Raw genomic sequence first — 57,671 nt, forward strand, 5'->3', positions numbered from 1 at the left:
ATCGCCCATTAACCGACAGTGAGGTTTTTGGATTCTCTCAAGTAAATTCAGAACACTGTAGGCACAAAATATTTAACGGTACATTCGTGATTGATGGAAAAGAAATGCCAAATACGCTTTTTCAAATGATCAAAAGAACTTCCAAAGAGAATCCAAACCGAATTGTATCAGCTTATAAAGATAATGTGGCTTACGTAGAAGGTCCAGAAGTGGAGCAATTTGCTTCTTCAAACCCTGAAAAGGCAGATTATTTCCAAAAGAAAAAATTCAAATCCGTCATTTCCTTAAAAGCTGAAACACACAACTTCCCAACTACAGTGGAACCCTTTTATGGTGCTGCAACGGGTTCAGGGGGTGAAATAAGAGATAGAATGGCAGGTGGGAAAGCTGGAATTCCTTTGGCAGGAACCGCTGTTTATATGACCTCCTACTCAAGACTAAAAGAAAATCGTCCATGGGAAAACCATATGGATGAAAGACCTTGGCTATATCAAAGTCCTGTTGATATTTTGATTAAAGCTTCTAATGGCGCTTCCGATTTTGGAAATAAATTCGGGCAGCCCTTAATCTCAGGTTCAGTTTTAACATTTGAACATGAGCATGCTGGTAAAAAATACGGTTACGATAAAGTAATCATGCAAGCAGGTGGTATCGGATATGGTGTAGCCGAGCAAAGTAAAAAAGACATCCCACAAAAAGGTGATAAAATTGTGGTAATGGGCGGTGATAACTACCGAATCGGAATGGGTGGAAGTGCTGTTTCTTCTGTAGATACTGGCTCTTTTGCCAACCAAATTGAATTGAATGCGGTTCAGCGTGCCAATCCTGAAATGCAAAAAAGAGTAGCCAATGCGATCCGTGCAATGGCTGAATCTTCAGAAAACCCAATCGTTTCTATTCATGATCACGGTGCTGGTGGGCATTTAAATTGTCTTTCCGAGTTAGTGGAAGATACTGGTGGAAAAATTGATTTAAGAAAGCTTCCAATTGGAGATACTACCCTATCGGCCAAGGAAATCGTGGGGAATGAATCCCAGGAGAGAATGGGCTTGGTGATTAAAGAAAAAGACATTGCCAAACTGGAAAAAGTCTCACAGCGTGAGAGAGCTCCATTTTATGTGGTAGGTGAAATTACGGGTGACCATCATTTCAGTTTTGAAGATCAGGAAACTGGTAAAAACCCTGTAGACTGGCCATTAGCATCTATGTTTGGTAGTGCACCAAAAACGATTTTAGCTGACAAAAAACAAACTACTCATTTCACTTCATTGCAATATGATGCCAAAGAAATTGAAGGCTATATAAAAGATGTACTAAAATTAGAATCAGTAGCTTGTAAAGATTGGTTGACCAATAAAGTCGATAGATGTGTAACAGGAAAAGTTGCCAAACAGCAAACCACTGGCCCAATTCAATTGCCACTCAATAATGTTGCCGTTATGGCTTTAGATTTCAAAGGAGAAAAAGGAATTGCCACCTCTATTGGTCATGCTCCTGTGAGTGCATTAATCGATCCCAAAGCAGGTTCTGAATTATCCATAGCAGAAGCCTTAACCAATATCATCTTCGCTCCTATTCAAGACGGTTTAAAAGGAATTTCCTTAAGTGCCAACTGGATGTGGCCCGCTAAAAATGAAGGAGAAAACGCTCGTTTATACGAAGCAGTAGAAGCCATCAGTGATTTTGCCGTTGAATTAGGTATCAATATCCCTACAGGAAAGGATTCACTTTCCATGGTGCAGAAATATCCATCAGGTGATAAGGTTTATGCTCCTGGAACGGTGATTATTTCAGCAGCTGGAGAAGTTTCTGATATACGTAAAACATTGGAAACTGCATTAATTCCGAAAGAGAATAGCCAATTGGTTTATATCAATATGGGTAAAGGAAGTTTTGAATTAGGCGGTTCTGCTTTTGCACAAACTCGTGCTTCTTTAGGAGAAGAAACCATAAAAATTAACTCAGCAAGTCATTTCAAAAATGCATTTGAAACTGTTCAAAAATTAATAAATGAAGAAAAAATCTTATCAGGACATGATATAGGATCAGGAGGATTAATTACTTCCATCTTAGAAACTACTTTCCCACATCAAAACTTAGGCTTGGATTTGAGTTTTGATGCATTTGAAGAAAATGATTTAGTAAAGTTACTTTTCAGTGAACAACCTGGATTATTGCTTCAAATTGAAGATAACTCCATAACAGAAGAATTAAAACAAGCTGATATTGATGTTATTACACTTGGGACAGTAAATAAATCAAGTAAAATTCAGCTTACTAAAGACAATCAATCTATTGAGTTGGACATTACTTCTTTAAGAGATGAATGGTATGAAACTTCTTATTTGCTAGATGAAAAACAAAGTGGAAAAGATTTAGCTAAATCCCGTTTTGACAATTATAAGAACCAAAGCTTATCGTTTAACTTCCCTGCGCATTTCAAAGGAACTTTTGAGTCCTTAGGATTAGATCCAAACAGAACTTCAGAAAGTGGAATAAAAGCTGCTATTATCCGTGAAAAAGGGGTGAATAGTGAACGTGAAATGGCCTATATGATGTATATGGCTGGCTTTGATGTAAAAGACATCCACATGACCGATTTAATGAGTGGTGAGGAAGATTTATCAGATGTAAATTTCATCGTTTTCACTGGTGGCTTCTCCAATTCCGATGTACTGGGTTCTGCAAAAGGCTGGGCTGGTGCTTTCAAATACAATGAAAATGCTCAGAAGGCATTAAAAAACTTCTATGAAAGAAAAGATACATTGAGTATGGGAGTTTGTAATGGTTGCCAATTAATGGTGGCTTTAGATCTGATTTATCCTGAACATCAAGAAAAAATCAAAATGGCTCATAACGACTCGCATAAGTTTGAATGTGGATTTGTGAATGTGGATGTACCAGAAAATAATTCAGTAATGCTGAGCAGCCTTAAAAACAGTAAATTGGGTATTTGGGTAGCACATGGTGAAGGTAAATTTGAAATGCCGTTGAGTGAGGATAATTATCATATAGCTGCCAAATATAGTTATGAGCAATATCCAGCTAATCCAAATGGTTCGGATTTCAATACTGCCGCATTATGTTCCGAAGATGGTAGACATTTAGCCATAATGCCTCATTTGGAAAGAAGTATATTCCCTTGGAACTGGGCAAACTACCCAACAGAAAGAAAAGCAAATGAAATCACTCCATGGGTAGAAGCTTTGGTAAATGCTAGAAAATGGGTTGAAAAAGTGTCGTAAATATGATATATTTCAAAATCTTCTGTAAATTAAAAACAGAATAGAGATATAATTGTTAAATTGACATTATGAAAAAATTTTACATACCTCTGCTTTTATTGTTTTTAGTTTCAAATGGATGTTTTGTATCAAAAGAATATCCAGTTGAATATGATTATAACTTTTTAGGTGATTTTGATAATTATAAATCCTTCGATTTTTTCATTACAGAAACCTATATGGATGATGCACCTCAAAAATTGGTGAAATCTACCATTAAAAGTCATTTAGAGCTTTTAGGATATAAATACAATCCTGATGACCCAAGTTTTTATGTGAGTTATTTTTTTATAGATGATTCATTAAAATACAAAGGCTACGAGCAACCTCAAATGGAAAGTTTTATAAAATATAGAAGTGATAGTCAAAAAGAAAAAGAAAAGTATCAAAAGAAAAAACTTCAAATAGACCAAGGGACTTTAGTAATTAATTTCACGGAGACCAGTGATTACTCTATGATCTGGCAAGGTTATACCACGGATCTTTATTCTGAAAACATTTTTGATGATCCTAGAAAGATTAGAGTAGCAGTACTAAGTATACTTAACAACTACTCTTACGTCCCAAAAAGAAAAAATAATTAATTTTTTTCAGTTGTTTATTTGCAAATAATAAATCCGTTTTTACCTTTGTGTTCCCTTAGCAATAAGGCAAACAAAAATGCCCGATGGTGTAACTGGCAACACGTCTGTTTTTGGTACAGAAGAGTCTAGGTTCGAGCCCTAGTCGGGCAACAAAATCCCGTCCATAATAGTATAGGACGGGATATTTTATTTTAAGCGCAAAAAATAAAAACATGTCCTCCGTTAAAATCTTCTCAGGTTCAGCATCAAAATATCTTTCTGAAAAAATAGCTGTAAGTTATGGAAAACCTTTAGGAGATGTAGAATTACAAAAATTTAGTGATGGGGAGCTTTCTCCTTACTTTACCGAGTCAATAAGAGGTCATCACGTATTCTTAATACAATCTACCTTCCCTCCTGCAGAAAACATCATGGAATTACTTTTAATGGTGGATGCTGCAAGAAGAGCTAGTGCCTATAAAGTAACTTTAGTAGTACCCTATTTTGGTTATGCGCGTCAGGATAGAAAAGACAAACCCAGAGTTGCTATTGGTGCTAAAATGCTAGCCAATATTTATGAGGCTGCAGGTGCAGATAGAATTGTTACTTGTGATCTTCATGCAGGTCAAATTCAGGGTTTTTTCAACATCCCTGTAGATCATATGGATGCCTCAGCAATATTTGTCCCTTATTTACAGGAAAGTATTACTCCAGACACCATATTTGCTTCTCCCGATATAGGAGGTTCAGCAAGAGCAAGAAGATATGCTAAGCATTTCCAATTAGATATGGTGGTTTGCGATAAGCAAAGAAAAAAAGCCAACGAGGTTGACGCCATGCAGGTGATTGGTGATGTTGATGGCAGAGATGTTATTATCTTCGATGATTTAGTAGATACAGCAGGAACTTTATGCAAAGCAGCAGATATGCTGAAAGAGAAAGGTGCAAAATCAGTACGAGCAATTATTACACATCCTGTTTTATCAGGAAATGCTTATGAAAATATAGAAAAATCAACCTTAGATGAGCTGATCACTACAGATACATTGCCATTGAAGCAAAAATCTGACAAAATTAAAGTGCTTTCGGTAGCCGATATGTTTGCCAAAGCTATCAGAAAAATTCATGATAATGAATCTATCAGTTCATTATTCATATAATTAGTAATTATTCACTTTTAACAAATATATATTATGAAAACTGTTGAGATTATAGGGTATAAAAGAGCAAATCTTGGCAAAAAAGAGGCGAAAAGATTAAGAGCGGAAGCTATGGTTCCTGCCGTATTATACGGTGGTGATGAGCAAATCCACTTTTATGCGCCAATGATTCTTTTTCGCCCGTTAGTATTTACTGCAGAAGCACATTTCGTTAACATCAATATTGAAGGCGATGAGTACCAAGCAATACTGCAAGATGTATCTTTCCACCCAGTAAGTGAAATCATCATGCATGCTGATTTCTTACAATTACACAAAGGAAAGAATATCAAAATGAATATTCCTGTTCATTTGGAAGGTACTGCACCTGGTGTAACTAAAGGGGGTACTTTAATTCACAAAAGAAGAAATCTTTTAGTGAAAGCATTGCCAAAAGATATGCCTGAGCACATTACTTTAGATATTAGTGCTCTTGACTTTGGTAAATCAATCAAGGTTGAATCTGTATCTGTAGAGGATTGTGAGATTTTAGATACTCCACAAGCTTCTATCGCTGTGGTAGAAATCCCTAGAGCACTTAGAGGAAAAGCTACTGATGATGAAGGAGAAGATATTGAAGGAGAAGAAGGAGCTGAAGGTGAAGAAGCAGAAGGAGCTGATGCAGCTGCAGAAGGTTCTGAAAGTTAATTCATATAATTCTTATAAATCAATTAAATCCTGTTCATGTTTCATGGGCAGGATTTTTTCGTTTTTACATTAACTTTAAATTAAACTAGTTTTAATATCTTAGCTAGATTAAGCTAAAACCGATTTATAATTGACTAATCTTCATAATTTTGGATACCCAATTAAAAAGAATAAATAAGTTCCTAAGTGAGGCAGGTTACTGCTCCCGTAGAAATGCGGATAAATTAATTGAAGAAGGGGCTGTTACGATCAATGATAAAATCCCTGAAATGGGTACTAAAGTGGGACCTAATGATGAAGTAAGGGTAAAAGGTAAATTAATTACAGAACCAAAATCAGATTTTGTTTATTTAGCCTTTAATAAGCCAAGAGGAATTGTCTGCACTACGGATACACGAAGAGAAAAAGACAATATCATAGACTATATCAATTACCCAGAAAGAATTTTTCCTATAGGTAGATTGGATAAATATAGTGAAGGATTAATTCTCTTAACCAACGATGGAGATATCGTCAATAAAATTTTAAGAGCCAGAAATAATCACGAAAAAGAATATATCGTTCATCTAAACAAACCTATTAAAGGAGATTTTATTGAAAAAATGGGAAATGGAGTTCCTATTTTAGACACGGTAACCAAAAAATGCTTTGTGGAGCAAATAGGTAAAAGTTCTTTTAGAATTATACTAACACAAGGCTTAAACCGCCAAATTAGGAGAATGTGTGAATATTTCGATTATAAAGTTGCTGGATTAAAGCGCATTAGGATCATGAATGTAAAATTAGATGTTGAAAAAGGAAAATGGAGGCATCTAAGCACTGGGGAACTCAAGGAAATTCAAGAATTAGTAAGCCATTCTGGCAAAACCCATGACAGTTAAAGGCTTTATATTAATCATATTTTTAAGCCTTTGCAGTTATGATATTTCATTCTCGCAGGAACAGCCCATTATCTATTTATTCCCAGGACAAGGCTCAGATGAGCGTTTATTCGACAGCTTGAAATTTAAGAATGATTATAAAATCATACACATTAAATATCCAATCCCTGAAAAAGGCAGTTCTTTGCCTGAATATGCAAAAAGAATAGCTAAACAAATCGATACTACTCAGCAATACATCTTCATTGGCGTTTCATTAGGTGGTATGATTATTAGCGAACTTAATGATTTTTTAAATCCTGAGAAGTCCATTATCATTTCTAGTGCTAAAACTCGATCTGAGCTTCCATTTCGCTATCGGTTTCAAAAAGCTATTCCAATTTATAAAATAGTGCCTCCAAAGCTGATGTTGGCTGGAGCTAAATTTTTACAGCCAATTGTAGAGCCAGATAGAAATACAAATAAGGCCATATTTAAAAGTATGCTTTCAAGTAAAGACCCTGTTTATATGAAACGCACAGTAGAAATGATCATAAAATGGGATAGAAAAATAGAACTGAAGAATTTTATTCATATCCATGGGACAAAAGACCGTACTATTCCGATAAGAAATGTAAAACCCACTCACATAATTGAAGGAGGTTCTCATATGATGACTTTAACGCAGCCCTCTCCTATTAACATGAGTTCGACATTAATTTGGAAATTCAGATTTTTCACCCAAGGGGTGACCAGCCTATGGCTGGCATCCATTCAATAGACAAGGCGTCTTTTTGAAGATATAGCGAGCTATATCGAAGAAAGACAACGCTGTATATTGGATTTTATGGGAAAGTTTTTCTGATTCCGCTTGTAAACAGCGATTTTCTTCCTAAAAATTTCTTACAATAGCCCGCTATTGCTTCAAAATTTTTAGTTGAAACTCACTATTTACAAACGGTCTGAATCCTAAATTAATAATCGAACTCAGGTTATTAATAAAATATTATCAGACTATTTGAATGAGTAAGTAATACTTTAAAACACAAACACTAATACTAAGTTTTTAAAATTGAAAATGATTTACATAGGTTAAAGAATATTCAATTGTATCTTAGATTTTCCACTAAGTTCTAATCTTCTTATCTTTTTGTTTGATCAAAAAGAAACAAAAATCAAGACAAAACAATGCTTCTGCGCTTTTCCCAACGCTGGCTTGCCTGAGCAAGCAGGCCCGCTGTTTTGTCCTCCCACCCGCATGCACAGAGCAAACTTTAATCTTTGAAACTCTAAGAGTTTTTATTCATTTAATAATAGAATCTCAAATTTCTCGGCACTCCCGTAAAAATCATTTATTTTTGCGCTTTGTAAAAAGTAATTGCATTATGAAGTACCTAATAGTAGGTTTAGGAAATATTGGAGCTGAATATGAAATCACCCGTCATAATATCGGTTTTTTAACTTTAGATAGACTGGCTGACCAGCAAAAAGTGGAGTTTGAGACTTTAAAATTGGCCATGAAATCCGAGTTTAAATATAAAGGCAGACAAATCCATTTAATTAAGCCTACCACTTATATGAACCTTTCGGGAAAGGCCGTAAACTACTGGATGCAGGAGCTCAAAATCCCCAAAGAAAATATTATGGTGATTACGGATGACATAGCCCTCCCCTTTGGAAAATTAAGATTGCGAGCTAAAGGATCTTCAGCTGGCCACAATGGTTTAAAAAACATAGAAGATTTAACAGGAGGACAAAATTATGCTCGTTTGAAATTTGGCATAGGCGATAATTTCCACAAAGGTCAACAAGTAGATTATGTTTTAAGCCCGTTTACCCAACAAGAATTTGAAGAACTGCCTTTTATTATGGACAAAGCCTGTGATATGATTTTAGGCTTTTCAACTATTGGAGTCAATAGAACCATGAGTGAGTTTAATGATTAATCAAATTGGTCGTACTTATACCTTCTAATATTTAATTATCCCTCATATAAAAATGTCTGAAACTCCTATCGCCTGCGTCCCACTGGCGATGGCTAATAGTGCCTCTGGCACAGAATAACAGCTTGATTAGGAGCAAAAATTTGCATTCTATAGCTAATAACCGCCAGAGGCGGCAGTAGTTTCCACCAGCCTGAGGCAGGCGGAAGAGTTTGCTATTATTATTTAAATTTCTTACAACGACCATTTTATGAGAAAAAGTGGTTTAAACCTGAAAACTATTACAATTCCTTGACTTTTAGGGGACTATCAAAACAAGCACTACTATATTTATAATATTGAGCTTCTGTAACAATACCTGCTTTAACCGGGTTTTCGTGAATATAATCAATTTTTTGTTCCAGCATTTTAGAGTCAGAAATTAAAATGGGTTGATTATTTCTTTGCCAAAATCTGTATTCTTTAAATGATTTATCCAAAATAGCAAAATGTTTAAAGAGGCTTTGCATCCATTTTTTCCTACTCTCTTTAGGGTTGTTATTAATTTCACTTTTAAATTCCTTTGCGGTAAAACTTTTAAATCTACCCAATAATTCATTTAAATCCTGATCAATTCTTCGGCAAACCATATGTATGTGGTTACTCATAATTACATAGGCAAAAATCTCTAAATTCTTATTATTTTGACAAAATTGAAGGTTTTTAATAAGAATTCTTTTATAATCTTCCCTATCAAACAAATTTATCCAACCAACGATTGTCAAAGTAATAAAATAGGTGTCATTAGGGGTAGTTTTCCGAAATTGGCTCATTTTATCATAAGGTTTTGATTGATTATGTAAATTTATAATCAAAAAACATATTTCAAAAAATATAGCTTAACCTCCTAATATAAAATTATTACCATCGCCTGCGTCTCTTTGGCGATGGCCAATGTTGCCTCTGGCACAGAATAACAGCTTGCTTAGGAGCAAAACTTTGCATTTCATAGCTAACAACCGCCAGAGGCGGCAGTAGTTTCCACCAGCCGGCAGGCGGAAGAGTTGTTTAAGCCTATCAATAAAAGAAATAAGGTAGAAAAACCAGGTACACCTATCGCCAGCATCTTGCTGGTGATAGCTACTTGGGGCCTCTGGCTCAGAAAAACAGTTTGCTTAAGAGCAAAACTTTGCGCTCCATAGCCAACATTCGCCAAAGGCGGCAGTAGTTTCCACCAGCTGGAGGTAGGCTTTTTATCTACTAATTTTGGAAGTAAGGCTAAAGTGGGATTCAAATCAGATAATACTTATTACTTTCAATAAAGAAACCCAAATAACCATAATGGAATTCTATTATGATGACCGATTTCCACATCGTCAATCACTAAATATCCATAAGTCTCATTTACTATTTGTTTTTTGCCTTTATACTTGCCCCCTATTTCAAAGACATACTTTTCATCAATCACAAAATCTGCTTTATCAGCATAGGTAACTGAAAACCGCTGAGCAAGTTGATTCACAAAAAAAGTTTCTCTTAAAGTACCTTTGTTAACATCTGTAGCGAGCACATATGACAAGTTAGTATTATCTAAAAGTATTTTATTGGGCTTCTGAAGTTGGGAAATACCGTGAGCATCTTTAAAAATGTTTCGAATCAATCCAGCTTCATCCAAATAATGAATATAAAGCAAGAGCGTCTTCCTACTTATCCCAATTCTTTCACTCAGTTTAGTCAGATTGGGAACAAAAGGAACACTTTGTGCCAAAATGACCAGTAGTTGTTTTAATTTGTTTACATAAGCAAGGTCAATATTACGCAATACTGGCAATTCAATTTCCAAAATCATATTAAGCACTTCTTCTACTTTATGACTATAAAGTGAAGTTGACTCTCTGTAAAAAGGATAGTAGGCTGATTTAAGGTACTTTTCAAAATATTTAAAGGGCTTCAGCTTACTAGAAATATCAAGCGCTAATGACACATGCTCATTTAAAAGTTGAGCTAATTTAATTTTTGGAAACTCCTGTCCCGTTTCTAAGGCTAAAAATTCCCTAAATGATAAACCTTGCATTTCATGTACTATTGCCCTTCGGCTCAGGTCTGCGCGGGCATTCAAGATCTCCAACAGAGATGATCCTGTAAATACTACTTTGATTTCTGGAAAATCATCGTAAATATTCTTTAATTCTTTAGCCCAGTTAGGGTATTTATGTACTTCATCTACTGCTAATAAATTTCCTCCCCTCTGAACAAAATGATAAGCTAAATCATAAAGTGTATTATCAGCAAACCATAAATTATCCAGACTGACATAAAGCGCCTTTTCTTGATAATCAGACTGAAGCTTTAAAAACTGAAGCAACAAAGTTGTTTTCCCTACTCCCCTTTGCCCTTTTATACCAATTAATCGGGCATCCTCTTGAAGCCATTCAATACTATCCCGAACAAAAAAGGTATCAGTAGCTGCAATCTTTTTAAGGTATAGGTTAATAAGCTTTTCCATTTTTGTAATGTATAAGATACAAATATAGTAATTTCTGTTACTTTCAGTAAACGATTTTGATAGAAAGTTGGGTGTTGGGTGTGGAAGAGCTTCCTAGCCCCCAAAGAAGAATTGGAGCCTAGTAATTCTTAAGGAGGAAAAATCGAATATTGTAGAAGTAAATAGTGGGGTGATGGGTGATGAATAGGTCAGTACCGAAGGTCAGACCAAGGTAGCTTGAAGTGGGAAGTTGGAAGCTTGAAGTGTATCTAGCTCGCTAACTGGGTTGGGGATTTTAGTCAGGTCCTAAGATCGGACTTTTAAGTGAAGCTTTGTGAAAATGAAAGATGCAGACTTAAACCATCTATCGCCAGCATCTTGCTGGTGATTTTTACTATGTGCCTCTGGCACGGAATATCTGCTTGCTTAAGAAGCAAAGAGTGGCATTTCATTGCTAAAATCCACCTGCCTTGGTCTGACGGTTGAAACCGTCTGATCAAAAGAAGGGGCTAGCTCCTTTGTTAATTCCTATAGTATCGGTCAGACGTTAAGAATCATGGATAAGCTTTAGTAATTGGGGAAGATTAATCGTTTCAACTGATCTATAAAAGCGTCAGACCGAATTCCCTCTAATGGATTTTTGTACAACCACCCCAGCCCTCCTTTTTGCAAGGTTTTAGTTTGATGAAATCCATGGTTAGCTAGTAGCAGTCAAGACTACTTCGTGCCTCGCAGTGACGGTAATTACCAACCATTATCGTTAATCAACAGGCTCTATTAGCTCTAAGCTATCCCATTACTAATTCCCAAATTATTAATTATTAATTAAAACCTCTTACCCAATCCCCATAAACTCAAACAAATGCTCATTTACTTTATTCACATCATATTTTTCTACAGCTAATCGATAGCTCTCTCCCCCTTTTTTTTCTATTAAAGCTGGATCTTCTATAAAGGATTTCATGGCTGTTACCAATGCGTTTGAATCTTTCACTGGAATCAAATAGCCGTTTTTATCTCCATCTATAGTTTCCCTGCAACCTGGGTTATCGGTGGTGATAATGGGTTTGCCCATGGCCAATGATTCTAATATAGTACGGGGAGTACCTTCTCTATAATAAGACGGTAGGACAAACACCGAGCATTCGGACAAATACTTACGGACATCAGACTGAAAGCCTAAATATTCTATATTGCCTCTTTCATGCAACTCCTTTAATTCTTTTTCTTCTAAGGAATCGGGATTACCTTCATCTATCATGCCGATGAGTTGAAAAATCACTTCAGAATGATCTTTTTTGATGATCTTCACTGCTTGTAAATATTCATTTACACCCTTTGCTCCTATTAAACGAGCTATCAATAAAAATTTAATAGGATTGAGCTGTGGTTCTGCTTTTGGATAATGTTTAAGATCCACTCCTGAGCCTGCTGTTATGGTTTGCTTAGTTTGAGATTGAAGCAAATTATGCTGCTTAAAAAACTGCTGATCATCTGGATTTTGAAAAGCGATAAACGGTAACTTTGAAAAGGCTTTTTTATAAAGCCTGAAAATGACCGAACGGACTAATTTTCTTTTGAAAGTATTGGCTTCCATGCCTACGTAACCCAGACCGGTGATCCATGCCAATACTTTGGTATTTTTTATGCTTTTAGCAGCCCAGCTGCCATATATATTAGGTTTTATGGTGTAAGTGATAACCACCTCTGGCTGAAGCTCTTTAAAAAGCTTTTTAAGAAATTGGAGGGTTTTATAATCTTGGAGGGGATTGAAGCCTGTTCTGCCTAAAGGAACTTGAATAAATTCAACATCCAGTTCAGCTAAGGTTTTTTCGGTGGCTTCATCATTGCCTGGGGCTAAAGCAATTACTTTATAGCCTTTTGCTTGCAGGGCAGTGAGTAAGGGTTTACGGAAGTTAATGACGGATGGCAGGTAGCTGCCGAAGACAATGGCTGTGGGTTTTTGCATCAGGCAAAGTTAACCGCGGAGACGCTAAGACGCAAGGTTTATTCAGCTAAAGCTGAAATGGGATAACCACGGAGTTACACTGAGTTTTACTCCAAGGGCACTAAGAAATAAATAGCTAAAGCTTATTAGTTTTTATACCACAATCTGTCCAATAAAGAAAGTCATGGGTTGCCAAGAGTGCAAAGAAATAAAATAATTCTAATTATTTATAATGCGAATAGCAGGAAATAACGATAATATCTGTATCTGTTGCCTTATAAATTAATCGATGCTCTTGAGATATTCTTCTACTCCAATAACCTTTAACCCGAAAAATTTATAATACTTTTTCGTCCGAAGGACAAACAATTTATAAAAACAAATTATTAGATAGTTACAATGTGAAATTGACATTAAATTGTGAATTTTACAACACTCAAATTTGAATTATTATGTTTTTATAAATTATCGGGGTTAACCCTGAATTAATCAATTGATAATCAGTTATTTTAGATATACTATCATCATTTATCATATTCTTCTCATAAATAATGCGGGTTAAACTGATGTTTTAAGGGTTCTGGTTTACCTTTTCCTTCAAATGGTGTTTTTGAAGTTTGAATTAATAATTCACCAATCTTTTTAGCAGTTTTTTTATCCTGATGAATCCAATTTTGATACTCTTCAAATGCCTTTGGAACAAAAAGAATATTTCTCATATCAAATCTTTTGCAGAAACTTCTTTAACTTCTCCTTTTTGCTCGAATTCATTTATTCGATCTAATATTTCATTTGCATATTTAGGGGAAGATAAAATACGGTCTGTTTCATCCGTAGGATGAATTGAAATTTGAATTTCCTGATGAGGAAACAATTTTTTTATTCCCTCTAAAAAATCCATGTTAAGCGAATCTGTATTGATTTTGATATTTGTCTCCATTCTTTTTTAACTTAATACTTATTAATTCAGTTCCTATTTGGGATTAAAAGTGCTAAATTCTTTGGATTTAAAAAAATATAAGATTTGAAGGTACAATCTAAATTAGGTAAACTCAAAAGTTTTTCATCTAAAGCTGAAATGGTTTAACCACTGCTTGTGCCGACACATCGGTAAGTTACACTGAGAATTTCACTAAGAGTCACAGAGAAAATGTGAGCTAAAACTGTGGAAATTCATGCAAAGTTTACGCAAAGAAAAAAGGTGTGAATTATTAATTGACCTATGCACTTTAATCTTTTAATACTATTTATCATCGTAATGAAATCTGCATTGAACTACAACGCACTTTTGATCGACTCCTTTTTTGCCACTCACTTTATAAACTAATCTATGTTCGCCACTAATCCTGCGTGACCAAAAGCCTTTTAGACTATGTTTTAAAGGTTCTGGTTTTCCGATTCCTGTAAAAGGGTTTTGTTTTATTGCGCTTAGAAGTTCTTTGATTTTTTGGACGTTAGAAAAATCATTCTCAATCCAATAACTTAATTCTTCCCAAGCACATTATAATTAATAATTACGAATTACTAATTATTAATTAATTTGCTCAATGGATTCTCTCAAGCGGTTTCTGTTGGCTTTTGTTGAAAGCAAATGTTCGGTTTCTTTTAAGGAGTTGTATTCACTTATCGACATCATAACTACACCTTCATCATCATTTTTACCAGGTAAAATTATTGTCTCAAAGGACTTGGAAACTTCCTCAATGTATTTTGTTAAATTTTTTCGAAAATTTGAAATTGTTAATGCCTTCATTATAAAGTGTTTCTTGCAAAAGTTTAAATTAAGTAAAATAGTTCAAAATATGAATTTTTAATTGATTCAATACTAAGCTAAGCATTCGAGAAAACAACTTGTCCCGAACTTATCGGGAAAAGTTTATCAGCTAAAGCTGAAATGGGTTAACCACGAAGTTACACGGAGAATTTCACTAAGGACACTAAATAAAATCAGCTAAAGCTGATCATTTTTGAACCATAAAGTAACAATAGAAAACAAAAGGATTTCAGCTAAAGCTGAAAGAAAAATCACGCTAAGTCGCGAACCTACCTGGCGGCAGACAGGGACGGTAAGTTTTACGCAAAGCAGAATTACCAACTCAAATTATTAATTATTCACTTACTAATTATTAATTAACCCCCTTTGGCGGTTAATCTCAGCTTGCTTTCTTTTTCTCCACATAAACTGCTGATAGGCTCTTTTGACTTTATCATCATAAGCAAAAGCCATAAGGAAAAGGAAGGGGAAGATAATGGAGCGGTGGCGGGCTATTAGGCCAATATTATTTTCAAAAAGGCCTACGGTGACTACATAAATAAATACAAAGGCCAATACAAAAGTGGACAACCTATGACTTAAACTATCCTTTATAAAACTCATGACTGATTTTCTTCTAATAATCAACAACAATAAAACAGCATTGATTTCTATAGCGGCCGCAGCAGTAAATACATTTCTGATCTCCCACAGAAACGGTCGAGCCAAAACATCCACTATTCCTTGAGGAATAGAGCCTATACCTCCTGCTTTCTCATCCAAGACTCCGGTTCCGTATTCATTATTTCTTAATGTCCCTCTTTGAAGTTCTGTTAATTCTTGATTTGAAAACTCTTCTACTCCCCATTGGTCGGATAAATAATTGGCTAATAAAATAATTACCACTATACCAGCAGTAATCTTAAAAATGCGAATCAACCAATTATCCTTTATATTTAAAATAAAAAATGAACCTAAGGCCAAAACTGCTACATAAGCTGTTGGAGGTCTAAAAGCATATAAGATCGCCAAGCCAATTATTATATAAATATAATTCAAGCGTTTATTATGGATACCCATGCAGACTACTCCCATACCTAAAAACATAAAAGCATCTTTTCCAATAGTGGAAGTCCAAAACCATAAGGCTGGAAAAAGTAAAACCCAAAATAATAAATTGGGTTGATCTAAAAAGAAATAATTTTTACTAAAGGATTTAAACAATAAGATCAGACCAGCAAAACACACTGCGCTAAAGAGCAAATAAACACCAAATTCATTATCAAAAGTGAAAATCATAAAGAATGCTGCCGGGTAGGCCACAAAATTGGTGTAGAATAATTGCCCGTTACGCCACATACTTTCAACAAAAAATGGAGAAAAATCAAAAGCTCTAAAATATTCTGCAAAGTTGGCTGCCCAGTTATCATAAACCCAGGCATCTACACCACCCCCACTGAAAAAACGGGCATAGACTATATAGCCCACAGTCCCCAGAATTCGAAAAAAAACACCCCAATTATACCGCTTATTTAGCTGAGGTTGATTTTTAATATAAGAGGATTTTAGCCATTGGGCTAAACCTATCAGAAGCAATATGGCTATAATAGCGCCCACTAATTCAATGCTGATTGGTAAAAGTCAATGGTTTCTTGGGTCATGCGCTTTAAATTATAATAATTTTTTAGCTCCTGATGTGCGTTTAAACCCACTTCTTTAGCTTCTGAAGGATGATTTAAAATGTAAGACATCTTTTCAGCTAATGCTTGTGTATCATAAGGTGGAACCAAATAACCAGTTTTACCATCTTTCATTAATTCATTTCCGGCTGGAACATCCCAGGAAACTACTGGCTTTTTACAGTTGAATGCCTCCAAAAACACCACCCCAAAACCTTCAGAAATAGAAGGCACCGCTACCAAATCAGAATTATACATCCACTTAATCACTTCTTTGCTATAGCCTGCAAAATGAATATGATCTTCTAGTTTTAGGTCTTTTGTTTTTTGTTTAAGATCTTCCTCTAATTCTCCACTTCCTACTATAATTAAGCCAGCTTCTGCATCCTGCGCACGGAGCTTATACATGGCTTCTATTAAGTAATGATGCCCCTTAAAACCTACTAATCTACCCACTATAATGATTTGCTTTTTAAACAACTTAAAATCAGCATCCAGCAATTCATCAGAGGTTTTGGGAAAATCAAAACCATAGTGAATCAATTTCATTTTCTCCTCTTTTGCAAGTCCGGTTTTAATAAAAAAGTTTCTTAAGCCATGGGAGATTGTAAAAGATTGATCGCAGAGTCTTTCTGATAATTGAGCTAATAGAAAATAAGGAGTTTTATTTTGCTTGGTAGCATCAAAACCATATTGAGCCGTAAAGTTATTGTCATAACCGTGTTTGGTACTGACCCAAGGACATTTGATACCTCCTGAAAATAATTTAATCAAGCTTAAATGTAAGTCAGCATGAATTAAGTGGGTATGGACAACATCAAACTCATTATGATTTATTAGTTTTTTAATTTTTCTTAAGGAAGATATTTTTGGAATTCGGCCAATATTAAGTTCATGCGTTTTTACTTCCAAAGAATTTAATCGGTCTATGAAATCACCTCCTATGCCTCCTTGATAATCGGTATATAGCCTTAAAAACTCAATTTCAATTCCTTTGGCCATTAAAGCTGGAATAATTTTCAATTGATAATTTTCCGCCCCAAAAATCCCGCCTTCTTTTTGTATAAAAAGTATCTTCATTAACTTAACTTTGAATAAAGTAATGCTGCATTATTAAAATTAGTGAAATTAGTTACCGCAGCTTCTCTTGATTGCTTTTTGTAACCATAAAATTGTTCCTCTGAATCTAACAAAGTACTTATTTTAGTTGCCATATCTTTCGCACTATTTTTATATAGTAGCCCACCAGTATATTCAGAAATAACATTATTAATCCCTTCTACATCCGAAGCTAAAATGGGTAATCCACAAGCTTGAGCCTCCATAATGGAATAGCAGATGGTTTCTCCTTCTGAAGCATGAATATAAGCATCCAATGATTGGTAAAAAGATAATAATTGATTACGTGTTAATAAGCCTTCAAATTCAACTTGGTCAGCTAAACTTAATTTGTTGACCAATTCTTCTAGTTCCGTTTCTTTATGCCAGTGCCCGCAATTCTAAAATAAACTTTTAAACCTTTGTCTCTTAGCTTTGCTAAAGCTTCTATTATTAAATCATGTCTTTTACCTTGAATAAGCCTGGCTGTAATACCCAAATTAAAAATATCGTTTTTAGGCTTGTCTTCAGGAGGCTGGAAAAAATTGATATCTACGGTTTTAGGAATAATATGTGAGTTTTCCCCAAATTTCAGTAAGGGTAAAATTCGTTTATTTTGTTCGAAATGTCCTTTATAAAAGTAAATCATTTTATAGGCAAACAAATGATTTACTAAAGTAAAAACCTTTTCAATCTTTGTTTTATAGGCTAATGTGGTATGGTCAAAAGCTATTAATTTCCATTTCTTAAAAAGACCAATTAAAGTTAAAAGGCTTAAACTAAAAGTATGTAAAAGCAAGTACTGAATTTGATGTTTTTGCTGAAAACCCATAACAGACTTTAAAGCCTTTAAATCAATCTTAGATTGTTTTTGCTGGTATTGGTATGTAATTTTATTTTCAATACAAAACTCTTCTAATTCTTGATTTAGAGCTTCTATTCCATAAAAAAAAGCAAAATGTTCAAATTGCTTTTCTTGATCACTCTTGACAAAATTCATGAAGTAAGTTCCCAATCCTCCTTGTCCTGAGTAGAGAATATGTAGTAGCCTAATTTTCTGCATTCAATATTTCAGCCAAAAGCTCCAAAGATATGGCTTCCTTGCTGTAAAAGAAACGATTGATTAATTTCTTGTGCTCCAATTTACCTTTGTTAAAACTCAAATTTTCAACCGTAAATTGATAAAAAGGTAATATTTTGACTTGATCGACATCTTGTAGCGCTTCCTGTAAACCTGAATAGAATATATTGAATAAAATAGTCGGTTTCCAATACACTGCGGGGATCACCATAGTAGAATAAAATCCAAAGCAGCCTATAGCAGATTGAACATAGCGATTGAAGTTTTCTATTTTTCGCAAATAGACAATATTATCGTTTTGAGGTAACCAATTGGAATTAAATGATTCTGGATGCAGTTTGATATAAAGTTTAGCATTTTGCTGTACACAATACTCATTTAGCTTTAAATAGAATCGAATCATATTTTCTTTGCTTACCGTCTCTTCTCCAAAACTGTTTTCTGCAAAAGCCTGATCGATATGCAAATAAAAATCTTCTTCTATTAAATCATTTTCTTTTTTTAGATATTGTGTTAATTCCGGACTTCCAATATATTGAATACGTTTGGCTCCTATTTTATCAACTTCTTTATGAATAGTTGCATTGAAAGGCGAAAAGCAAATATATAAATCAGGCTTTTTAGCTTCAAAGGATAAGTGCTTGGCTGCCCAATAAGGTCCAACTTTTTGGGAAGCTTTAATAAATAAAGAAATCTGGAAAAGTAATAGTTTTTGAATTCCATTTAGAGAATTATTGATCCAATTAAAGCTGCTGAAACCAGAACTGCTCTTAGCCTGATTACTTTGAGAAGCTAGTTCCTTCTTTTGCCATATTTTCTCACGGGTTCTGTAGTCTTTATAATTAGTATAAATGCCATGTTGAAGGATATAGGTTAGAATATTTTGCTTTTTAGCGTTAACATTCAAAGCAATATTTAAACCGCTTTCAACGGACATAAATACTAGCTTGTCAGGTTGAATTTGGTCTAATAAATCCTGGGCTGAGTTGTAATCTGACCAATGAATGGTTTGGGCAAATTTTTGGACATAGTTTTCTTTCTGTGGATCGGGTGAGATGCCGGAGAGAAATATAAATTCAAATTGATTGGAAAGTGCTTTGAAAGGCAATATCCAGTCCTCTCTGTGGGTGGGCCATATAGCTAAAATCCTTTTCATGGCTTACCCCCTGATTGAACCGCAAAGACGCGGAGACGCAAAAACCAACCGCAAAGGCGCAGAGACGCTAAGAAAAAATAAGAAATTGATTTTAAGTGTTTGCATTGAAATTTGAACTCAATTAATATTTGTGATTATAATGTTAAATATAAAACTTTGCGCCTTAGCGTCTTTGCGGTTCCAATAAAGTTTCGATGTTCATCTCTTTACTAATCATCCACTCAACGAATTCTCTGAACGCTCCTTCGCCTCCTTTTTTGGTGGTGACATAATCAACATGTTTTTGGATGTAATCAGGGGCATTAGCTGGGGCGGAGGAGATTCCTGAGGCTTTTAATAATTCTAGGTCTCCTATATCATCGCCTATGTAGGCTACTTCTTCCAAGCTGATGCCTAATTCATCACAAAGCTTTTGAGCAACTGGCAATTTATCGCTTATGCCCATGAAAAGATGCTTGATTTTGAGTTTATCGGCTCTTCTTTGGACGATTTGGGTGTCTTCACCGGTGATGATGCCAATTTCGATATTAAGCTTGCGTGCGAATAGAACGCCTGCTGAATCGGAAGTGTTGAATTTCTTCCATTCATTGCCTGATTGGTCGTAGTACATCCCGCCATCGGTCCATACCCCGTCAATATCAGTTAAAATTAATTTGGGTAACATAATTACATATTATAAATCAGAAAATAAGAGCCTTTAATTAAATATTTTAAGCTTTGCTTAAAATCAATAGATTCCCGCCTTCGCGGGAATGACGCACAGAATAAAGTGCGAGAATGATGTACGGAAGACAATGCGAGTATGGCGCATGGAACAAAGTGTGTCGAGTTAAAGTAAAGATGATTCAACTAATAATAATAGTACTTAATAATTTGCTAAACCTTCTAAACCTGATTAGAACGTCATTCCCCTGTAGAGGGGAATCTTGTCAAATGTCAAATAATTATTTGACATTTTTTCAAACAACCTGATGTCTCGAAATCAAGAAATGGAAGAACCTTTGCGGTTAATCTACCATTTCTTTATAAATCACCTCGTCCTTTGGAACATCCTGATTAAGCTTTTTCCCTACAACATGCTCTCTCTCCGCCCACTTAAACCCATCACCCGGGCTTAACATATGCAAATCCTCTTCTTTGATGATATCTCCTTTCTTAAGCTCTTTTTTAGTGGCTATGGAACGCTCTAATTTGATTTTAGCTGCTTCTACTGCCTCACTGGTTTCTTTTTTCTTATCTCCCAGTGCCATTTCAAGATTTCGGATATCCCTCACCATTCTATACATCCCATCTGGCGCTAAAGAACCCTTTTGATCAGTCCCTTTCATGCTGCGGTCTAAAGTGATATGCTTTTCAATTACTTCAGCTCCCATGGCAACTGCTGCAGTAGGGATTGAAATTCCAATAGAATGATCGGAATAGCCAATGGTATAATCTGGATAGCATTCTTTTAAAAAATGAATACTGTTGAGGTTTATATTTTTATATTCTGATGGGTATTGCGAGAGACAATGTAAAATTGTAATCTTTTCGTGATGTTTGGTTATGACTTCCAATGCATTATCGATTTCCTTTACTCCGCCCATTCCCGTTGAAAAAATAATAGGAATTTTGGTTTCAGCCAGGGCTTCCAATAAAGGTAGATTAGTTAAATCACGGCTGGCTACTTTTAATCTGTCCGGTTCAAAATAGCGCAACATAGACAGGCAACCTGTGGCACAAAGGGTTTCCACAAAATCAAGCCCGTAGCTTTTGGCGTATTTATACAATTCAAAATGCTGTTCGTCATTTAATTCTAAAGCAGCACGATGTTCCCCATAAGTAGCCCCGAAGCTATTGGGGTTATCATAAGGTTTAGCCATAGCCGAAGCTGAAAGCTCCTCACTTAAATCCCGTTTGGTCAGTTTAACTGCATCCCAAGGCTTGAGTTCCTGCCCAAAAAGCGGATCTACCACTTCTTTGGCTGCTTTATCGAATAATAATTTGGCTATATCTACGGAGCCGTTGTGGTTTTGGCCGATTTCTCCGATTAAGTATGTGTTCTTCATAGACATTTGGTTTCACGCAAAGAGCGCTAAGATTTAAAATGCAAAGTGAGCAAAGATTTTATTAAAATTAAAGTTAATTGCAAGGCATTAACTAAACAAATAATGCCTTCATGAATTGAATTATAGTATCTGTTTCTTTTTTATTTTTTTCTTTGCGCCCTTTGCGTCAAATCTCTTCTGCGGTCTCCCGATGCTGCGATGCGGGACAGGTTTGCGTGAAACCTTACTTACTGAACTTAGCTATCCCCTCTCCCATCACCGCCTTAATCTCCTCATGCTCATCAGCTGTTCTCACTAAATTATCCAAAGAAAAATCCCCTCCATTATTTTGAATGATTTCATAGAGCTTCTGCATATTTTCAAAATCTTCAGGTGTATCAATGGTAAACCTCAAATCTTTTCGGTTTTTGATTATCTCAGGTGCTGGTAGCAATTTCACATAAAATTTTTCAGGATTTCCATATATATAATTCGTCACATGCTCTCTATAGAAGGTTCCATTTTCAAGCTTTTCAGTTTCTTCATGTGCTTTTACCAATGCTTTTCTGCTTACAATTTCAGGATATAAACCCCAATGAGTTCGAATGGCTGGAGTACCCTCAGCATCAGCATAAGAAATATAATCAGTCTCAGAACTCATAGCCTTTAAAAACTCATTAATACTGCCAAGTTGCATAAAAGGATTATCAGAGCATATTCTCACTATAAAATCAGCATCTGAAGCCTCAATAAAACGGCTTAATACATCTACCTCACTACCTCTGAAAAGTCCGACCTGATGTTGCTTTGCAAAATCTTCAATTTTATCGTCAGCTGGCTGATTGGTTGTAGCAATAAGTAATGGAAAATTAGAATTTTTCTTAAAGGCTTTAAGTTGAATATCTAATATACTATCATGATTATAAAAAGGGGTTAAAACCTTTTTAGGCATGCGGGTGGAAGAAAGACGGGCTTGGATGATGACTTGGATATTAAGCATTAGTATTCAATTTCATAATCAAAATATTCAAAATCTTTTTTATAGAAATTAATCACCTTTTGTTTAAAGGATTCATCTTTAAAATAATCAATTTCTTTCCTTTTTGATTGATTTAGATGTGGAACCGAAACATTCGATATATCTAATTTAGAACAGAGTTGTTCTACATCATTTTCTAAGTTTTCAAATTTTAAAACAAAATCGACCCTTTTACTGGACATAATATGGTTAGAATAATCAATTTGTGGTCTGATGGCATAAGGTTCTTTTGAAAACACCTCAAAATATTTTTCAAAAGAGAATTGATGTAGTTCCGGATATTTTTGTAAAAAATGACCTTGGTATGATTCTTTAGTATGATAATTATAGGAACTAATTAATCGATCAATAGGATGCCTAACTACTAAAACTGAAAAATACGATTCCCAAGTTCTTTTGTTGACTAAAAAAGATGGGGTTTGATGACTTGTTGATTCGCCTTCTTTTAATTCTATTCCCAATAACTTTATTAAACTATTACCTGCTGCTTTCGGGTTATGAATGAAAATGATTTCTTTGCTATTTAGGACATTCGTTGGGAATTCCTTTCTAAATAGACTAAAATATAAATATTTCAATATCGAAAGCAACTTAACTTAATTTAGTTTTAAAGTAATTAATATATCTATCTGCAATAATCACAGAATCATGGTAATTTTTTAAATACATTCTCGAACGTTCAGAATTCTTATTTAACAATTTAGGATTTTCAATTATAGCTTCCATTTCAGAAATAATCTGATCTACATTTGGAATAATGTTTATAATTGGGCAACCAGAACTGTTTAGACTATCAAGAGCTTCATTTTCTGCACCACTCATTACTGTCTTTCCAGAATTTAAAGAATATAAAGCATTCATTCCATAAGAATAGCTGTTCGTTTGATCAATTACTACATTAGACTTATTCAAAATTTCAATATATTCATTAAAAGGTAATTTTCTAGAACATATCAGCTCTACTTTATCCGAATATTTCATCTGTATGTGATGAAATGCTTTTTCTATATATTCAGAACCTTTAAAACCAAACCTACTAATTCCATGAAAAAAAGTCAGTTTGTCATTTATAGTTTGAGTTATATTATTTGAATTACCTACGTGAAAAGGTAAAGGTATTGTTTTTGTTTTGTCAGGAAATAACATTTTGTACGATCCTTCATAATCATACATAACAGGGATTATACCATCAACTGATTCTGCCACAAATCTATTAAAATCATAAGCCTTGTCAGAAAGCTTAAATTGCAAAAAAGGATTCCAATCATGTTTCAACATATCATTGTAAGGAGTGTACCTCATATATTCATTTGAATGCCTCCAAAAAAAAGGATCCATAGTAGCACCAATAAGAAAGGACGCTCCATTATTTTTAAATATACGCTTATAAAAATCTTTACGTGGAAAATAATTTTTATAGAAAACTAATGGATCAATTAGAAGGACAATATCATACCCACATAATTTATCTAGTAATGAATAGGGATGAATTCTATCTGTTAAAACGTTTCGTTTTTTGGGTGAAAGTTTTAAATCATATTGAAATTTTTTCCACCCTACAGATGAAACTGCTATCGTTAGCTCATGTCCAAGCTCCTGAAGTCCTGCTTTTAAATTTCTGCCGAAACCACTAAAATCACCTATAAGTAATATATTCAACTAATTAGAATTAATTTACTAGTTATAATTACAATTTCAATTATTAAAAAAAGTTTATGATTTTTTTACATACAAACTCAATCTGTTGGTTTGTCATACCTGGATATAATGGCAAGCTCAAACAGTTATTAGCTAGCCTTTCTGCTATCGGAAAATCACCTTTTTGATATCCTAAAGTTTGGTAAGCTTCTTGCAAATGAGGTGGTACAGGATAATGAATAAGCGTGCCAATTCCTTTATTTTTTAAATATTCCATAAGCTCTTCACGCTTATTAGTTTTCACTACAAATAAATGAAAAACATGGTCAGCTTCAGAGTGAATATATGGAACTTCAAATCCTTCTATGTTAGATAGGTTTTCAATATAAATCTTTGCTAACTCTTGTCTTTCATCCGTCCATTGATCTATGTATTTTAATTTTAAATTTAAAACACCAGCCTGTAGCTCATCTATTCTATTATTAACACCTTGATATTTATTATAATATTTTTTTTCAGATCCGTAATTTCTTAATGCCTTAACTTTTTCAAATAATTTAATATTATTTGTAGTAATAGCCCCAGCTTCCCCTAATGCCCCTAAATTTTTTCCTGGATAAAAACTTGTTCCATTTATATGTCCCCAAGAACCTGTTTTTTTACTTTTATAAGTAGCCCCATGTGCCTGAGCATTATCTTCAATCACATAAAGATTGTATTTATTAGCAATTTCCATAATTTTATCCATTTCACAAGATTGACCAAATAAATGAACTGGTAAAATAGCTTTTGTTTTAGAAGTGATCTTTTCTTTAATCAAACTTGGATCTAAATTGAAGGTTCTTTCATCTGGCTCAACAAATACAGGGACTAAATTATTATGCGTTATGGCTAAAATTGAAGCTATATAAGTATTGCTTGGTACAATGATTTCATCGCCATCTTTCAGATTCAAGGCTTTAAGTGAAAGAATTAGAGCATCAAGACCATTACTAACACCTACCGAATATTTTACATCATTCCATTCAGCAAAATTTAATTCAAATTCTTCCGTATTTTTACCCAATACATACCAATTTGAATCATAAAAATCTTCAAATACTTTTAATATTTCTGGCTTAATCTGACTATGCATGCCGGAAAAAGAGAAAAAAGGAATATCACTCATGAAACTGCTATTAAATTGTTATCTTCATCAAATTCATACCGCTTATTGGCTTTTTCGTCTTTTAAATCATTATTTAAACGTTTCCCTTCCTTAGTGATATACCCGATCTGTTTAGCAGGATTGCCTACCCATACCGAAAATGGCGAAATGTCTTTCACCACTACACTACCTGCTCCAATTAATGAATATTGACCAATAGTTAGTCCAGATAAGATGGTAGCATTTGCTCCAATCGATGCCCCCTCTTCAATTTTACATCCTTGAAATTTTGAAGGATACTGTTTTGACCTCGGATATAGGTCGTTAACGAAGGTGTCATTAGGCCCAATAAAAACATTATTCTGAGCTTCAATCCCGTCCCACAAATAAACACCACTTTTAACTGTGACATTATCTCCTACAAACACATCATTCTCTATAAAACAATGACAATTAATATTACAATTTTTGCCAATTCTAGCACCCGCTAAAATCACTACATATTGCCAGATCAATGTATCTGAACCAATATTTTTAGTCTTTACATCTGATAATTCATGAATCATGTATATAATTTAAATATTCTTGATAATCCCTTATATAATCCTCCGCATCATATTCATGAGATGCTAAAACTAAACAAACAGACCCCGATGAAAAATTAATTTCTGAAGCCCATATTCCAGGTGGAATATGTAATCCAATATAGGGTTGATTTAATTGAATTTGTCTTTTAGTCAACCCATCATCCAATAATAATTCAAAAGCACCGCTTATAGCTATTAATAACTGATGACATTCTTTATGTGCATAAGCCCCTCTTGATTCACCTCCTGGAATATCATATAAATAAAAAACTCTCTTGACTGCAAAAGGAATTTCTTCATTATTATTAATTGCTGTAATATGTCCATTTCGATCCCCTACTTTTGGGAATTGCAAAACATCACAATTATATACCTTAGTCATGTTAGTCTAATTTAAAAAATTCATCCTCATTACGAATATAATCATCTGAATTAAATTTATGGCTACTTAAATGTAGACCTACAGCATTTGTCGAAAAATTCTCCATACGTCTCCATGTATTAGCTGGTAAATATAGCCCATAATAAGACCTATTCATAGAATATTTGATTTCTTCATTCTTCTTGGTAGAAATTATGATGTCAAAACTTCCGCTTAAGGCAATAATTACTTCTTCTTGCTCCTTATAAGCATGACCACCCCTTTTTTCACCGCCGGGAACATCATATGTCCAAAAAACTCTTTGAATTTCAAATGGAATTTGATCTTGCTTTTGAAGAAAAGTTAAATTACCACGGGGGTCTTCTATTTTTGGGAATTGTAATATTTTCATTCTCCAGAAAATCTTTTGTGTGTAAATAAGTGTCTTAAAATCATTATAAATAATTTCAACTGAGTTCTAGCAGGACTGTTATTATTAAAAATAGTATAAGCGTAAATAGTAGCTCGTAATAAACTATAACACATAACTTTTAAAAGGGAAATATTACTCCATTGAAAATGTTTTAATAACAATTTCCTGTTTTTTAAATAATTAGAGTACTTAATATCCATTCTTAATGAAGAATCTGCACCCTTCCCATTCATTCTATATATGCTCATTGCATCACTAAAAACGTATAAATCGCCCTTAAATGCTAACATCGTCAATAACGGTAAATCACCTGAATTGAAATTTATAAGTTCTTCGTAATTTACGATGTGGTTACGAAACAAAAAGGTACTTGTATTCACTTGATTTGATAAGAATACTTTATAAGGAGTAATTTTATGATCTGTTGTGAAAACCCTAACGGGCACAATTTTATTAGATTTTGTTAAACCATGGCAAGAATGTCCTATAAAAATATTCTTTTTATTCTTATCTAAAAAATTTACTTGTTTATGTAATTTAAGAGGATCTGTCCAAAAATCATCACCATCACATAAAGCTATATATTTACCTTTACAGCGTTTTAAGAGATCAATAAAATTAGGCATCATCCCAATATTTTTTTCTCTTTTTATGTAAGTTATCCAGTGTCCATTAGGGTGATTAATTATTATATCTTTTACAATTTTGTAGGTATTATCTGGTGAACAATCATCACCAACTAAAAGACTTACCTTGAAATCAGTCTTTTGACTTAAAACTCCTTCAATAGCTTCTCTTATGTCAGCTTCATGTTTATAAGTAACCATACAAACCGAAACTAGTTCTACTTGCTTTTCACTCATTTGAAACAAGGGTTTTAGCCTTTTGGATCAAGTCTTTCTTCCTCTCTTTTATATATCGAACAGGCGAACCAATATAGATCCCCCAAGATTCTATATTTCGAGAAACTAATGATAAGGCTCCTACTGCTGTTCCCTCACCCACTATCACCCCAGGAAGAATAACTGTCCCGGCACCTATTAGAGAATATTTTTCGAAAATAACAGGCCGGTGATCAACATTCTTATATTCCTCTGGTATTGTTGGTTAGGACTAAATATTCACCACTATAATCATCACTACTTGAATAAACAGCAGATTTTGAACTAATCCCAACATAATCTTGTACTTCAATTAATTCTTTCCCTATAAGGGATACGTAACAAGCTATATGTACGTAATTTCTTATTCTAATACCACCCTCTCCTGCTGATAAAATACAAAAATCATCAATTCTAACATTTGAACCTATGCTAATATTAGCTGGATTGTAGATAGAAACCTTATCGGAAATCTGTACATTTTCTCCTAATTCTTTAAAGCCAATTTTTTGCAGTTCTAGTTTAGATAAAAAAGCCATAATATTTATTTATAATTTACACTTCTTAATAAAATTCTTGATATCATGTCCTGCTCTTCTCTACTTAAAGTATAATATAAAGGTAAACACAGGATTTTTCTAGAAATTTTGTCGGACACCTTAGTATTGGATTTTTCAACATAATCTAAACTGCTCAAAGATGGATAAAAATACCTTCTGGGAAAAATCTCATTTATTTCGAGCTCTTTTTTAGACCGTATACAAGTTTCTTCATCATTAAAAATTATTGGATAATATGCGAAATTAAAGTTACAATTTTCTTGTATTTTTGGCTTACGTACGATTAAATTCTCAAGTGTTTTATCATAATATGAGGCTTGTGATTTTCTTTTAGCAATAATCAAACTTATATCATCCAATACACATAAACCCATGGCAGCATGGAACTCAGAATTTTTTCCATTTATCCCGACCCCATTAAACTTTTCAGGACCGTCATGTCCAAAATTACGCATATAAGCCATACGTTTTAAAAGTTCCGGTTTTTTTGTAATGACCAATCCTCCCTCCACAGAATGCATTAATTTAGTGGCATGTAAACTGGTAATACTGACATCACCGTATTCAAAAATACTTTTATCTTTATATTTAGTACCAAAGCAGTGTGCAGCATCATAAATCACTTTTAAATTATGCTTATTGGCAATTGTATCTATAGCGTCAATATCGCATGCATTGCCAAAACAATGCGTAGCTAAAATGGCTGAAGTCTTATCAGTAATAGCAGTTTCAATTTTTGTTGGATCTATGTTTAATGTATGTTCATCAATGTCCACAAAAACAGGGGTGCAGCCTTCCCAAACAATGCTGCTGGTAGTAGCCACATAAGAAAATGGAGTGGTAATGATTTCACCTTTCAAATCCAGCGCTTTTATAGCTAATTGTAATGCTATGGTACCATTGCTAACATAAAGTAAATGATCAAGTCCTAAATATTCTTTTAAACGTAATTCAAATTCATTCACTAATGGCCCATTATTGGTTAACCAATGGCGTTGATAAATACCAGAAATATATTGTTGATATTTTTCTAAAGGCGGTAAATAGGGTTTTGTTACAGGTATCATTTTGCTTTTATATTTTCAGTCTTATTTTCCCAAGGGAAATCTAAATAAGGTGAATCGACACCTATAAAGTTAGTGAATTTTTGATAGCTTTCTTTCTGTGACAAATTAAGTTCAATAAAGTGATCTGAAGTACTGAAAAATTCTTTAGCCTCTCTATTATATTTTATATACCTTTCTTGAAGGTTTTCGCGATTATATGGATCCTGCTCAGAAACATCAAAGTTATATTTCATAGCCTCCCACATCCAACCAGGCCAAACATATTCTGCTCTTTTTAATTCCTCTGCTGTAGCCACACAATTATTTGAAAACTTCTTTGCATGAAACTTTGTAATAGAATTCACCCACTGCTCAGGCGAATCTCTGATTGTCAAAATAAATTTAGCATCAGGGTATTTTTCAAAGAGCACCTTATATATATCAAAAAAGCTGAATGGAACATCTTGGAATACCTCAGCAGTATCACAATAATTTAAAAATGTATTATAATTCCTATTTATAATATCTTTTAAAAGTCTCTCAGCTTTTCTTTGATTTCCAACTTTAAAACCTAAATCTTGAAAAGCTCTTTTTAAAGAGGTTGTTCCAGTTTTATTCAGTCCTATACAAAAATACTTTTGTCTATTCTTGTATTTAATTGGATCAAAATAATCTTCCTTAAAATCCTTAAGCTTATTTAATACGCCTCTATTTAGCATAGAATTTTGATTTAAAATTTGAAATTATAAATAAAAAACCTTCAGATTTTATGATATGACTATAAAGCAAGTAACCTACAATATATAAAACACATAGTAATGCCCTTTTTAATAAATTGTCAAAATAAGGCAATTGATACAAGAAAATAATGATAATCAATGGTAAAATACCCTCAAATATTTTTCGAAAGTGCTTTTTAATTTCCAATCCTGTATATTTATTTAAAAAATAAATATTTGTAGCAGTTAAGAAATAGTAAGTAATCACTACTCCAATTGTAAACTCATATATACCATAAAAATAGGCTATTAATAAGGGAATCACTCTAACCAATTTTCTAAAAATACCTATTATAAAATTTTCTCTTGATTTTCCTTTACTCATGAAAGCATTAACCATCATTGAATTTAATGGATAGGTACACACACCAATTATTAGTATTTGAAAAATGGGTACAGATGGGTACCATTTTTGTCCAAATAGTATAATGATTATGTCTTCTCCCATAACATATAGCATACCTGTCAGTAAAAAACTAGTAAAAGAAATTACAGAGATTACCTTGAAATAGACTCTTGCGTACTCACTTACATCGTCTTGCAATTTTGAAAGCACTGGATAGAAAATTTTTGTGAGACTCCCTGAAGAATAAGTAGTAACAAGCTGCTGAAGAGACATAGCTCTAGTATAAAATCCTAAGGTTGCTGGAGAAAACACTTTACCAATCATTAAAATATCTATTCTTTGAAAAATGGTAGAAATAAATCGGTCAAAAAACACAAATGAACTAAAGGCTGTTAACTTTTTAACCTCAATTAATGAAAAATTAAAGTCAGGTTTCCATTTTGAAGTAGTCCACAATAAAATTGTACTTAGAACTCCTGTGCTAATTTGTTGAATAACCAAAGCGTAAACACCATAACCCAGAAATGCAAATATTACCCCCAATACACCGCCGATTGCACTGGCAATTACTGTACGCAGGGTCAATATTTTGAAATTCAATTCCCTTTGTAGGATGGCCTGTTGAACCAGATTAAGGGAATTAAAAACAAAAATCAACGAAAGCCACTGTACCAATTCTGTTATTTGGTTACTTTCATAAAATGCCCCTACCAAAGGTGCAGCAAAATAAAAAATTGCTGTTAAAACAAATCCAGCAAATACATTTAGGTAAAAAACAGAGCTATACGTTAAATTAGTGTTCGCTTTATTTTGGATTAATGCAGATGAAAAACCCACATCAATGAAAACCTGGCTAATGCTGATAAAAACCATAGCCATTCCTACCAAGCCAAATTCAGCAGGTTCTAATAAACGAGCTAGAAAAATAGAAATAATGAAACCACTTCCCTGACGCATAATAGTTCCTCCCATATCCCAGGCTAAAGCTGTGGCTGAGCGTTTTTTAAGTGAGCTCATTAAAGGTTTTTAAGTTTTCGGATTTGCAAGTTGTCTAGTTTTCAGTTATACTATTACTCTCATAATTAATTACTAATTTGTTTTCTTAGCTTCATCCTGTCTTTGCGGTTAGTCACAGTCTTTCCGATGAATACAGGACAGGTTGGCTGTCAAGCTACTTTATATAATAGTTCTCAAACCACTCCACAAACTCCCCTATCCCCTTTTCCAATGGAGTATTCGGTTGATAATTAAAATCATTGATTAAATCCTGTACGTCTGCATAAGTTTTTTGAACATCCCCGGGCTGCATGGGTAGAAATTCCTTTTCAGCAGTTTTGCCCATGGCTTTTTCCAATGCTTCTATATAGTCTAGAAGTTTAACCGGTTGGTTGTTGCCAATATTGTAGAGTCGGTAAGGCGCATTGGAACTGCCGGCATCGGGTATATTGGTGTCAAATGCTGCATTGCCTGTAGCGGGCTTATCCATAGCAGCCATTACGCCATTTACTATATCTCCCACATAGGTGAAATCCCTTTCCATTTCCCCATGATTAAAAACCTTTATTTTTTCTCCTTTTCTGATAGCTTCCGCAAAAAGGAAAAGAGCCATATCAGGTCTGCCCCAGCTGCCGTAAACGGTGAAAAAGCGTATGCCTGTAGTGGCAATATTAAATAAGTGGCTATAAGTATGCGCCATCATTTCATTGCTCTTTTTAGTGGCGGCATAAAGTGATAAAGGGTGGTCGGTATGGTGGTGTACTGAAAATGGCATGGCGGTATTGCTACCGTAAACGGAGCTGGAAGAGGCGTAAACTAAATGCTTAACGGGGTTATGTCTGCAAGCTTCCAATATATTTAGAAAGCCTTGTACGTTGGCGTCTAAATAAGCTTGTGGGTTTTCTACTGAATAGCGCACGCCTGCTTGTGCTGCCAGGTTAATCACGTGGTCAAATTGTTCCTCTTCAAATAATTGATATAGGTATTCTCTATCGCAAAGGTCGGCTTTCACAAATCGGAAATTCGGGTATTGCGAGCTAGTGACTAATTGATGGTCTTGAACGAGTTCTCTAGAGATCCCGAGTTCGTTGAGGCGGCCGTATTTGAGGTTTACATCATAGTAATCGTTGATGTTGTCGTAGCCGATAACGGTATCGCCTCGCTCAAGAAGAGCTCTGGTTAAATGGAAGCCAATGAACCCCGCTGAACCTGTTACTAATATTTTTTTCAAATTTCTAAGATTATATTTTTACAGCTAAAGCTGTTTTTTGATTAACCACAAAGTTGCACGAAAGCATTCACTAAGTTTACAAAGATTATATCAGCTAAAGCTGATTATTTTTTACCACAAAGAAATTAAAGAAAACAAAAGGACAGCCAAAGGCTGTTTATTTTTCTCGCTAAGGCGCTAAGGCGCTAAGGCGCAAAATTTACGCAAAGAGAATTTATGATTTATTCAGTAGATAAAAGTTACTAAGATTTTCAATTTCCAGACTTTTCTTTCTTTAAAAGATTGGAAAAATCTTCTAAGCCGATAGTGTTTAGTTTTGGGAAATCTATATCCTTTAGAATGTTAAAATGCTTGTCGTTAGTGACTAAATAATCTACTTGAGCAGCTAGTGCTAAATCAACAAATTTATTATCGTCTTTATCTTTCTGAATTAAGTTCCAATGATAAAAAGGCTCAGCGAATTTTACATTTTTTAAGCCTAATAGTAATTCGGCAAAATTAGATGCAATATTTGGATTTGTTTTATTTTCAATTATTTCAGTGTACTCATATAGAATCGAAGTACTCAAAAATAAGTCAAAATTCCCTGCTAAAAGTGAATCAAAAATTATTCTGTATGGAGAGCGGGTAGGTAAAGCAATCAAAATTATGTTAGTATCTAATACAATTTTCATTTGCTAGAACGCATATGTTCCTTTGACCATTCCTTCATTGTTTCCTCACTCCAGCCTTTTTCGTCCCAAAGTGCATCTACTTCTTTGGTAACTTTATCAGCGAAATATTTAGCAATCATTTCCCTTATTTCATCCCATTGCTCTTGTGGCAAATCATAACGAAACATCTTAAGGATTTCTAATTGAGTATTATTTAATGAATTTTCCATAATTGAATATACTTAATTTCTATATTATAGAAGCTTGATTAGCTTGGAAAAGTTCTGATTTGGGTACGAATTTCAAGCAATGGATTTGCAAATAATCTAAACTTCTTATTCTTCATCAAGAATTCTAAAAGTTCTTTTATCTACCTTTTTTGTACCGTAAAGTGGCTTCCCTATTATTTTTTCACCATCAGCTCCATTATGCACTAGCATTCCTTTCTTTACAGTCAAATAGCTTAAACCTAATGCTTTATTAAGCTTTATAGCATTCAAGCTAGCTTTCTTTTGTGCTTTTTTCAAAGCTTTTACATTGATTTCACTCATTATTGATAAGGTTTATAGACTTCTAATACTCTTTGTGTTTAAACGATAAGTTAATTTCGATGTTCTAAGGTCTTAATAAGTTCTAAGTAATAAAGCTATATAGAGTAATTACTAATTCTCTAATTATTAATTACTAATTATTCAAGAGCTCATCCCATCTATCATCTTCTTCACTTAGCCAATCCTCAGCTAATGATTTTTCAGATGCTATAAAAGGATAGTTTTTTTTGATTTCATATTCATTTATCTTAGAACTAGCGACTTTCTTAACAAAGTCAATATGCTTTAGAAATTGCAAAGCGTATTCTAAATCTGTATTTTCTTTCAACTTTATAATAATGTCTTGTCCCATGATTAGTTACTTTTTTTAAGCTCTAATTCTTTGTTATTTTTCTTTGCGACTCCCGACTTTCAGTACGGGACAGGGTGGTGTTTTCATGGTTCAATTCAGCCTTACTCTGTTAATTATTTAAACCACCCCGTCCTTCGGGCACCCCTCCTTTTTTAAGGAGGGGAACTGCTTCGAGCAAATTGACACTCTATATTTAAAAAGTTGTATTTCTCATCTATTTCTTAAAGTTTGGATTTTGCTAAAGCAAACTCTTAATATTAGGCACGAACCAGCTTCTCCCCTGTATTAGGGGAGATGTCCGAAGGACAAAGGGGTTTTATGAAGCAATCTCTATTCAACTTTTTCCTAGCTTTAGATTCCTGCCTCCCGACTTGCAGTGCGGGACAGGTTAAGTGGTTAAATATAGTTAATCAACAAAGGTTTCTTTTATAATGCTTTTAACTTCTTTTATCTCGGGTTTTGATAGTCTTCCTAAAGGCTTAATAATTCTTTGTTTATCAATAGTTCTGATCTGATCTAGCACAATCCAACCGATTTTGTTGTCATGTTTTATTTCCACTCGTGTGGGATAATTTTTTGAACTTGTCGCCATCGGGGCAATCACTATGGTTCTCAGGTATTTATTCATCTCATTCGGAGAAATCACAACGCAAGGTCTGGTTTTTTGGATTTCACTTCCGATTGTAGGATTCAAATTGACCAAAACAATTTCATACTGATTTATTTCCATTCGTTCAGATCTTCATCTTCAAAAACATCATTAAATAGTAATTTATCATCTTTATTCTCGGACATTTCCTTAAATGCTTCTTCCCATCCCATTCGAGCTTTTGAGAGCGGTTTTATAATAATCTGTCCTTTTTCTAAAATCAGATCAACCTTATCTTTTATGTTATATTTTTCTAAAATAGTCTTACTAAACCTGATTCCTTTAGAATTGCCAATCTTTACAACTGAAACTTCCATAATTCTTTTGCTTTACTGTAATTACAAAGTTACTACTTTATTTTACGACAAGAAGTCTAATCTGAAAAATGTTAATACAGCTAAAACTGTTTTTTGTTTAACCACAAAAGAGAAAACCTGCCGGCAGGGAAAACATAAGGACAGCCATAGGCTGTGAAAGTTTAACCACTGAGTTTCTCAAAGATTTTCACTAAGGTCACTGAGAGAATATCAGCTAAAGCTGTTCCGAAAGCTTTCGGAATAACCACAAAGCTACACGAAGTTATACACTAAGGAAACGAAGAAAAAAAGTCACAGACTATAAAAACTCTCGCAAACCTGCTCCTCATTCCAAGTCGGGAGCCACAAAGTTTTACGCTAAGGAATTAATTAATATCATTAATCAATTTTTGATTTGGATAGCTATTGCAAAATTGTTCACTGTAACGAACGATTTAAATTGATTATGTTCGTAGTGACGGAAATTACTAATTCTCTAATCATTAATCAATACTGTTTGTTCGTTCGTCATTGCGAGGAACGAAGCAATCTCAAGCTTGCTATTCGAACTGTAGATTGCTTCACCCTAAAGGGATTCGCAATGACGTTATGAGCCAACTAATTCGTAATATTTTTCTCTGTGAAACTTTGTGAAAAACTTAGAGCACTTAGTGGTTAAACTAACAGCCTTTGGCTGTCAATCAACTCTCCCATAGTAAAAGTCCTGCCTCCGCAGTGGGCACTTGTCCCATAAACTCCTGCGGGTTCATATACAAAAACCTTATTTTACGATCGATTTTCTTTTCCGCTATGCCCGTCATATTCGCTATATAATCGTAATTAAAATTATTGCCTACTAATAAAAAATCAATGATTCCGCCATCCACTCCTTTTGCGTAATCCCCAATTAAATATACCTTTTCCAATTGCCCTACTTTCCCTATGATCTGCTCGATCACTCGATCAATCCCGATATATTTCTTAATTATACTATGGATATCTTCAAATAAAGGATGTTGGGTATTGGCTTGATACACTTTCTTATTGCCTTTCACATCGGCCTTCAGCATCCCTGCTTCCTCAAATTTATTGAGCTCCAGGCGAATAGCATTGGTGCTTTCCCCAAACTCTCCTTCCAAAGAACGCAAATAGCTCTTAGTCTGCGAATTCAGGAAGAATTTCAGCAGTAGCTTTATTCGGGTCTTGGATGTTATGAGGGTGTCTAGCACTTTATGTTGTCAGGTTGGCAAGTTTTCATGTGTACAGGTTTTCGTAGCGCAGCGGAGATCCCGAGAGGAACGAATCAGGAGAAGTGGTAAGTTTTTGCCAGTATTAATAAGCAATCTGCTTTTGTCCTTCTTTGTGCCTATAGGCTGTTAAAATTTGGTATAAGTTAGAAGTATTATCAATTATTAATTACTAATTATCTAAAGCTCCGCCCTTTCAGTCCCATTCAGGAACTTAGCACAGTGCTATTTTACTAACCGACATCCCTATAATCCCCTCAAGGAACACCGCTATAATCCCCTCAAGGGGATAGCTCTCACAGAATTAATATTGGTAGAAAACAATCAAATTATAGATGTTCTCTAATTTAGCAAAACCTATGTTAACTCTTATGATACTAAATGCAAATAACTGCATAAAGTATTGCAAAAACGAGTAAAATAACTACTCAATAATAAAATTAGAACTTTATATAATAATTTGCAATTACTGAGTTAAAAATATATCCAAATGTAAGTTTTGACCTGTTTTTTCTTATTTTTTACTTAATAGAGCTGCTAGTATATCAACCAGATTACTGGCATTTGTAGGATAACGGTCAGACGCGTGATGCGTCAGACCGTGGGCTAGCTTTATTTTCTTTGCGAAACTCCGTGAATAGCATTATTCTCTTCGTGTTTAGTAACACAGCCTGAGGCTGTCAGATTGTTTATTTTCTTTAATGTTGTAAAAGCTAACTTTTGGTCATTATTTCCTTATCGCCCCAGTCTGCCGCCAGGCAGGTTCGCGTCTTTGCGGTTAATCATAGCCTTCCCGAATGCGGAATAGGTTGGCTAATATTTTTCTATAACTGTCGCCAGCATCTTGCTGGTGATGACTAATAATGCCTCTGGCATAGATTACTGCTTGCATTAAGAGCGGAAATTAGCATTCCATAGGAAAACCGCCCGAGGCGGAAGTAGTTTCCACCAGCCGAAGGCAGGCGGAAGGGTGTAGAATTTATCTGGTAACGGTCAGACGCGTGATGCGTCAGACCGTAGGCTGACTTTATTTTCTTTGCGAAACTCCGTGAATAGCTTTGTTTTGTGGTTGTTAAATAGCCTTTGGCTATCAGATTGCTTCGTTGCTCTCGCAATAGCCTGTCACATATTTATCGGGAACGGTAATTACAATCTTTGTCAGTATTTCAAACACTCCATCTGTTCCGTGCGTCATTGCGAACCCTTTAGGGTGAAGCAATCTTCAGTAGCTATAAGCTGGCATTAGATTGCTTCGTGCCTCGCAATGACGGTAATTACAGTCTTTATCAGTGATTAACTGACCCCATCTGCTTAGAGCGATAATTATTAATCCCCTAATTATTAATTACTAATTAAAACCTAGCTTTCCTGGTAGTAGCCGTAACCATCTTTTCTTTTGCCATAGCCATATCCGTAACCATAGCCATAGCCATATCCGTAGCCATATCCGTAGCCATAACCAGGCCCAGCTTTTTTGATATCGTTGAAAAGGATGCTAATATCTTTAATTTTCCCTTTAGTGTACAATTCATTTGCCGCTACCACTGCTTCTTTAGGTGTATAATCTTGCCTTACCATAAAAATAGTATGGTCTGCAAATTTTGATAATACAAAAGCATCCGTTACTAAAGCAATGGGTGGGGAATCTATAATGATGAAATCATAGGTTTTAAATGCTTTGTCCAAGCTATTTTTCATGATATCTTTCATCAATAACTCACTAGGGTTGGGAGGAATAGGGCCTGCACTAAGTAAATCAAGATTATCAACTTCAGTAGTTTGCACCACTTCTTCCATTTCAGCCTGTCCAGAAAGTAAATTACTTAAGCCAAAGTCATTATGAAGATCAAAATCATCATAGATTTTTGGTCTACGCATATCGGCCCCTATCAATAAGGTTCGTCTACCCGATAGTGCTAAAACGGTGGCTAAATTGATAGTGGTGAAAGTTTTCCCTTCACCAGAAATAGAGGAGGTAACCAGGAAAATCTTTTTTTCTTTGCCTTCAGTATAAAAGTTTAGGTTTGAACGCAATGCCCTAAAAGACTCTGCTACTGCTGATCGAGGCTTTCGAAATACCACCAAATTATCCTGTAGTTTTTTATGGCCAATCCCTCCTATTACTTGAATAGAAGTTGCTCTTTCAATATCTTCTTTTGATTGAATTTTATTATTGAACAGCTCTAGAATAATGAAAAAGCCAATTGGAATTATTAAACCTATAACTAAGAAGATCAAATAATTCTGCGTGGTTTTAGGAGTAATAGGCCCACCAGCTAATTTAGGGGGATTCACAACTCTTATATCACTCGTGGTTGAAGCTTTTGAGATAGCAGCTTCTGCTCTTTTCTCCATTAAAAAAGTATATAGACCCTCTCTAAATGAATAATCTCTTTTAATGTTAATGAAGTCTTGCTGTAAGCCTGGCAATAATTTTAATTGATCTTCCAAAATCCGTTGCTGACGCTTCACAGATTTCTGCATAATCCCTCTTGTTTCTTCCAAAGTTTTAATGCTGCTTAAAATATTGGTTCGGAGTGCCTGCATTTCCTGCTTTTTGTCTTCTAAAACAGGATTGGCTGCTTTATCTTTTTGCTTAAAACGTTTAATTTCAATATCCAATTGCAACAGCTTACTTATCATTTCAGCTATTACCTGATCTTCTATCCCAACACTTTGAGGGGTAACTACCTGATCCATTTCATTATTTGGATCTCTTAAAAATTTTCTAAGATAGTTGTAGTATTGTTCTTGCACAGTATATTGCACTGCTTCTTCTTCAATTTCACGGAGATTTTCATATATCCTTAATGCTTCCCCATCCATATTGGTGACCACATTTTTCTTTTTAAATTTTGTTAATTTTTCCTCATAGAATTGTAAGGTATCAGATATCTCATTTAATTGATCGTCAATAAACTGAATGGTTTGGCTAGCTGTTTGATTTTTTCTGTCAATATCCAACTTTTGATATTTCTCTATAAAAGTGTTGAGAAAATCAATTTCTTTTCTGGGTTCAGGACCATTCAAACTCAGATTTAGCACTGAAGAACCTTGTTCAGCCCATTTGGCATTCAATTTAGATTGGTATTGCCCCGTAATGCTTTCAGGATCATTAAATCTAACTACATAGTATTTATTTAGATCTCCTTCGGAAATATCTCCAAGATTATTGAAGATTACTTTATGGCCATTGATTGGAATTAGCTCTCCAAACTGAAAAATTTTTTCCTCTTTTTGTTCATCGCCATCAGAAGTAAGCAATAGATTGGATAGTTTGAATTGCTTTTGATTTAAAAAAGTAATACCAACTGATTTCCCAAAAGGTAATTCGCTTCCATTTTCAGGGGTTACTTGAACTGGAAAATCAGGATTATAATATTCAGAACTTTTAATTTCTCCTTCACGATAGTAGGCCACCTGAAAATTTAATTCCTCTACAGCCGAACGGATAAGAGGAAAAGACTTAATGACATACATTTCATTGTAGAAATTCCTGTAAGGATCTGAAATCGCATTATTGTATAAAAACTTAGCCCCTACTTCCTCTTGATTCTCTTTAATCATGATGGAAGCCGTAACAGGATAAATACGAGTACTATAACGATTAATAATATAAGCAACCGACAAAGCAATTAAGGATGTAATCACAATAATATACCAGAATTTAATGACTTTATACAGCACCCTTTTAAAGTCAATTAGCTGACTTCCTTCGGTGGATGAAGTACCCATGCTTGGGTCGGCAAAATCAGAACTATATGGGTTAAATTGATTATCCAATATCTTTTATCTTGTAGCGCTTAAACCAAAAAAACTTCCGATAAATAAAACAGCAGAAACTGACGAAAGCAATAAACTTAAATTTTGACTGTAATACCTTCTGATAGGTCTTTGCCGCAATGGTGGAACAATAATAATATCATTTTGATAGACATAAAATTTTTCTGATTCTAGAAATTCTTCCTCTAATAAATCAATGTAAAAAACTTCAGCTTTATCCCCTTTTTGACGAATGACTTTTACGTTATCACGACTGGCCAGTTCCGTAAGGCCGCCTGCCATTCCTATGGCCTCCATAAAAGTTACCCTAGTATTTTGGGTAGTTACCACGCTTTCAGCATTTACTTCCCCTAAGATTGTAAATCTATAATTTAATAAACGTACTTTCACCACAGGATCTTCCACATATTGAGAAGCTATGCTTTGCAAGGTATCTTGCACCTCAAAAATGGTCATATCCTGCACTTTAATTTTTCCTACAACAGGAAAGCCAATTTGACCTTGTGGATCTACCAATTCTCCTCTTAGACCTATTAAACCAGCTCCTCCACCACCACCGATATTTCCACCACCCATTCCAAAATCATTGAAGATGTCAAAATCCTCTTCGGTTATGCTTTTGAATTGGACTGAAAGTATATCCTGCGGTTGGATTTTATAATCGTGATAGGTTAAATCATATTCCCTTAAAACCGTGTCTTTGGGCTGATTTTCATGTAAATTATCTTTTTGTAGATATACCAAACGTTTGTTGCCTACACAAGAAGCAAATAGTATGGCTACAAGAATAAATAATGTAATATTTCTAATCAATGTATATGTTTTTCAAATGACAAAAGTAGGGATTTAAATTAGTAATTAATAATTAGAGAATTAATAATTGGTGCAAAAATTTCAGTATTTGTTTCTTAAGCAACATCAAGCTTACCTCAACTTTCTTCCTTCAAAATCAAGGTGCTTTCAGAAAATCAAACTTCACCCTCTGAGCTTCCCTTTCTATATAATTTTCAACAAGCTATATTTTCTGGTTTTCTTCATTAAGAATTATGGATAAAGACAGCTTATGCCGAACATTCTGCTATAAAATTCCATAAAGCCATAATGGGGAAAGCTCTCTGATTAATGTCCGACATTGATAATGTCTGACATAAGCACGGAAATTAGCCCATGTTAGACATTTTATCGCAGCGGTATCCTTTCATCAATCTTCAATTTCAAGCCTGATCCTTTAGCGTTTATTCATAAGGCTAGCCCATGTCGGACATTCTGCTACAGAATTCTATAATGCCATAATAGGGAAAGCTCCCTGCTTAATGTCCGACATAAGCACGGATGCTGGTCTATGTCAGTCATTATATTAAGCTGATTTTTTTCATCTATATGTTTTCCTCTGGCTACCTTTGTTTAGGTTTATTGATGAGATTAGTCTATGTCGGACATTTAATGGCTATGAAAAGCAAAAGAGTCGTAAGCCTAGTGATTAATGTCCGACATTGAGAATGTCTGACATAAGCACGGAAATAAAAATAGTAGAATCTATTTTTTCATCATAAAAAAAGGACCTAAAACAAAAAGCCCGCTTGAAGAAATTTCAAGCGGGCTTTTGTAGTATGAGAGAGCCTCCTGTCGGGCTCGAACCAACGACCTACTCATTACAAGTGAGTTGCTCTACCAACTGAGCTAAGGAGGCTTAAAATATATTTAGAACGGATTCTAAACGCTTTTTTCAGTTTTTAACCTTTTGTTATCCCTGAATGCGGATGCAAATATAAAGGCTGTTTTTATTAATCCAAACCCATATTCAGAAAAATATTAAAGAATTTTTCAATCTATCGAACGAACTATTCGTAACTGCTTCTTTAACAGTGAGATTTCCTTTTCTGCGTCTTCTATTTTTTCTTCAAAATCTTTTTTCAATTTGTCTGCAGTCTTTGAAGAAGCAAAAAATTCCATATTGTTTTTCCAAGTGACAATGTCATTCTGCAAATCAGCAATCTTCTTTCTGATGGAGTTCTCCTTCTGATTTAACTTACGATCAGAATTTGGCCCAGCCATTATTTTAGTCAACTGCGCCATCAACTTCACCTTTTCCTTTTGCTCTTCGCTTAATACTTCTTCTGATTTGTCAATAAAGTTTTGAATTGCATTTGAAAAGTCTTCTTTAACTTTCTGAATCGCTTCTTTAGGCACAAATCCAATCTTGCCATAAGCTTGTTCATAAGCTTCCAGTTGATCCAAATCTCCAGGCTCTAAACCATTGATTTGAACAATGATGTCTTCTTTGGCTTTTAAATTCTCTTCATATTCTTTTTGAGCATCTTTGGAACCTGCTCTTTTGTTTTCGAAGAATTTATCACAAGCAGCCTTAAATTCTTTATAAATACTTTCTCTAAATTTCTCAGGTACTGGCCCAACTTCTTTCCACTGCCGCTGTAAGCCTTTTAACTGATCAGCTGTTTTATTCCATTCAGTGCTTTCAGAAAGTTCTTTTGCTTTCTCCACAAACTCCTGCTTTTTCTTTAAGTTTTCTTCGCGCATGCCGTCCAATCGCTTGAAAAACTCATGTTTATTGGCAAAGAATTGCTTAAAATTGCCCCAGAAATTCTTATTGATCTCTTTGGCATTTTCTTTAGGTACTTGGCCAGTGGCTTCCCATTCTTTTTGAATAGCTAAAATTTCCTTGGTTTTAGCATTCCATTCTTTAATTCTATCAGAATCAAATTCTAAAAATGGTTTTAGCTTTTCAATGATCTGTTCCTTCTTTTCAAGGTTTTCTGTTTGAATTTCTTTTAAATTCTTAACAAACTCCTTACGCTTTTCATAGATTGCATCGGAAGCAGCTTTAAACCTTTGCCAAAGCGGCTCTTGTTCTTCCTTAGGAACTGGCCCTATATGTTTATATTCTTCATGTAAGTCATTTAAATGCTTAATAGCATAAGGAACATCCTCAGATTGTGCTAATTCTTCTGCCTTAACACAAAGCTCTATTTTAGCTTCTAAATTTTTCTTTCTGTCGAGTTCTTTTAATTCAAAAAGAATACTTCTTTGATCATAATACCGATCTAAAAGAGCATTGTAGTTCGCCCATAACGTTTTGGATTGATTTCCTGGAACTGGGCCTACTGATTTCCATTCTTTTTGTATTTCTTTAATTACATTTAGGCTGGTGATGGTTTCTTCTCCATCTACTAACTCACGTAATTTATCTAATATCTCTAATTTTGTTTTAAGATTCTCGTCCTTTTGATGTTCGAGCTCCCTGTAGTGTTTCTTTCTTCTATCTCTGTATAACTGGAAATTTGCTTCAAAGCGTTCATTTAGCTCATCATGCTTCATCGCAAAATCAGCTTCTTCTCCCCCTTCAGCCAAAAATTTATCTAAAGCTTCCTTCTTTTCCGCTTCATAGATTTCATCAAATACAGGCTTTAGCTCGTTTATAATGCGATCTGCTTTCTTGAAATTATCACTTTTGGATATTTCTTTGATCGCTTCCACCAACTGCTCCTTATTAAATTCGGAATAATCAGGAAGTTCTTCGTCCTCATCTTGCCCCTCATGCTCATCATCTGAGCTAGCCTTATCAGATTCATCCTGTTTCTCTTGAGAATTAGCTTGCGCTGTTGGTTCACTATCCTGAGCTGAAGAATCATTTGGTGAATCTACTTCCTTGCTTTCAGTTACTGAAGCTTCAACTTCACCCTCTTCTATTGTAGAGTTTGCTTCTTCTTTTTGCTCTGGTGTTACAGCCTCATCTTGATTTTCTGATGTGGAATCCACATGCTCCTTCTCTTTATCCAATTCAGAATTATTTTCCTGCGGATTTTCAGAAGTACCTTTTTCGTCTATCATAATAATTTTACTTTCTCTCTAATATGCTACAATATTAAGTAAAAATTGTCAAAAGTTTCAATCAATTAAGGTTGGGGTCAGATGGGTAGTTGGCATAAATCTTAAACCTACCCCCCATTTTCTCCAAAATACTTTTCCAAAGGGTCTCTGGTGGACTATTAAAAATATATGAAGGATGGACTCCACGAGCTATAATCCAGCTGTTATGATCAATTTCTTCTTGTAGCTGATGTTCAGACCACCCACTATAGCCTACAAAAAAACGGGATTTCTCTTTATTGATTTCTCCCTTCAGCATCATAGTTTGCAAGACTTCAAAATTTCCGCCCCAGAATAGTCCATCAGTTATCTGCTGGCCACCAGCCTTCAATTCCTCAATATTATGAATAAAATGTAAAGTATTCTGTTGTACTGGCCCACCTACAAATAAATCTGCTTCAAAAGCCCCTATTTCCTGTAGTACTTCATCTACTTTTAGTATTGACAGCTTATTTAGAACAAAACCGAAAGAGCCTTCTTCATTATGTTCGCACAAGAGTATAACGGTCCTATCAAAGTTTTGATCAGGCAAAAAGGGTTCGGAGAGCAATAAATCTCCCTTTTGTGGTTGTTCAATATTTTTAAATTCAAAAAACTCCATTTAATGAAGAGCTGCTTTTAAAGGTAATGCTTTTAGGATTTCAGCTTCCGCCTCATTCATTTCTTCTAATCTATTATATACTTCTTCTTTATCAAAATAATGAAGCGCCATATCCACAAATATTTCTCCATGTTTGGCTTCGGAAGCCCACAATCTATGGTAGAATTTTCTTAAATCTCCTTCTGGCAATGCTTCATAAACCATTCTAAAACGTTCTGCTCCCCTTGTTTCCACTAAAGAGGCTAATAGCAAACGATCCATAAATCTTTCTTCTCTTCCTGAACGGCATATCTTGATTAAATCATCCACATAATAATCCTTCTCAATTTTATGGGGTAATTGTATTCCTTTTGATTGCATAATAGCATAAACATCCCGAAAATGTTCCAATTCCTCAACTGCAGTGTCGATTAATTCAGGAATTATCTCTAGTCTGTCAGGAAATTTCGCAACAAAACTCATGGCCATACCAGAAGCCTTACGCTCACAATTAGCATGATCTTGCAAGAAACTATCAAAATCAGCCATAACGGTATCAATCCATTCCTGACTGCTTTCTGCTTTTAAATCAATCCTTAACTTCATTTAGAAAAATAATTTTACTATTTATTCACCATTAATTGGAAACAATTCGAAACAATAATAATTTTAAAATCATTAAGCCGCTAATAATTTAAAGAGAAATCTCAAAAAAAATATATGCAACAATCCATAGCCGACATTCGAAAAGAGTACACTGCACTTTCCTTAAAAGCCTCTGAAGTAGATGCAAACCCTGTTGATCAGTTTTTAAGCTGGTTTGATATGGCCATAAATGCGGAAATAATGGACCCTAACGCCATGACTTTATCCACTATTGATGGGAACAAGCCTTCTTCTAGAATAGTACTTTTAAAGGGAGTGGAAAATGAAGAATTTGTATTTTATACTAATTATAATAGTGCAAAAGGTCATCAAATGGCGAGTTCTCCTTATGTTTCCTTAAATTTCTTTTGGCCGGAATTGGAAAGGCAAGTTAGAATTGAAGGCACTGTACAAAAAGTGGATAAGGCTACAAGTGATGCATATTTTAAAAGCAGACCAAGAGGGAGCCAAATTGGAGCATGGGTATCCCCTCAGAGTGAAACTATTGAAGGCAGAGAAGTTTTAAATAAGCGATTGGAAGAAATTGAACTGAAATTTAAAGATAAAGATGTTGAAAGACCTCCGCATTGGGGTGGTTATGCTGTAAAACCCAATTTGATAGAATTCTGGCAAGGCAGACCTAGCAGGCTGCACGATAGAATTCAATATACTTTTTCAGAAGCAAATAATTGGACGATAGAAAGACTAGCTCCTTAATGTCTAATTTATATTTCGAACGATACGCTTATCCCAATAGATTTATAGAAGAGCCCATAAAATTGGGTACTTTTATTAGCGTAGTGATCCCAGTCTATAAAGAAGAGCATATTGAACTCACTTTAAAATCATTAGTTGCTTGTGAAGAAACACAATTTCCTGTAGAAGTCATTTTAGTTGTTAACCATCCTGAAAATGCTACTGAAGATGTAAAAGAGCTAAGTTCGAGGACAGTAGAAGAGATTGAAGAATTTATTGCTCAAAATCCATCTGAATTAACTTTTCACATCATTAAAGCCTTTAATTTACCAGCTAAAAAAGCGGGAGTTGGATTAGCTAGAAAAATTGGAATGGATGAGGCGGCATTTAGATTAAATTCAATTAATCAAGATGGGGTGATTTTATGTTTTGATGCAGATAGCCAGTGTCTGCCTAATTATTTACAGCAAGTAGAAAAACATTTTTTGAATAAACCCAATTGTACTGGTGCATCCATTCATTATGAACATCCATTATATTTAGATAAAGGAGATATAAATGAAGCCATTATTCTATATGAACTTCACCTACGATATTATATCCAAGCATTGAATTTTACTGGATATCCTTATGCATTTCATACCATAGGTTCCAGTATGGCTGTACGTTCTTCGGTTTATCAAAAGCAAGGAGGCATGAATCAACGGAAAGCTGGAGAGGATTTTTATTTTCTTCATAAAATTATTCCGCTTGGTAATTTCCATAATATTTCTACTACAAAAGTGATCCCTTCTGCCAGGATATCGGATCGAGTTCCATTTGGTACTGGAAGAGCCATGCAAGAACATCAGAGTCAATCAAAAGACTTAAATCTAAGTTATGACTTTGAAAGCTTTAAAGTGATAAAGGAGTTTTTGGAGAAAATAGAAGATAAAAACTTCCTTGATAATATTCCTTTGCAGGTAATTCAGTTTTTAATGGTCTCCGATTTAATGAATGAGTTGGAGAAGATCAAATCTAAATCTAAAGATCCACAACACTTTAAAGAGCGGTTTTTTGAATGGTTTAATGGCTTTAAAATGCTGAAATTGGTTCATTACCTGAGAGATAATTACTTTCCTGAAAAGGAATTAGTCAATCAATCTAGTGAATTATTAAAAGAGATTGGTTTGCATAAAAGCAAAAAACTAACTGCTTTGGAATTGCTTGAGATTTACAGAAAAACGGACTCAAGGCTTTAGCACATCCTAAATTCAAATTCTATTCTGTATTTTCGTCTCGACTGTATAATAGACAGATTTACTTAAATTTAACCATAGTTAAACCCAACAAAGTAAGCTTTTCAAAATATTCCGGATTTTCAGAAATAATTTTTTACTGTATTCTTATACACTTCTATTTTGTACCTTTGTTCTACTATTAAATAAGCCATCTGAACTAGACTGTTAAAACCCATAGGTAAGATGAAACTTCTCAAAGAGTCTAGGCTAACTTTATAAGGTTAACCCAGGCTCTTTTGAATGTTATTGCATTTATCACTTGAATACAAGTTCATCTTTGTGCAATATTTATAAAAAATGAAGAGAATACTACTTTATATTTTAACGAGTTTAACACTACTTATTATTATAGCGATAGTAGTAGGGGCTTTTGAAGACAGGACAGATTATTCTCCAATTAATCACGGGGAAGCAATAATATTTGCTCACAGGGGTTATGTAAATTCTACGGTAGAAAATAGTACAGCGGCATTTTCAAAAAGCGATAGTCTAGGTTTTAATGCTATAGAAACAGATATTAGAAGTACAAAGGATGGTAAACTAATTATTTTTCATGACGCTTCATGTAAACGTCTATTAGGGATCGATGCCAATATTGATGATTTAAATTGGAATGAAATCAAAGAAAAACACTTGCTCTACAAAGGAAAAAAAACTGAAAACAAAGTTCTTTCTCTTGATATGTTTTTGAATCAAACTAGTCCAAAAAAGATATTATATCTTGATATTAAAAATACATCAAAAACAATTGCTGACTCTTTACTTTCTATTCTTGATAGACACCCAGAACATAAAAACATTATTATTGCAGACCATAATCTCCTATTTTTAAGTTATCTAAAAATTAATAAAGAAAATATTCGGGTGGCACTAGAGGGTTTTAATAAAGGTAAAGAATGGACTTTTTATATTATCCCAAAAAAAATCAAACCTGATTATTATGCAAGCTCTATGTCTAAAGTAGATGAAAACCATATGGGTTTTTTAAATGAACATAACTTAATTGATAAAAAAATAACATACGGTGTAGACCATACTAACATAAAGAAAGTCTTTGATTTAGGTATTACAAATATTATTCTTGATTACCATCATTCAATGGGGACACTTGATAGTTTGAAATCAAAAATAATGAAAATCAATTAAGTAAATGAAGACAAATAATAACTTCTTAAGATTAGTAAAGATCTATCTTTTAGTACTTACCATTTTTTCTATTTTTAGAATCTTATTGTTTTCAACAGAACTTGATAGAGTAGATTTAAACGAAATACAATTCGCAACAATTATTAAATCTTTTATAATGGGTGTTAGATTTGATATTGTCATTTCTAGTTACATCCTGTTAATTCCTGCATTAATATTATTCACTTTAGAAATCTTTCAAAATAAGAATAGATTAATTCTACAATTTATCTTCTATTGGATATTTATATTTTTTTCCATTGCATTTATTGTTTCATCAGCTGATATACCCTATTTCAATCAATTTTACGATAGGTTTTCGATTGGGGCATTTGAATGGATTGAAAATTTGAATTTTGTGGTTTCGATGATTATTCAGGAACCAAAATATTATCTAATACTAATACCTTTTTTTATTTTAGAGATTATTTTCTTCATTTTTCTAAAAAAAATATTTGCTGAAAAATCCAATCCTAAGCAAATTAATATTTATGTAAAAATTATTTTATCCTTAACGTTTCTACTTTTAATATTTGTAGGAATAAGAGGAAGAGTACAAAAGAAATCACCCATCAGAATAGGGACAGCGTATTTTTCGGATAATTCATTCTTAAATAAATTAGGATTAAATCCCTCATTCACTTTAATACGGAGCTATTTAGATAGTAAAAAAAGCAAGAACTCCACTATAAATTTAATGGACAGTCAAAAAGCAATAGAAAAAGTGCAAGGATATTTAAATATTGAAGATACTAATTACAACTCACCTATTGCAAGAAAAATTACATTTGACACCACTCTACAACAAAAACCTAACATAGTACTAATTCTTATGGAAAGTATGAGTGCTGCAAAAATGAAACGAGGCGGCAATAAAGACAATTTAACGCCATTTTTAGATAGCTTAGCAAACAATTCTATTTATTTTGAAAACATATACACCGCAGGAAAGCACACCTTTAATGGCGTTTTCAGTACTTTATTTTCTTTTCCTGGATTATATAGGCAGCATCCGATGAAAAAAATAGAGCAATATGATGGGATAAGTTCTACACTATTAAAAAATAATTATTCCACAACATACTTTACAACACATGATAGTCAATTTGATAATATTGAAGGATTTTTAAGGGCAAATGATTTTCAAAATATTATAAGTCAAAGTGATTATCCAAATTCAGAAATAAAAACAACCCTTGGAGTACCTGATGACTATATGTTTAGATATTCTATTCCTGTATTAAATAAATTGCACAAAAATGAAAAGCCATTTTTTGCGACATTTATGACCTCAAGCGATCATGGCCCCTATTATATTCCAGAATACTTTACACCAAATACTAATGATATTAAAAAGCAAATTACTGAATATGCGGATTGGTCTTTAAATAAATTTATGAAGATGAGTTCAAAAGAAGAATGGTTTGACAATACAATATTTGTATTTGTCGCGGACCATGGTGCTCCTATGAATGCAAAATATGATATTGCATTGAATTATTTCCACACACCCTTATTATTTTTTGCCCCTAAAATATTTAATCAAAACAAAACTTATAAAAACATTGGAAGTCAAATAGATATTTATCCAACATTAATGGGAATGTTAAAAACCCCCTATATAAATAATACATTGGGTATTGATTTAATTAATGAAAAAAGAAAATATGCCATTATTAATGATGATGATAAAATTGGAATTTTAGATACAACTTACTTCTGTATCTTAAAAAAGGATGATGCAAAATTATATAAATACAGAGAACAAGATAAAGTTGATTATTCAACTCAAAATAGAGCAGTAGTTGAAATGATGACGGAGTATGGAAAAGCTAATATGCAAGTTTTTCAGATGATGTTACTCAATAAACAAACCAAATTAAACAATATAAGTACTCCTCTAAAAAGCAAATAAATATAGTTGATCTACCCTATTTTTAGAAAAAATGTGGCTTAATGATAAGAATTAGCTAAAATAAGGCTTCATTTTCATTAGAATATGTACCTATGTCTTTTTAGGAAATCCTCCTTTAAATTAAGCCATTCAAATCTTTAACACCCAAATATCTCTCCACTGTAAAACCCTCAGCATAATTTACACCAATTATTTGACCAAATTCCATTGCTCTAGCTTCAATCATTTTCATAAATCTAGGACTTGAAATATAAGTTTCAGGCTCTTCTGAATCGGCTTTATAAAATTGAGAATCAAATGCTTTTATAGATTTCATTTTTTTATCCCACTGCTCACTAACATCCACTACAAAATCAGGAATGATCGGCAAACTTTGAATGTAATGATAAACTTTATTAGGCCTATAAGCTTCCTGAGCTTTACCATTATCATCAGTAGTTTCAAATTTCTTTAATCCAGCTAAAAAAACGGATTCTGAAATCAATTCAGATGCCCTACCATGATCAGGATGTCGGTCAGATATAGCATTAGCCAAAATAATATCAGGTTGATACTGTCTAATTTTTTTTACTATTTCAGTCTGATGGACTAAATCATTTTTAAAGAAAGCATCATCAAAGCCTAAATTTTCCCGAATTTTTATCCCCAAAATATCGGCACTTGCAGCGGCTTCATCTAATCGCTCCTCAGGAGTGCCTCGTGTTCCCATCTCCCCTTTTGTCAGATCGATTATACCAACATCCTCTCCCATTTCCACATGTTTGGCTAAAGTACCTGAACAAGCTAATTCTATATCATCTGGATGGGCTGCAAAAGCCAAAATATTTAATTTCATATTCAATTTCAATAACAAATATCTTATCTAATTACAATTACATAAGATGTATAAACATTTATAAGTTTAATAAAAAAGGAGAGTAAAAACTCTCCCTGCATATTTTAGGCTTTTTCAGCTACTTCTTCTTGTTCTTCTAATTCATCTTCTTTTTCAGCCAAAAATCTTTCAGCATCTAAAGCAGCCATACAGCCAGTTCCTGCTGCTGTTACAGCCTGACGATAAATAAAGTCTTGAGCATCACCAGAAGCAAAAACACCTTCTACTTTTGTCTTAGTACTTCCTGGCTTAGTAATGATATATCCTGCATCATTTAATTCCAAGAAATCTTTAAATATTTCAGTATTTGGTTTGTGACCAATAGCCACAAAGAATCCTGTTGCTTTTATTTCTGTTTTCTCGCCAGTTACATTATTCACCACTCTTACACCCTCAACTTCATCTTTACCTAAAACCTCTTCAGTTTCGGTATTCCATAGAATTTCGATGTTTTTGGCTTTTTCAACACGTCTTTGCATGATTTTAGAAGCTCTCATTTCATCTCTTCTAACGATCATGGTGACTTTATTACAAATATTGGACAAGTAGGTTGCTTCCTCGGCTGCAGTATCTCCTGCACCCACTACCACTACATCCTGTCCTTTGTAAAAGAAACCATCACAAACTGCACAGGCAGAAACGCCCATTCCATTAAGTCTTTGCTCAGATTCCAATCCTAACCATTTTGCAGATGCACCAGTAGAAATGATTACAGCATTAGCAGTAATTTCATGCTTATCATCAATAATAACTTTATGAGGATATCCGCTAAAATCAACCTTAGTTGCTAAGCCAAATCTCACATCAGTACCAAATCTTTCCGCTTGCTTTTGGAAATCCACCATCATTTGTGGTCCATTAATCCCATCAGGATAGCCTGGATAATTTTCAACATCATTGGTAATGGTCAATTGACCACCAGGCTGTCCACCTTGGTACATTACTGGTTTTAAACCTGCTCTTGCGGCATAAATTGCTGCGGTATAACCTGCAGGTCCTGAACCTATAATTAATACATTTACTTTTTCTTCTGTCATAACGCTCAATAATTTCTTGAATAATGTTACGGTCTTCTGCTAAAACAGATGTGAATTTAATTAATTAAATAAAAAAAGGTCTTAAAAAAGACCTTTTTATGTATCATTTGTTACGCAAATCTTATCCTAAGTAAGGCTTTAAGGCTTTACTTCTGGAAGTATGTCTAAGCCTTCTGATGGCTTTTTCTTTGATTTGACGTACTCTTTCTCTTGTTAAATTGAATTTCTCTCCTATTTCTTCAAGTGTCATAGAGTGCTCACCATTCAATCCAAAATAAAGCGTGATCACGTCCGCTTCTCTTTGAGTTAAAGTAGATAAAGCTCTTTGTACCTCTCTTCTTAATGAATCATTCATTAATTCATCATCAGGAGATTCTTCACCGTCATTTTCCAATACATCCAATAAGCTATTTTCCTCACCTTGAACGAAAGGCGCATCCATGGATACGTGACGACCAGAGATTTTCATGGTATCTACCACTTCATTAGAAGTAACCTCTAAAACTTCAGCTAACTCATCCGGAGATGGTTCTCTTTCAAACTTTTGCTCCAAAGTAGAGAAGGTTTTAGATATCTTATTCAAAGATCCTACTCTGTTCAATGGAAGACGTACAATACGAGATTGTTCCGCCAATGCTTGCAATATGGACTGTCTGATCCACCATACTGCATAAGAAATGAATTTAAAACCCCTTGTTTCGTCAAATCTTTGTGCTGCCTTGATCAAACCTAAGTTTCCTTCATTAATCAAGTCTCCTAAGGATAAACCTTGATTCTGATATTGTTTGGCCACAGACACTACGAAACGCAAATTGGCTTTAGTCAATTTTTCAAGTGCAAGTTGGTCACCTTGTTTAATCCGAACGGCTAAATCTACTTCTTCGTCCGGAGTCAACAAATCTACTTTCCCTATTTCTTGTAAGTATTTATCGAGGGATTGACTCTCCCGATTGGTGATTTGCTTGCTAATCTTGAGCTGTCTCATTAATTATTATTAGGTTTAAATTTAAACGAACTCTTAACATAGAGAAGGAACGAAACAGTTCCAACTCTACATCAAAAATGTAAATATTTCAGTAAAAATGAAATTATTTCTCTTCTTTTTCCGGCTTAGGCAATAATACCTTCCTTGATAATCTCAATTTTCCGGTCTTTTTATCGATATCAATCAACTTCACTTTCACCTCTTCTCCTATTTCTAAGATACCTTCTAAATTATCAATTTTCTCATGCTTGATTTCAGAAATATGCAATAGACCATCTTTACCTGGCATAATTTCAACAAAAGCACCATAAGGTTGAATAGCTTTCACTATTCCATCATATACCTCTCCTACTTCTGGTTTAGCAACAATACCTTTGATCCATTTAACCGCTTGATCTAAAGATTCTTTATTTACAGCAAAAACATTGATTTTACCGCCTTTTTCAGTTTCTTCGATTACTACAGTAGCACCTGTAGTTTTTTGGATTTCCTGTACTACTTTTCCTCCAGGTCCGATTACCGCACCGATCATCTCTCTATCGATTTCGATATTAACCACTCTTGGAGCATTTGGTTTATAATCTTCTCTAGGGGCAGCAATAGTCTTTAACATTTCATTTCTGATATGATCACGACCTTCTTTTGCTTGGTTCAATGCTTCCATCAACAATTCAGAAGAAAGTCCATCCACCTTGATATCCATTTGACAAGCCGTGATACCTTTTTCAGTACCCGTTACTTTAAAGTCCATGTCACCAATGTGATCTTCATCCCCTAAAATATCAGAAAGAATAGCATATTTTCCAGTTTCTGCATCAGAAATCAATCCCATTGCAATACCAGAAACGGGTGCTTTAATTGGAATACCAGCATCCATCAATCCTAATGAACCAGCACAAACTGTTGCCATAGAAGATGAACCATTTGATTCTAAAATATCAGAAACGATACGAATAGTATAAGGTAATTCTTCTGGAGAAGGTAAAATTTGCTTTAATGCTCTTAAAGCTAAGTTACCATGTCCTACTTCTCTTCTACCAGGACCTCTGTTTGGTCTTGCTTCACCAGTTGAGAATGCAGGGAAGTTATAATGTAAGATGAATTTATTATAGCCAGAATGAACTGCACCATCCACCATTTGCTCGTCTAATTTAGTACCAAGCGTTACAGTAGTGATTGATTGTGTTTCACCTCTAGTAAAAACAGCTGATCCGTGAGCAGAAGGCAAGTAATCTACTTCACTCCAAATTGGTCTGATTTCATCCAATTTTCTGCCATCAAGTCTGCTTCGAGTCTCTAAAGTTGCATTTCTAACTGCTTTCTTTTGAGTATCTTGAAAATATTTTTTAACCAGTGAAACACTGATTTCAGAATCTTCAGGAATAGCATCGATATAGCTGTCTCTGATTTCTTTGAAAAGTCTTCCTCTTTCATGTTTATCAGCTAATCCTTTTGCTGCAATATCAAAATATTGTTGATAGTACTTATCAAAAATTTCTTTCTCTAATTCAGGATTAGGTTCTTCTTCGTGGTTGTATTCTCTTTTCTCTGTTTTGCCAGCATCTTTAGCTAAATCTAATTGTGCTTGACACTGAGGCTTAATAGCTTCATGAGCAAAATTAATTGCTTCAACCATTTCAGCTTCAGAAATTTCTCTCATTTCGCCTTCAACCATCATGATGTTGTCAATGGTAGCAGCGATAATCATATCTATATCCGACTCTGCTAATTGCTTTGAGGTAGGATTGGCAATAAACTCACCATTTATGCGTGCAACTCTCACTTCAGAAATAGGTCCTTCAAAAGGAATGTCTGAAGCAGTTAAAGCCGCAGAAGCTGCCAATGCAGCTAATGAATCTGGTAAATCATCTTCACCCAAAGAAAATAACTGGATCATTACTTGAGTTTCTGAATGGTAATCAGATGGGAATAATGGACGTAAAGCTCTGTCCACTAATCGGGATGTTAAAACTTCATAATCAGAAAGTTTTCCTTCTCTTTTTAAGAATCCACCAGGTATTTTACCGGAAGAAGCGAATTTTTCTTGATAATCTACAGACATTGGAAGGAAATCCACTCCTTCTTTAGCTTCTTGGTTGGAAACAACGGTAGCCAAAATCATGGTATCACCCATTCTTACTTCTACTGATCCGTCCGCTTGTTTTGCTAATTTTCCTGTTTCTATGCTTATTTCCCTTCCATCAGGCAGGTTGAATGTTTTTTTTATTGCATTTGGTATAGCCATAAATAATAGTTTTTTTACTGTTTTCTCGTCTTGTTGTTAATTTTCCGCATTTGCTATACACGTCCTATAAAAGATGTGGTATTTGTAATGAGGTGATAATAATGGAAAAAGGGAACCCATAAGATTCCCTTTTTTTAATGAAAAGCAATTTATTTTCTTAAGCCTAATTCAGCTATAATTGCTCTGTATCTTTCAATTTCGTTATCGTGAAGATAGTCTAACAATCTTCTTCTTTTACCTACAAGCTTCAAAAGACCATTTCTAGATGAGTGATCTTTCTTGTTAACTTTTAGATGCTGCGTCAAATGACTGATTCGGTAGGTGAAAAGCGCAATTTGTGATTCTGCCGAACCCGTATCATTATCTGCTTTTGACCGACCATGATTTTTGAACAGCTCTTTTTTCTTTTCTGTGTCTAAATACATAGTTAGCGTTTATTAAATTATTTTAAGGCGCAAATATACGGATAATTTCTTGTGAACAAAAAAACTGTTTATTTTTCCCTTTTAAAAAATTTGAAAACTTTAGCGATTTTAACTGCATAATAATCTGTTTCAAATAATCTTGAGTCATTCCTTGCTTGCCTTAAGAAGAATAAGCCAAAGGGAAGTAATATTAAATTTGAAGCCCAGACTGCCCATATTTCATTGACATCTCCTGCCCTGCCTAATTTTATACCAGTAGTGTTTATTACATAAGATACAATAAAAAATAAGATTGATACTATTACAGGAAAACCTAAACCTCCTTTTTTAATAATAGCTCCTAGTGGTGCGCCTATTAAGAACATCACAATACAGGCCACCGCCTGCGAAAGTTTTGAATTAGCTTCTAGGCCATAGGATCTAACATAATATTCCCTTTGATCAATTCTACGATTTTCACCTTTCAATCTATTTTTGGCAAATCTAGGTTTATCTACCAAATTATTATTTCCTCTATTCCTTTTAGCATAGACACTATCTGCTTTTGCTACTAGAGCCGAATCATATGAAGTAATAGTGTTATAAGGAGTAGGCTCTATTTGTTCTTTATTTGTACTATCCTTGTTTTTTGCTTTAGATGATCCATTTCTAACCATTTTTGCAGATTCAATATCAGTATTATTCAATTTTTCATCTTTCTTATCTGCAGAATCTGATTTTACTTTTGTGGTATCTTTCTGTAATTCTTCCCATAAAACAACAGTTTGAGGCTTAATATCCTCAACTTCCTGCATGTGCATATTGAAAAACCTCGGAGTGTATCTATATATTGTCCTTTTAGACTTTACAACATCATTCTTCAAGGAATCAACATCATTTCTCAATTCTATTTCGTTTTTCATTAATCTATTTGAAGAAAAAAGCTCCTTATCGGTTCTTTCCATTTCAAATGATGCTAAACTAAAGACAAACTTACTGTGTTGAAATATATTACGGGTATAATTGGCTGGTTTATTAGGTTTTTTTGCATCCTCCTCTGAATAGGTTTTCCCATCGAAAAGCTCCATTACCAAATATTTATCTCCCAAAATAGTATACATCAAGGCAGAATCAGCCAAAATAATCTCTGTATTTCCTTTTTTATCGGAATGATTGTAAATGATAAGATCTCCTAATGATTCATCATCGTCATATTTCTTATTGGCTTTTATACTATACCCTGGAATACCACCATAAAATGCACCTTCTTTTATATCTATAGATGGTTTTTTCTGTTTGATATCATAGAGTAAGCTGTAAGCCTCCAAATTCGCTTTGGGGACAATAAAATTATTGGAATAATAAACAAATGCACTTAAAAAAACCACAAAGACAAAAAGTGGTCTTAATACCCTCACTAAAGAGATACCCGCACTCTTAATAGCTGTTAATTCAAAATGTTCTCCTAGATTTCCAAACGTCATTAAGGATGACAATAGTACAGCTAGTGGGAACGCTATGGGCGTCATGTTGATGCTGAAATAACCAATTAACTCAGCAAATACACTGAAACCTAAGTCCTTGCCTACAAAGTCATCAAAATATTTGAGCATGTATTGAGTCAAGAGAATAAATACCACCACAAAAAAGGTGATTAAA

At 34.2% G+C, this 57,671-nt stretch carries 58 protein-coding genes and 2 tRNA genes (2 of these 60 only partly in view); 12 read left to right on the forward strand and 48 right to left on the reverse strand.

The genetic code is table 11. The annotated features are described in order from the left end of the window. The 8 genes from purL to pth form a co-directional block, all read left to right on the forward strand. Positions 1 to 3,245, forward strand: partial view of a phosphoribosylformylglycinamidine synthase gene (purL, locus tag ABWH96_RS12510; RefSeq protein WP_375577871.1) — the 3' portion only. 445 nt of this gene lie to the left of the window's left edge; the window shows 3,245 of its 3,690 coding nt (coding positions 446-3,690); its start codon lies off the left edge, out of view; its stop codon occupies positions 3,243 to 3,245. Between the two features lie 68 nt (positions 3,246 to 3,313). After that, positions 3,314 to 3,868 (forward strand): DUF4136 domain-containing protein, encoded by a 555-nt coding sequence (locus tag ABWH96_RS12515; protein WP_375577872.1) that lies wholly within the window; start codon positions 3,314 to 3,316, stop codon positions 3,866 to 3,868. A gap of 77 nt (positions 3,869 to 3,945) precedes the next feature. Further along, positions 3,946 to 4,018, forward strand: a tRNA-Gln gene (locus ABWH96_RS12520). Positions 4,019 to 4,080: 62 nt separating this feature from the next. After that, positions 4,081 to 5,007 (forward strand): ribose-phosphate pyrophosphokinase, encoded by a 927-nt coding sequence (locus tag ABWH96_RS12525; RefSeq protein ID WP_375577873.1) that lies wholly within the window; start codon positions 4,081 to 4,083, stop codon positions 5,005 to 5,007. Positions 5,008 to 5,040: 33 nt separating this feature from the next. Further along, on the forward strand, positions 5,041 to 5,694 hold the full coding sequence (locus tag ABWH96_RS12530) for a 50S ribosomal protein L25/general stress protein Ctc (RefSeq protein ID WP_375577874.1): 654 nt from the start codon (positions 5,041 to 5,043) through the stop codon (positions 5,692 to 5,694). A gap of 149 nt (positions 5,695 to 5,843) precedes the next feature. Beyond that, a complete protein-coding gene (locus ABWH96_RS12535; RefSeq protein ID WP_375577875.1) occupies positions 5,844 to 6,575 on the forward strand; it encodes a pseudouridine synthase in 732 nt (243 codons plus the stop codon). Beyond that, positions 6,565 to 7,335 (forward strand): alpha/beta fold hydrolase, encoded by a 771-nt coding sequence (locus tag ABWH96_RS12540; RefSeq protein WP_375577876.1) that lies wholly within the window; start codon positions 6,565 to 6,567, stop codon positions 7,333 to 7,335. The genes ABWH96_RS12535 and ABWH96_RS12540 overlap by 11 nt, the downstream gene beginning before the upstream one ends. 604 nt (positions 7,336 to 7,939) lie before the next feature. Continuing rightward, positions 7,940 to 8,500, forward strand: a complete 561-nt coding sequence (gene pth, locus ABWH96_RS12545) for an aminoacyl-tRNA hydrolase (RefSeq protein WP_375577877.1) — start codon at positions 7,940 to 7,942, stop codon at positions 8,498 to 8,500. A 278-nt stretch (positions 8,501 to 8,778) separates the two neighbouring features. Here pth and ABWH96_RS12550 read toward each other — a convergent pair whose 3' ends face one another. The 42 genes from ABWH96_RS12550 to ABWH96_RS12755 all read right to left on the reverse strand — a co-directional run bounded on the left by ABWH96_RS12550 (position 8,779) and on the right by ABWH96_RS12755 (position 45,352). Further along, positions 8,779 to 9,309, reverse strand: a complete 531-nt coding sequence (locus ABWH96_RS12550) for a transposase (protein WP_375577878.1) — start codon at positions 9,307 to 9,309, stop codon at positions 8,779 to 8,781. A gap of 179 nt (positions 9,310 to 9,488) precedes the next feature. Then, the gene (locus tag ABWH96_RS12555) at positions 9,489 to 9,770 is read right to left on the reverse strand and encodes a hypothetical protein (protein WP_375577879.1); all 282 of its coding nucleotides are present in this window, start codon (positions 9,768 to 9,770) and stop codon (positions 9,489 to 9,491) included. A gap of 21 nt (positions 9,771 to 9,791) precedes the next feature. After that, positions 9,792 to 10,982, reverse strand: coding sequence for an ATP-binding protein (locus ABWH96_RS12560; protein ID WP_375577880.1), 1,191 nt, complete (start codon positions 10,980 to 10,982; stop codon positions 9,792 to 9,794). An 814-nt stretch (positions 10,983 to 11,796) separates the two neighbouring features. After that, on the reverse strand, positions 11,797 to 12,930 hold the full coding sequence (locus ABWH96_RS12565) for a glycosyltransferase family 4 protein (protein ID WP_375577881.1): 1,134 nt from the start codon (positions 12,928 to 12,930) through the stop codon (positions 11,797 to 11,799). Between the two features lie 202 nt (positions 12,931 to 13,132). Beyond that, positions 13,133 to 13,246 (reverse strand): type II toxin-antitoxin system YoeB family toxin, encoded by a 114-nt coding sequence (locus ABWH96_RS12570; RefSeq protein WP_375581482.1) that lies wholly within the window; start codon positions 13,244 to 13,246, stop codon positions 13,133 to 13,135. Between the two features lie 205 nt (positions 13,247 to 13,451). Further along, positions 13,452 to 13,628 (reverse strand): type II toxin-antitoxin system YoeB family toxin, encoded by a 177-nt coding sequence (locus ABWH96_RS12575; RefSeq protein ID WP_375577882.1) that lies wholly within the window; start codon positions 13,626 to 13,628, stop codon positions 13,452 to 13,454. Beyond that, complete coding sequence (locus tag ABWH96_RS12580; protein WP_375577883.1) at positions 13,625 to 13,849, reverse strand: hypothetical protein; 225 nt, start codon at positions 13,847 to 13,849, stop codon at positions 13,625 to 13,627. Before ABWH96_RS12580 ends, ABWH96_RS12575 begins: the two co-directional genes overlap by 4 nt. A 303-nt stretch (positions 13,850 to 14,152) precedes the next feature. Next, positions 14,153 to 14,383 (reverse strand): Txe/YoeB family addiction module toxin, encoded by a 231-nt coding sequence (locus ABWH96_RS12585; protein WP_375581483.1) that lies wholly within the window; start codon positions 14,381 to 14,383, stop codon positions 14,153 to 14,155. A 57-nt stretch (positions 14,384 to 14,440) separates the two neighbouring features. Beyond that, entirely contained in the window at positions 14,441 to 14,662 is a 222-nt protein-coding gene (locus ABWH96_RS12590; protein WP_375577884.1) for a type II toxin-antitoxin system Phd/YefM family antitoxin, read from the reverse strand. Positions 14,663 to 15,028: 366 nt separating this feature from the next. Further along, positions 15,029 to 16,279 (reverse strand): hypothetical protein, encoded by a 1,251-nt coding sequence (locus ABWH96_RS12595; protein WP_375577885.1) that lies wholly within the window; start codon positions 16,277 to 16,279, stop codon positions 15,029 to 15,031. After that, the gene (locus tag ABWH96_RS12600; protein WP_375577886.1) at positions 16,279 to 17,421 is read right to left on the reverse strand and encodes a glycosyltransferase family 4 protein; all 1,143 of its coding nucleotides are present in this window, start codon (positions 17,419 to 17,421) and stop codon (positions 16,279 to 16,281) included. The genes ABWH96_RS12595 and ABWH96_RS12600 overlap by 1 nt, the downstream gene beginning before the upstream one ends. Beyond that, positions 17,421 to 17,801, reverse strand: a complete 381-nt coding sequence (locus ABWH96_RS12605) for a glycosyltransferase (protein WP_375577887.1) — start codon at positions 17,799 to 17,801, stop codon at positions 17,421 to 17,423. Before ABWH96_RS12605 ends, ABWH96_RS12600 begins: the two co-directional genes overlap by 1 nt. 5 nt (positions 17,802 to 17,806) lie before the next feature. Next, the gene (locus ABWH96_RS12610; RefSeq protein ID WP_375577888.1) at positions 17,807 to 18,502 is read right to left on the reverse strand and encodes a hypothetical protein; all 696 of its coding nucleotides are present in this window, start codon (positions 18,500 to 18,502) and stop codon (positions 17,807 to 17,809) included. Next, positions 18,489 to 19,676 (reverse strand): polysialyltransferase family glycosyltransferase, encoded by a 1,188-nt coding sequence (locus tag ABWH96_RS12615; protein WP_375577889.1) that lies wholly within the window; start codon positions 19,674 to 19,676, stop codon positions 18,489 to 18,491. Before ABWH96_RS12615 ends, ABWH96_RS12610 begins: the two co-directional genes overlap by 14 nt. Before the next feature lie 163 nt (positions 19,677 to 19,839). Continuing rightward, positions 19,840 to 20,340 carry a KdsC family phosphatase gene (locus tag ABWH96_RS12620; RefSeq protein ID WP_375577890.1) on the reverse strand — a complete coding sequence of 167 codons (501 nt, stop codon included), beginning with the start codon at positions 20,338 to 20,340 and terminating at the stop codon, positions 19,840 to 19,842. Between the two features lie 343 nt (positions 20,341 to 20,683). Then, positions 20,684 to 21,724, reverse strand: coding sequence for an N-acetylneuraminate synthase family protein (locus ABWH96_RS12625; RefSeq protein ID WP_375577891.1), 1,041 nt, complete (start codon positions 21,722 to 21,724; stop codon positions 20,684 to 20,686). Positions 21,725 to 21,947: 223 nt separating this feature from the next. Next, entirely contained in the window at positions 21,948 to 22,703 is a 756-nt protein-coding gene (locus ABWH96_RS12630) for a cytidylyltransferase domain-containing protein (protein WP_375577892.1), read from the reverse strand. After that, the gene (locus tag ABWH96_RS12635; protein ID WP_375577893.1) at positions 22,703 to 23,320 is read right to left on the reverse strand and encodes a sulfotransferase family 2 domain-containing protein; all 618 of its coding nucleotides are present in this window, start codon (positions 23,318 to 23,320) and stop codon (positions 22,703 to 22,705) included. The genes ABWH96_RS12630 and ABWH96_RS12635 overlap by 1 nt, the downstream gene beginning before the upstream one ends. A gap of 13 nt (positions 23,321 to 23,333) precedes the next feature. Beyond that, a complete protein-coding gene (locus ABWH96_RS12640; protein ID WP_375577894.1) occupies positions 23,334 to 24,401 on the reverse strand; it encodes a glycosyltransferase in 1,068 nt (355 codons plus the stop codon). Positions 24,402 to 24,444: 43 nt separating this feature from the next. Next, a complete protein-coding gene (locus ABWH96_RS12645; RefSeq protein ID WP_375577895.1) occupies positions 24,445 to 25,548 on the reverse strand; it encodes a DegT/DnrJ/EryC1/StrS family aminotransferase in 1,104 nt (367 codons plus the stop codon). After that, the gene (locus tag ABWH96_RS12650; protein WP_375577896.1) at positions 25,545 to 26,093 is read right to left on the reverse strand and encodes an acyltransferase; all 549 of its coding nucleotides are present in this window, start codon (positions 26,091 to 26,093) and stop codon (positions 25,545 to 25,547) included. The genes ABWH96_RS12645 and ABWH96_RS12650 overlap by 4 nt, the downstream gene beginning before the upstream one ends. Further along, positions 26,083 to 26,496 carry an FdtA/QdtA family cupin domain-containing protein gene (locus tag ABWH96_RS12655; RefSeq protein ID WP_375577897.1) on the reverse strand — a complete coding sequence of 138 codons (414 nt, stop codon included), beginning with the start codon at positions 26,494 to 26,496 and terminating at the stop codon, positions 26,083 to 26,085. Before ABWH96_RS12655 ends, ABWH96_RS12650 begins: the two co-directional genes overlap by 11 nt. A gap of 1 nt (position 26,497) precedes the next feature. After that, positions 26,498 to 26,887: an FdtA/QdtA family cupin domain-containing protein gene (locus ABWH96_RS12660; RefSeq protein WP_375577898.1), complete on the reverse strand. Its 390-nt coding sequence runs from the start codon at positions 26,885 to 26,887 to the stop codon at positions 26,498 to 26,500. Then, positions 26,884 to 27,771 (reverse strand): glycosyltransferase family 2 protein, encoded by an 888-nt coding sequence (locus ABWH96_RS12665; protein ID WP_375577899.1) that lies wholly within the window; start codon positions 27,769 to 27,771, stop codon positions 26,884 to 26,886. The genes ABWH96_RS12660 and ABWH96_RS12665 overlap by 4 nt, the downstream gene beginning before the upstream one ends. Positions 27,772 to 27,992: 221 nt before the next feature. After that, entirely contained in the window at positions 27,993 to 28,328 is a 336-nt protein-coding gene (locus ABWH96_RS12670) for a hypothetical protein (protein ID WP_375577900.1), read from the reverse strand. A gap of 5 nt (positions 28,329 to 28,333) precedes the next feature. Beyond that, positions 28,334 to 29,416: a DegT/DnrJ/EryC1/StrS family aminotransferase gene (locus tag ABWH96_RS12675; RefSeq protein ID WP_375577901.1), complete on the reverse strand. Its 1,083-nt coding sequence runs from the start codon at positions 29,414 to 29,416 to the stop codon at positions 28,334 to 28,336. Beyond that, a complete protein-coding gene (locus ABWH96_RS12680) occupies positions 29,413 to 30,114 on the reverse strand; it encodes a sulfotransferase (RefSeq protein ID WP_375577902.1) in 702 nt (233 codons plus the stop codon). Before ABWH96_RS12680 ends, ABWH96_RS12675 begins: the two co-directional genes overlap by 4 nt. After that, positions 30,104 to 31,537 carry a lipopolysaccharide biosynthesis protein gene (locus ABWH96_RS12685; RefSeq protein WP_375577903.1) on the reverse strand — a complete coding sequence of 478 codons (1,434 nt, stop codon included), beginning with the start codon at positions 31,535 to 31,537 and terminating at the stop codon, positions 30,104 to 30,106. The genes ABWH96_RS12680 and ABWH96_RS12685 overlap by 11 nt, the downstream gene beginning before the upstream one ends. Positions 31,538 to 31,691: 154 nt before the next feature. Next, complete coding sequence (locus ABWH96_RS12690; protein ID WP_375577904.1) at positions 31,692 to 32,747, reverse strand: NAD-dependent epimerase; 1,056 nt, start codon at positions 32,745 to 32,747, stop codon at positions 31,692 to 31,694. Positions 32,748 to 32,998: 251 nt separating this feature from the next. Next, positions 32,999 to 33,421 (reverse strand): putative toxin-antitoxin system toxin component, PIN family, encoded by a 423-nt coding sequence (locus ABWH96_RS12695; protein ID WP_375577905.1) that lies wholly within the window; start codon positions 33,419 to 33,421, stop codon positions 32,999 to 33,001. Further along, entirely contained in the window at positions 33,418 to 33,630 is a 213-nt protein-coding gene (locus ABWH96_RS12700; RefSeq protein WP_375577906.1) for a hypothetical protein, read from the reverse strand. Before ABWH96_RS12700 ends, ABWH96_RS12695 begins: the two co-directional genes overlap by 4 nt. 105 nt (positions 33,631 to 33,735) lie before the next feature. Next, entirely contained in the window at positions 33,736 to 33,951 is a 216-nt protein-coding gene (locus ABWH96_RS12705; protein ID WP_375577907.1) for a hypothetical protein, read from the reverse strand. A gap of 133 nt (positions 33,952 to 34,084) precedes the next feature. Next, complete coding sequence (locus ABWH96_RS12710) at positions 34,085 to 34,303, reverse strand: hypothetical protein (RefSeq protein WP_375577908.1); 219 nt, start codon at positions 34,301 to 34,303, stop codon at positions 34,085 to 34,087. Positions 34,304 to 34,709: 406 nt separating this feature from the next. Further along, positions 34,710 to 35,033 carry a type II toxin-antitoxin system PemK/MazF family toxin gene (locus ABWH96_RS12715; RefSeq protein ID WP_375577909.1) on the reverse strand — a complete coding sequence of 108 codons (324 nt, stop codon included), beginning with the start codon at positions 35,031 to 35,033 and terminating at the stop codon, positions 34,710 to 34,712. After that, positions 35,024 to 35,269, reverse strand: coding sequence for an AbrB/MazE/SpoVT family DNA-binding domain-containing protein (locus tag ABWH96_RS12720; protein ID WP_375577910.1), 246 nt, complete (start codon positions 35,267 to 35,269; stop codon positions 35,024 to 35,026). Before ABWH96_RS12720 ends, ABWH96_RS12715 begins: the two co-directional genes overlap by 10 nt. Positions 35,270 to 35,949: 680 nt before the next feature. After that, positions 35,950 to 36,387 (reverse strand): ArsR family transcriptional regulator, encoded by a 438-nt coding sequence (locus tag ABWH96_RS12725; RefSeq protein ID WP_375577911.1) that lies wholly within the window; start codon positions 36,385 to 36,387, stop codon positions 35,950 to 35,952. Between the two features lie 1,467 nt (positions 36,388 to 37,854). Next, positions 37,855 to 40,278 carry a GumC family protein gene (locus tag ABWH96_RS12730; protein ID WP_375577912.1) on the reverse strand — a complete coding sequence of 808 codons (2,424 nt, stop codon included), beginning with the start codon at positions 40,276 to 40,278 and terminating at the stop codon, positions 37,855 to 37,857. Positions 40,279 to 40,284: 6 nt separating this feature from the next. Next, a complete protein-coding gene (locus tag ABWH96_RS12735) occupies positions 40,285 to 41,091 on the reverse strand; it encodes a polysaccharide biosynthesis/export family protein (RefSeq protein WP_375577913.1) in 807 nt (268 codons plus the stop codon). 804 nt (positions 41,092 to 41,895) lie between these two features. After that, positions 41,896 to 41,968, reverse strand: a tRNA-Thr gene (locus ABWH96_RS12740). A gap of 134 nt (positions 41,969 to 42,102) precedes the next feature. Continuing rightward, positions 42,103 to 44,127, reverse strand: a complete 2,025-nt coding sequence (locus ABWH96_RS12745) for a DUF349 domain-containing protein (RefSeq protein ID WP_375577914.1) — start codon at positions 44,125 to 44,127, stop codon at positions 42,103 to 42,105. A 61-nt stretch (positions 44,128 to 44,188) separates the two neighbouring features. After that, complete coding sequence (locus tag ABWH96_RS12750) at positions 44,189 to 44,767, reverse strand: YqgE/AlgH family protein (protein ID WP_375577915.1); 579 nt, start codon at positions 44,765 to 44,767, stop codon at positions 44,189 to 44,191. Further along, positions 44,768 to 45,352: a tRNA-(ms[2]io[6]A)-hydroxylase gene (locus ABWH96_RS12755; protein WP_375577916.1), complete on the reverse strand. Its 585-nt coding sequence runs from the start codon at positions 45,350 to 45,352 to the stop codon at positions 44,768 to 44,770. A gap of 114 nt (positions 45,353 to 45,466) precedes the next feature. Between ABWH96_RS12755 and pdxH the strand changes: the two genes are divergently transcribed. The 4 genes from pdxH (at position 45,467) to ABWH96_RS12775 (ending at position 50,467) form a co-directional block, all read left to right on the forward strand. Beyond that, complete coding sequence (gene pdxH, locus ABWH96_RS12760) at positions 45,467 to 46,108, forward strand: pyridoxamine 5'-phosphate oxidase (protein ID WP_375577917.1); 642 nt, start codon at positions 45,467 to 45,469, stop codon at positions 46,106 to 46,108. Next, complete coding sequence (locus tag ABWH96_RS12765; RefSeq protein WP_375577918.1) at positions 46,108 to 47,328, forward strand: glycosyltransferase; 1,221 nt, start codon at positions 46,108 to 46,110, stop codon at positions 47,326 to 47,328. The genes pdxH and ABWH96_RS12765 overlap by 1 nt, the downstream gene beginning before the upstream one ends. A 336-nt stretch (positions 47,329 to 47,664) precedes the next feature. Then, entirely contained in the window at positions 47,665 to 48,513 is an 849-nt protein-coding gene (locus ABWH96_RS12770; protein ID WP_375577919.1) for a glycerophosphodiester phosphodiesterase, read from the forward strand. Between the two features lie 4 nt (positions 48,514 to 48,517). Beyond that, positions 48,518 to 50,467 carry an LTA synthase family protein gene (locus tag ABWH96_RS12775; protein WP_375577920.1) on the forward strand — a complete coding sequence of 650 codons (1,950 nt, stop codon included), beginning with the start codon at positions 48,518 to 48,520 and terminating at the stop codon, positions 50,465 to 50,467. Between the two features lie 115 nt (positions 50,468 to 50,582). Here the strand turns inward: ABWH96_RS12775 and bshB1 are convergent, their stop codons facing one another. The 6 genes from bshB1 to ABWH96_RS12805 all read right to left on the reverse strand — a co-directional run. Beyond that, the gene (gene bshB1 / locus ABWH96_RS12780) at positions 50,583 to 51,302 is read right to left on the reverse strand and encodes a bacillithiol biosynthesis deacetylase BshB1 (protein WP_375577921.1); all 720 of its coding nucleotides are present in this window, start codon (positions 51,300 to 51,302) and stop codon (positions 50,583 to 50,585) included. Positions 51,303 to 51,406: 104 nt separating this feature from the next. Continuing rightward, complete coding sequence (gene trxB, locus ABWH96_RS12785; RefSeq protein ID WP_375577922.1) at positions 51,407 to 52,378, reverse strand: thioredoxin-disulfide reductase; 972 nt, start codon at positions 52,376 to 52,378, stop codon at positions 51,407 to 51,409. 121 nt (positions 52,379 to 52,499) lie between these two features. After that, complete coding sequence (locus ABWH96_RS12790) at positions 52,500 to 53,363, reverse strand: RNA polymerase sigma factor RpoD/SigA (protein WP_013452378.1); 864 nt, start codon at positions 53,361 to 53,363, stop codon at positions 52,500 to 52,502. Between the two features lie 103 nt (positions 53,364 to 53,466). Further along, positions 53,467 to 55,608 (reverse strand): polyribonucleotide nucleotidyltransferase, encoded by a 2,142-nt coding sequence (gene pnp / locus ABWH96_RS12795; protein WP_375577923.1) that lies wholly within the window; start codon positions 55,606 to 55,608, stop codon positions 53,467 to 53,469. Between the two features lie 149 nt (positions 55,609 to 55,757). Then, positions 55,758 to 56,033 (reverse strand): 30S ribosomal protein S15, encoded by a 276-nt coding sequence (rpsO, locus tag ABWH96_RS12800; protein ID WP_375577924.1) that lies wholly within the window; start codon positions 56,031 to 56,033, stop codon positions 55,758 to 55,760. A gap of 68 nt (positions 56,034 to 56,101) precedes the next feature. Beyond that, positions 56,102 to 57,671 carry the 3' portion of an LptF/LptG family permease gene (locus ABWH96_RS12805; RefSeq protein ID WP_375577925.1) on the reverse strand. It continues 47 nt past the right edge of the window, so only the last 1,570 of its 1,617 coding nucleotides appear in the window; its start codon lies beyond the right edge, outside the window; its stop codon occupies positions 56,102 to 56,104.

Source organism: Marivirga tractuosa (genome assembly GCF_042140215.1).
In the GTDB taxonomy this organism is placed as follows: domain Bacteria; phylum Bacteroidota; class Bacteroidia; order Cytophagales; family Cyclobacteriaceae; genus Marivirga; species Marivirga tractuosa_A.

Bases quoted from the DNA above. Each gene is read 5' to 3' on its own strand.
- ABWH96_RS12515 (WP_375577872.1), top strand. From the start codon at position 3,314: ATGAAAAAATTTTACATACCTCTGCTTTTATTGTTTTTAGTTTCAAAT.
- ABWH96_RS12525 (WP_375577873.1), top strand. From the start codon at position 4,081: ATGTCCTCCGTTAAAATCTTCTCAGGTTCAGCATCAAAATATCTTTCT.
- ABWH96_RS12530 (WP_375577874.1), top strand. From the start codon at position 5,041: ATGAAAACTGTTGAGATTATAGGGTATAAAAGAGCAAATCTTGGCAAA.
- ABWH96_RS12540 (WP_375577876.1), top strand. From the start codon at position 6,565: ATGACAGTTAAAGGCTTTATATTAATCATATTTTTAAGCCTTTGCAGT.
- pth (WP_375577877.1), top strand. From the start codon at position 7,940: ATGAAGTACCTAATAGTAGGTTTAGGAAATATTGGAGCTGAATATGAA.
- ABWH96_RS12550 (WP_375577878.1), bottom strand. From the start codon at position 9,309: ATGAGCCAATTTCGGAAAACTACCCCTAATGACACCTATTTTATTACT.
- ABWH96_RS12560 (WP_375577880.1), bottom strand. From the start codon at position 10,982: ATGGAAAAGCTTATTAACCTATACCTTAAAAAGATTGCAGCTACTGAT.
- ABWH96_RS12565 (WP_375577881.1), bottom strand. From the start codon at position 12,930: ATGCAAAAACCCACAGCCATTGTCTTCGGCAGCTACCTGCCATCCGTC.
- ABWH96_RS12575 (WP_375577882.1), bottom strand. From the start codon at position 13,628: ATGAGAAATATTCTTTTTGTTCCAAAGGCATTTGAAGAGTATCAAAAT.
- ABWH96_RS12580 (WP_375577883.1), bottom strand. From the start codon at position 13,849: ATGGAGACAAATATCAAAATCAATACAGATTCGCTTAACATGGATTTT.
- ABWH96_RS12590 (WP_375577884.1), bottom strand. From the start codon at position 14,662: ATGAAGGCATTAACAATTTCAAATTTTCGAAAAAATTTAACAAAATAC.
- ABWH96_RS12600 (WP_375577886.1), bottom strand. From the start codon at position 17,421: ATGAAGATACTTTTTATACAAAAAGAAGGCGGGATTTTTGGGGCGGAA.
- ABWH96_RS12610 (WP_375577888.1), bottom strand. From the start codon at position 18,502: ATGCAGAAAATTAGGCTACTACATATTCTCTACTCAGGACAAGGAGGA.
- ABWH96_RS12615 (WP_375577889.1), bottom strand. From the start codon at position 19,676: ATGAAAAGGATTTTAGCTATATGGCCCACCCACAGAGAGGACTGGATA.
- ABWH96_RS12620 (WP_375577890.1), bottom strand. From the start codon at position 20,340: ATGTTACCCAAATTAATTTTAACTGATATTGACGGGGTATGGACCGAT.
- ABWH96_RS12625 (WP_375577891.1), bottom strand. From the start codon at position 21,724: ATGAAGAACACATACTTAATCGGAGAAATCGGCCAAAACCACAACGGC.
- ABWH96_RS12630 (WP_375577892.1), bottom strand. From the start codon at position 22,703: ATGCTTAATATCCAAGTCATCATCCAAGCCCGTCTTTCTTCCACCCGC.
- ABWH96_RS12645 (WP_375577895.1), bottom strand. From the start codon at position 25,548: ATGAGTGATATTCCTTTTTTCTCTTTTTCCGGCATGCATAGTCAGATT.
- ABWH96_RS12650 (WP_375577896.1), bottom strand. From the start codon at position 26,093: ATGATTCATGAATTATCAGATGTAAAGACTAAAAATATTGGTTCAGAT.
- ABWH96_RS12655 (WP_375577897.1), bottom strand. From the start codon at position 26,496: ATGACTAAGGTATATAATTGTGATGTTTTGCAATTCCCAAAAGTAGGG.
- ABWH96_RS12660 (WP_375577898.1), bottom strand. From the start codon at position 26,887: ATGAAAATATTACAATTCCCAAAAATAGAAGACCCCCGTGGTAATTTA.
- ABWH96_RS12665 (WP_375577899.1), bottom strand. From the start codon at position 27,771: ATGAGTGAAAAGCAAGTAGAACTAGTTTCGGTTTGTATGGTTACTTAT.
- ABWH96_RS12670 (WP_375577900.1), bottom strand. From the start codon at position 28,328: ATGGCTTTTTTATCTAAACTAGAACTGCAAAAAATTGGCTTTAAAGAA.
- ABWH96_RS12675 (WP_375577901.1), bottom strand. From the start codon at position 29,416: ATGATACCTGTAACAAAACCCTATTTACCGCCTTTAGAAAAATATCAA.
- ABWH96_RS12680 (WP_375577902.1), bottom strand. From the start codon at position 30,114: ATGCTAAATAGAGGCGTATTAAATAAGCTTAAGGATTTTAAGGAAGAT.
- ABWH96_RS12685 (WP_375577903.1), bottom strand. From the start codon at position 31,537: ATGAGCTCACTTAAAAAACGCTCAGCCACAGCTTTAGCCTGGGATATG.
- ABWH96_RS12695 (WP_375577905.1), bottom strand. From the start codon at position 33,421: ATGAAAATTGTATTAGATACTAACATAATTTTGATTGCTTTACCTACC.
- ABWH96_RS12700 (WP_375577906.1), bottom strand. From the start codon at position 33,630: ATGGAAAATTCATTAAATAATACTCAATTAGAAATCCTTAAGATGTTT.
- ABWH96_RS12705 (WP_375577907.1), bottom strand. From the start codon at position 33,951: ATGAGTGAAATCAATGTAAAAGCTTTGAAAAAAGCACAAAAGAAAGCT.
- ABWH96_RS12710 (WP_375577908.1), bottom strand. From the start codon at position 34,303: ATGGGACAAGACATTATTATAAAGTTGAAAGAAAATACAGATTTAGAA.
- ABWH96_RS12715 (WP_375577909.1), bottom strand. From the start codon at position 35,033: ATGGAAATAAATCAGTATGAAATTGTTTTGGTCAATTTGAATCCTACA.
- ABWH96_RS12720 (WP_375577910.1), bottom strand. From the start codon at position 35,269: ATGGAAGTTTCAGTTGTAAAGATTGGCAATTCTAAAGGAATCAGGTTT.
- ABWH96_RS12745 (WP_375577914.1), bottom strand. From the start codon at position 44,127: ATGATAGACGAAAAAGGTACTTCTGAAAATCCGCAGGAAAATAATTCT.
- ABWH96_RS12750 (WP_375577915.1), bottom strand. From the start codon at position 44,767: ATGGAGTTTTTTGAATTTAAAAATATTGAACAACCACAAAAGGGAGAT.
- ABWH96_RS12755 (WP_375577916.1), bottom strand. From the start codon at position 45,352: ATGAAGTTAAGGATTGATTTAAAAGCAGAAAGCAGTCAGGAATGGATT.
- pdxH (WP_375577917.1), top strand. From the start codon at position 45,467: ATGCAACAATCCATAGCCGACATTCGAAAAGAGTACACTGCACTTTCC.
- ABWH96_RS12765 (WP_375577918.1), top strand. From the start codon at position 46,108: ATGTCTAATTTATATTTCGAACGATACGCTTATCCCAATAGATTTATA.
- ABWH96_RS12770 (WP_375577919.1), top strand. From the start codon at position 47,665: ATGAAGAGAATACTACTTTATATTTTAACGAGTTTAACACTACTTATT.
- ABWH96_RS12775 (WP_375577920.1), top strand. From the start codon at position 48,518: ATGAAGACAAATAATAACTTCTTAAGATTAGTAAAGATCTATCTTTTA.
- bshB1 (WP_375577921.1), bottom strand. From the start codon at position 51,302: ATGAAATTAAATATTTTGGCTTTTGCAGCCCATCCAGATGATATAGAA.
- trxB (WP_375577922.1), bottom strand. From the start codon at position 52,378: ATGACAGAAGAAAAAGTAAATGTATTAATTATAGGTTCAGGACCTGCA.
- ABWH96_RS12790 (WP_013452378.1), bottom strand. From the start codon at position 53,363: ATGAGACAGCTCAAGATTAGCAAGCAAATCACCAATCGGGAGAGTCAA.
- pnp (WP_375577923.1), bottom strand. From the start codon at position 55,608: ATGGCTATACCAAATGCAATAAAAAAAACATTCAACCTGCCTGATGGA.
- rpsO (WP_375577924.1), bottom strand. From the start codon at position 56,033: ATGTATTTAGACACAGAAAAGAAAAAAGAGCTGTTCAAAAATCATGGT.